This is a genomic window from Rhodoferax sp. P2_H8_2, assembly GCF_056403235.1.
Genome location: NZ_JBFUFW010000008.1, coordinates 57,363 through 115,033, shown reverse-complemented (window position 1 = coordinate 115,033; position 57,671 = coordinate 57,363). Strand labels below are relative to the sequence as shown.

At 60.2% G+C, this 57,671-nt stretch carries 47 protein-coding genes and 1 pseudogene (2 of these 48 cut by a window edge); 20 read left to right on the top strand and 28 right to left on the bottom strand.

The window, feature by feature from the left end:
- From AC1DV6_RS14555 to AC1DV6_RS14535, 5 genes are all read right to left on the bottom strand, one after another.
- Positions 1–1,431, bottom strand: the 5' portion of a protein-coding gene (locus tag AC1DV6_RS14555; protein ID WP_477978580.1) for a methyl-accepting chemotaxis protein. 129 nt of this gene lie to the left of the window's left edge; 1,431 of the gene's 1,560 nt are visible here — the first part of the coding sequence; its start codon is at positions 1,429–1,431; the stop codon falls past the left edge of the window.
- Between the two features lie 153 nt (positions 1,432–1,584).
- Positions 1,585–2,010: a hypothetical protein gene (locus AC1DV6_RS14550; protein WP_477978578.1), complete on the bottom strand. Its 426-nt coding sequence runs from the start codon at positions 2,008–2,010 to the stop codon at positions 1,585–1,587.
- Between the two features lie 14 nt (positions 2,011–2,024).
- Positions 2,025–3,269: a hypothetical protein gene (locus AC1DV6_RS14545; protein WP_477978576.1), complete on the bottom strand. Its 1,245-nt coding sequence runs from the start codon at positions 3,267–3,269 to the stop codon at positions 2,025–2,027.
- A gap of 164 nt (positions 3,270–3,433) precedes the next feature.
- Entirely contained in the window at positions 3,434–4,348 is a 915-nt protein-coding gene (rocF, locus tag AC1DV6_RS14540) for an arginase (RefSeq protein ID WP_477978574.1), read from the bottom strand.
- Positions 4,345–5,352: an asparaginase gene (locus AC1DV6_RS14535; protein WP_477978572.1), complete on the bottom strand. Its 1,008-nt coding sequence runs from the start codon at positions 5,350–5,352 to the stop codon at positions 4,345–4,347. Before AC1DV6_RS14535 ends, rocF begins: the two co-directional genes overlap by 4 nt.
- 105 nt (positions 5,353–5,457) lie before the next feature.
- Here AC1DV6_RS14535 and AC1DV6_RS14530 point away from each other — a divergent pair, with 105 nt between their 5' ends.
- The gene (locus tag AC1DV6_RS14530; protein ID WP_477978570.1) at positions 5,458–6,312 is read left to right on the top strand and encodes a phytanoyl-CoA dioxygenase family protein; all 855 of its coding nucleotides are present in this window, start codon (positions 5,458–5,460) and stop codon (positions 6,310–6,312) included.
- 64 nt (positions 6,313–6,376) lie between these two features.
- A pseudogene (locus AC1DV6_RS14525) lies at positions 6,377–8,188 on the top strand (carboxyl transferase domain-containing protein); the annotation flags it as partial.
- 281 nt (positions 8,189–8,469) lie between these two features.
- Here the strand turns inward: AC1DV6_RS14525 and AC1DV6_RS14520 are convergent.
- Complete coding sequence (locus AC1DV6_RS14520; RefSeq protein WP_477978568.1) at positions 8,470–8,958, bottom strand: YybH family protein; 489 nt, start codon at positions 8,956–8,958, stop codon at positions 8,470–8,472.
- Between the two features lie 93 nt (positions 8,959–9,051).
- Here AC1DV6_RS14520 and AC1DV6_RS14515 point away from each other — a divergent pair, with 93 nt between their 5' ends.
- From AC1DV6_RS14515 to AC1DV6_RS14505, 3 genes are all read left to right on the top strand, one after another.
- Positions 9,052–10,848 carry an aminopeptidase P family protein gene (locus tag AC1DV6_RS14515; protein ID WP_477978566.1) on the top strand — a complete coding sequence of 599 codons (1,797 nt, stop codon included), beginning with the start codon at positions 9,052–9,054 and terminating at the stop codon, positions 10,846–10,848.
- A 13-nt stretch (positions 10,849–10,861) separates the two neighbouring features.
- The gene (locus AC1DV6_RS14510) at positions 10,862–13,459 is read left to right on the top strand and encodes a GGDEF domain-containing protein (RefSeq protein ID WP_477978564.1); all 2,598 of its coding nucleotides are present in this window, start codon (positions 10,862–10,864) and stop codon (positions 13,457–13,459) included.
- A gap of 153 nt (positions 13,460–13,612) precedes the next feature.
- Positions 13,613–13,912 carry a hypothetical protein gene (locus AC1DV6_RS14505; RefSeq protein ID WP_477978562.1) on the top strand — a complete coding sequence of 100 codons (300 nt, stop codon included), beginning with the start codon at positions 13,613–13,615 and terminating at the stop codon, positions 13,910–13,912.
- A 137-nt stretch (positions 13,913–14,049) separates the two neighbouring features.
- On the opposite strand, the gene AC1DV6_RS14500 is transcribed toward AC1DV6_RS14505, so the two are convergent.
- Together AC1DV6_RS14500 and AC1DV6_RS14495 are read right to left on the bottom strand one after the other, a co-directional pair.
- On the bottom strand, positions 14,050–15,552 hold the full coding sequence (locus AC1DV6_RS14500) for an FAD-linked oxidase C-terminal domain-containing protein (RefSeq protein WP_477978560.1): 1,503 nt from the start codon (positions 15,550–15,552) through the stop codon (positions 14,050–14,052).
- A gap of 100 nt (positions 15,553–15,652) precedes the next feature.
- Positions 15,653–16,540 carry a LysR substrate-binding domain-containing protein gene (locus AC1DV6_RS14495; protein WP_477978558.1) on the bottom strand — a complete coding sequence of 296 codons (888 nt, stop codon included), beginning with the start codon at positions 16,538–16,540 and terminating at the stop codon, positions 15,653–15,655.
- A 79-nt stretch (positions 16,541–16,619) separates the two neighbouring features.
- On the opposite strand from AC1DV6_RS14495, the gene AC1DV6_RS14490 reads away from it, so the two are divergent.
- Positions 16,620–17,924 (top strand): MFS transporter, encoded by a 1,305-nt coding sequence (locus AC1DV6_RS14490; protein WP_477978556.1) that lies wholly within the window; start codon positions 16,620–16,622, stop codon positions 17,922–17,924.
- A 10-nt stretch (positions 17,925–17,934) separates the two neighbouring features.
- On the opposite strand, the gene AC1DV6_RS14485 is transcribed toward AC1DV6_RS14490, so the two are convergent.
- Complete coding sequence (locus AC1DV6_RS14485) at positions 17,935–19,434, bottom strand: carboxypeptidase M32 (protein WP_477978554.1); 1,500 nt, start codon at positions 19,432–19,434, stop codon at positions 17,935–17,937.
- 98 nt (positions 19,435–19,532) lie between these two features.
- Between AC1DV6_RS14485 and asd the strand changes: the two genes are divergently transcribed.
- Positions 19,533–20,384: an archaetidylserine decarboxylase gene (asd, locus tag AC1DV6_RS14480; protein WP_477978552.1), complete on the top strand. Its 852-nt coding sequence runs from the start codon at positions 19,533–19,535 to the stop codon at positions 20,382–20,384.
- A 2-nt stretch (positions 20,385–20,386) separates the two neighbouring features.
- Here the strand turns inward: asd and AC1DV6_RS14475 are convergent, their stop codons facing one another.
- On the bottom strand, positions 20,387–20,887 hold the full coding sequence (locus tag AC1DV6_RS14475) for an RDD family protein (protein ID WP_477978550.1): 501 nt from the start codon (positions 20,885–20,887) through the stop codon (positions 20,387–20,389).
- Positions 20,884–21,732 (bottom strand): formyltetrahydrofolate deformylase, encoded by an 849-nt coding sequence (gene purU, locus AC1DV6_RS14470; protein ID WP_477978548.1) that lies wholly within the window; start codon positions 21,730–21,732, stop codon positions 20,884–20,886. Before purU ends, AC1DV6_RS14475 begins: the two co-directional genes overlap by 4 nt.
- Before the next feature lie 56 nt (positions 21,733–21,788).
- On the opposite strand from purU, the gene AC1DV6_RS14465 reads away from it, so the two are divergent.
- A complete protein-coding gene (locus tag AC1DV6_RS14465) occupies positions 21,789–22,916 on the top strand; it encodes an aminotransferase class V-fold PLP-dependent enzyme (protein ID WP_477978546.1) in 1,128 nt (375 codons plus the stop codon).
- Here AC1DV6_RS14465 and AC1DV6_RS14460 read toward each other — a convergent pair.
- Together AC1DV6_RS14460 and AC1DV6_RS14455 are read right to left on the bottom strand one after the other, a co-directional pair.
- Entirely contained in the window at positions 22,913–23,224 is a 312-nt protein-coding gene (locus AC1DV6_RS14460) for a BTH_I0359 family protein (RefSeq protein WP_477978544.1), read from the bottom strand. The two genes, AC1DV6_RS14465 and AC1DV6_RS14460, sit on opposite strands and share 4 nt — an antisense overlap.
- Before the next feature lie 100 nt (positions 23,225–23,324).
- Complete coding sequence (locus AC1DV6_RS14455; RefSeq protein WP_477978542.1) at positions 23,325–24,413, bottom strand: DUF3108 domain-containing protein; 1,089 nt, start codon at positions 24,411–24,413, stop codon at positions 23,325–23,327.
- 60 nt (positions 24,414–24,473) lie between these two features.
- Between AC1DV6_RS14455 and AC1DV6_RS14450 the strand changes: the two genes are divergently transcribed.
- A complete protein-coding gene (locus AC1DV6_RS14450; protein WP_477978540.1) occupies positions 24,474–25,484 on the top strand; it encodes a fumarylacetoacetate hydrolase family protein in 1,011 nt (336 codons plus the stop codon).
- Between the two features lie 31 nt (positions 25,485–25,515).
- Here AC1DV6_RS14450 and AC1DV6_RS14445 read toward each other — a convergent pair whose 3' ends face one another.
- The 4 genes from AC1DV6_RS14445 to AC1DV6_RS14430 are packed head-to-tail and all read right to left on the bottom strand — an operon-like array spanning position 25,516 to position 28,112.
- Positions 25,516–26,613, bottom strand: a complete 1,098-nt coding sequence (locus AC1DV6_RS14445; RefSeq protein ID WP_477978538.1) for an acyltransferase family protein — start codon at positions 26,611–26,613, stop codon at positions 25,516–25,518.
- Between the two features lie 38 nt (positions 26,614–26,651).
- Complete coding sequence (locus AC1DV6_RS14440; protein WP_477978536.1) at positions 26,652–27,056, bottom strand: hypothetical protein; 405 nt, start codon at positions 27,054–27,056, stop codon at positions 26,652–26,654.
- A 22-nt stretch (positions 27,057–27,078) separates the two neighbouring features.
- Positions 27,079–27,690 carry a MarC family protein gene (locus AC1DV6_RS14435; protein ID WP_477978534.1) on the bottom strand — a complete coding sequence of 204 codons (612 nt, stop codon included), beginning with the start codon at positions 27,688–27,690 and terminating at the stop codon, positions 27,079–27,081.
- Positions 27,687–28,112, bottom strand: a complete 426-nt coding sequence (locus AC1DV6_RS14430; RefSeq protein WP_477978532.1) for a VOC family protein — start codon at positions 28,110–28,112, stop codon at positions 27,687–27,689. The genes AC1DV6_RS14435 and AC1DV6_RS14430 overlap by 4 nt, the downstream gene beginning before the upstream one ends.
- Positions 28,113–28,147: 35 nt before the next feature.
- Between AC1DV6_RS14430 and AC1DV6_RS14425 the strand changes: the two genes are divergently transcribed.
- The 7 genes from AC1DV6_RS14425 to AC1DV6_RS14395 all read left to right on the top strand — a co-directional run bounded on the left by AC1DV6_RS14425 (position 28,148) and on the right by AC1DV6_RS14395 (position 36,085).
- Positions 28,148–28,504 (top strand): hypothetical protein, encoded by a 357-nt coding sequence (locus AC1DV6_RS14425; protein ID WP_477978530.1) that lies wholly within the window; start codon positions 28,148–28,150, stop codon positions 28,502–28,504.
- Between the two features lie 76 nt (positions 28,505–28,580).
- The gene (locus tag AC1DV6_RS14420; protein ID WP_477978528.1) at positions 28,581–30,920 is read left to right on the top strand and encodes a TonB-dependent receptor; all 2,340 of its coding nucleotides are present in this window, start codon (positions 28,581–28,583) and stop codon (positions 30,918–30,920) included.
- Between the two features lie 75 nt (positions 30,921–30,995).
- Positions 30,996–31,502, top strand: a complete 507-nt coding sequence (locus tag AC1DV6_RS14415) for a YcnI family copper-binding membrane protein (protein WP_477978526.1) — start codon at positions 30,996–30,998, stop codon at positions 31,500–31,502.
- 28 nt (positions 31,503–31,530) lie between these two features.
- The gene (locus tag AC1DV6_RS14410) at positions 31,531–31,974 is read left to right on the top strand and encodes a copper chaperone PCu(A)C (protein WP_477978524.1); all 444 of its coding nucleotides are present in this window, start codon (positions 31,531–31,533) and stop codon (positions 31,972–31,974) included.
- Positions 31,975–32,031: 57 nt separating this feature from the next.
- Positions 32,032–32,700 (top strand): PhaM family polyhydroxyalkanoate granule multifunctional regulatory protein, encoded by a 669-nt coding sequence (locus AC1DV6_RS14405; RefSeq protein ID WP_477978523.1) that lies wholly within the window; start codon positions 32,032–32,034, stop codon positions 32,698–32,700.
- A 28-nt stretch (positions 32,701–32,728) separates the two neighbouring features.
- On the top strand, positions 32,729–33,985 hold the full coding sequence (locus AC1DV6_RS14400; RefSeq protein ID WP_477978522.1) for an FIST signal transduction protein: 1,257 nt from the start codon (positions 32,729–32,731) through the stop codon (positions 33,983–33,985).
- A gap of 303 nt (positions 33,986–34,288) precedes the next feature.
- Positions 34,289–36,085 (top strand): methyl-accepting chemotaxis protein, encoded by a 1,797-nt coding sequence (locus AC1DV6_RS14395; protein WP_477978521.1) that lies wholly within the window; start codon positions 34,289–34,291, stop codon positions 36,083–36,085.
- 65 nt (positions 36,086–36,150) lie between these two features.
- Here AC1DV6_RS14395 and tgt read toward each other — a convergent pair whose 3' ends face one another.
- The 3 genes from tgt to queA are packed head-to-tail and all read right to left on the bottom strand — an operon-like array spanning position 36,151 to position 39,646.
- Positions 36,151–37,362 carry a tRNA guanosine(34) transglycosylase Tgt gene (gene tgt, locus AC1DV6_RS14390; RefSeq protein ID WP_477978520.1) on the bottom strand — a complete coding sequence of 404 codons (1,212 nt, stop codon included), beginning with the start codon at positions 37,360–37,362 and terminating at the stop codon, positions 36,151–36,153.
- Positions 37,363–37,397: 35 nt separating this feature from the next.
- On the bottom strand, positions 37,398–38,537 hold the full coding sequence (locus AC1DV6_RS14385; protein WP_477978519.1) for a GGDEF domain-containing protein: 1,140 nt from the start codon (positions 38,535–38,537) through the stop codon (positions 37,398–37,400).
- 26 nt (positions 38,538–38,563) lie between these two features.
- Positions 38,564–39,646: a tRNA preQ1(34) S-adenosylmethionine ribosyltransferase-isomerase QueA gene (gene queA / locus AC1DV6_RS14380; protein WP_477978518.1), complete on the bottom strand. Its 1,083-nt coding sequence runs from the start codon at positions 39,644–39,646 to the stop codon at positions 38,564–38,566.
- A gap of 56 nt (positions 39,647–39,702) precedes the next feature.
- On the opposite strand from queA, the gene recG reads away from it, so the two are divergent.
- Positions 39,703–41,928 carry an ATP-dependent DNA helicase RecG gene (gene recG / locus AC1DV6_RS14375; RefSeq protein WP_477978516.1) on the top strand — a complete coding sequence of 742 codons (2,226 nt, stop codon included), beginning with the start codon at positions 39,703–39,705 and terminating at the stop codon, positions 41,926–41,928.
- A 9-nt stretch (positions 41,929–41,937) separates the two neighbouring features.
- Here the strand turns inward: recG and AC1DV6_RS14370 are convergent, their stop codons facing one another.
- Both AC1DV6_RS14370 and glk read right to left on the bottom strand, forming a co-directional pair.
- Positions 41,938–43,854 (bottom strand): glucokinase, encoded by a 1,917-nt coding sequence (locus AC1DV6_RS14370; RefSeq protein WP_477978514.1) that lies wholly within the window; start codon positions 43,852–43,854, stop codon positions 41,938–41,940.
- A 24-nt stretch (positions 43,855–43,878) separates the two neighbouring features.
- On the bottom strand, positions 43,879–44,841 hold the full coding sequence (glk, locus tag AC1DV6_RS14365; RefSeq protein WP_477978512.1) for a glucokinase: 963 nt from the start codon (positions 44,839–44,841) through the stop codon (positions 43,879–43,881).
- Between the two features lie 532 nt (positions 44,842–45,373).
- Between glk and AC1DV6_RS14360 the strand changes: the two genes are divergently transcribed.
- From AC1DV6_RS14360 to AC1DV6_RS14350, 3 genes are all read left to right on the top strand, one after another.
- Positions 45,374–48,187 carry a TonB-dependent receptor gene (locus AC1DV6_RS14360; RefSeq protein WP_477978510.1) on the top strand — a complete coding sequence of 938 codons (2,814 nt, stop codon included), beginning with the start codon at positions 45,374–45,376 and terminating at the stop codon, positions 48,185–48,187.
- Positions 48,188–48,280: 93 nt separating this feature from the next.
- Complete coding sequence (locus tag AC1DV6_RS14355; RefSeq protein WP_477978508.1) at positions 48,281–49,795, top strand: tryptophan halogenase family protein; 1,515 nt, start codon at positions 48,281–48,283, stop codon at positions 49,793–49,795.
- A gap of 33 nt (positions 49,796–49,828) precedes the next feature.
- A complete protein-coding gene (locus tag AC1DV6_RS14350) occupies positions 49,829–50,662 on the top strand; it encodes an SEL1-like repeat protein (protein WP_477978506.1) in 834 nt (277 codons plus the stop codon).
- Positions 50,663–50,672: 10 nt separating this feature from the next.
- Here the strand turns inward: AC1DV6_RS14350 and AC1DV6_RS14345 are convergent, their stop codons facing one another.
- From AC1DV6_RS14345 to AC1DV6_RS14320, 6 genes are all read right to left on the bottom strand, one after another.
- Complete coding sequence (locus AC1DV6_RS14345) at positions 50,673–51,554, bottom strand: aldo/keto reductase (protein WP_477978504.1); 882 nt, start codon at positions 51,552–51,554, stop codon at positions 50,673–50,675.
- Between the two features lie 26 nt (positions 51,555–51,580).
- Positions 51,581–53,815, bottom strand: a complete 2,235-nt coding sequence (locus tag AC1DV6_RS14340; protein ID WP_477978502.1) for a glycoside hydrolase family 13 protein — start codon at positions 53,813–53,815, stop codon at positions 51,581–51,583.
- Positions 53,816–53,991: 176 nt separating this feature from the next.
- Entirely contained in the window at positions 53,992–54,882 is an 891-nt protein-coding gene (gene malG / locus AC1DV6_RS14335; protein WP_477978500.1) for a maltose ABC transporter permease MalG, read from the bottom strand.
- A gap of 5 nt (positions 54,883–54,887) precedes the next feature.
- Positions 54,888–56,414, bottom strand: a complete 1,527-nt coding sequence (gene malF / locus AC1DV6_RS14330) for a maltose ABC transporter permease MalF (protein WP_477978498.1) — start codon at positions 56,412–56,414, stop codon at positions 54,888–54,890.
- Between the two features lie 8 nt (positions 56,415–56,422).
- A complete protein-coding gene (gene malE / locus AC1DV6_RS14325; protein ID WP_477978496.1) occupies positions 56,423–57,586 on the bottom strand; it encodes a maltose/maltodextrin ABC transporter substrate-binding protein MalE in 1,164 nt (387 codons plus the stop codon).
- Between the two features lie 31 nt (positions 57,587–57,617).
- Positions 57,618–57,671: the final stretch of an ABC transporter ATP-binding protein gene (locus tag AC1DV6_RS14320; protein WP_477978494.1), read on the bottom strand. Its footprint extends 1,062 nt past the window's final position; 54 of the gene's 1,116 nt are visible here — the last part of the coding sequence; its start codon lies beyond the right edge, outside the window; the stop codon is at positions 57,618–57,620.

Below are 57,671 nucleotides of genomic sequence, written 5' to 3'. Positions count from 1 at the left end.
TGCAGCCTCTTCAACCAGCGCAGCGTTCTGCTGTGTCGTCTCATCCATTTTGGCAATCGCACTGCCGGCTTCCGCAATGCTGGTGGCCTGTTCTCTGGAGGCCACCGTGATCTCCTCAATGATGGAGCCCACCTTCTGCACCGAGCTCACAATCTCCTGCATCGTCGTTCCGGCGCGTTGCACCAGGCTGGAGCCATGCTCCACCTGATCCACCGAGGTCTTGATCAGCGCGCTGATTTCCTTCGCAGCTTGGGCAGAACGGCCCGCCAGCGACCGCACTTCTGATGCCACCACGGCAAAGCCCCGGCCCTGCTCGCCGGCACGGGCTGCTTCCACTGCAGCATTCAAGGCGAGGATATTTGTCTGGAACGCAATGCCGTCAATCACGCCGATGATCTCGCTGATCTTCTTGGAGGACGTGTCAATGCTGGCCATGGTGTTGATGACTTCTCCCATGACCTCGCCACCGCGCACGGCAACTGCCGAGGCAGATGACGCCAGCTGGCTGGCCTGGCGCGAGCTCTCGGCGTTTTGCTGAATGGTCGACGTGATCTCGGCCATGCCGCTGGAGGTATGGGCCAGAGAGTTGGCCTGCTGTTCGGTACGTACCGATAAATCCTGGTTGCCCGAGGCAATTTCGCGGGCTGCATCAGTGATGGAATGGCTGCTCTGGCGCACCCCCGAGACCATGGAGCGCAGCCCTTGGGTCATCTCCTGTACTGCAGCCAATAGGCTGGTGGTATCTCCCGTGTTGAGTTTGATGTGCTGGGACAAATCGCCCTGGGACATCACCCGCATTGCCGAGCGGGCGTATTCGGGTTCGCCGCCGAGTTGGGACCACACGCTCTGGATCACAAACCAGGAAGCAATCAGCAGGACGGCAATAACCACCAGGCCGCTGATGACGGTGACGTTGCGACTGGAGCGCACGCCTTCTTCGGCGCCTTGTAGCGCCGCAGTGAATTCAGTCTGGGCGCTTTCACGGGCCGCCTTCAGACTGGCTTCCAGTTTCTTCTGTGAGCCCTGCATCTTGGGTATGGAGGCAGGGCCATCGCCTTTGATATCGCCCAGAAAAATACCGGCCGTCTCGAGAGACGCTGCCAGGTAGCCTTCAAAATCTGCACCCAGTGCTTTGACCTGGGCTTCATGGCCATCCAGGGCCTGTGCGCCTTGCAACGTCTTGCGCATCAGCGCGGCAATGTCCTTGGCTTCATCCAGGCGCTTTTTCTCCCCCTCGCTGACGGCGCTGGTGATGGTGGCGCCAAGGGTGTCGAGCTGGCTGGCAAACTTGGTGGTGGCGTCCAGATAGGGGTAGTGGGCTTCACCCACACCGCGGATGGTGGACAGCGTAGAGGTGGAGATAGCCAGCACGGCCATGGTCCCCAACGCAAAGATGATGGTGGCCACGATGGGCAAGGACCAGATTTTCATCTTCACACTCATAAGAATGCTCTCCTAGGAATTCAGTTGCATAGGGGGCTATGCAGGGTCACAACGATTGTTCTTTGATGGAAGCTTAAGCGGGCTTCAAACAGGAGCGGCCCCAAAGGGCCGCTCTCGTCTTTTTATGCTATCGGCACAAACTCAGTCTTCCGATAGTAGTACTTTTACGCTGCCATCGACGGCGCTCTTCTCGATGTAGCCGATCGCGTTGGGATTGGCCGCGACCATTTTCTTGACTTCAGCAGAGCTGCCCAGTTCTTTGGGGGGGGTGGCCTTGCCGGAGAACACCAGGCGAGACCATGCGGCCTTGACTTGGGAGCCGGATTTGCCGGCTACCTTGGTGTAAAACAGTTCGCGCACGGCGCTGCCTTCCGCCTGGTCCAGTAGTAATGCAGTTCCCACGCCAGGGAGCTGGTCGGACTTGCCAAGAAACAGGCCCGCGGCTTGTTCTGCAGTCAGCGCGGCCGCTTGGCTCTTGGCACCAACGACTACGGCTACCTGGGCAAAAGAAGATGCGGCACACAGACCCAACGACGCGGTCAACAGGAGTTTGAGGAGGTTTTTCATAGGTATGTGCTCCTTCAGAATACGAAGTCAAGGGCAAAGCTGATGACGTTCACGCTGGTGTCGGTTTCAAACTTCCCGCCAGGGACGCCACCCAAACCACCGTTGGAGCCTTTGGGGATGTTGATGTTGGCGTATTCCGCTTTGACGGCGTAGCTCTTGCCCGCTTCCCAGCGCACGCCGATGGCTGTTGTGTTGTCGGTGTTGTCGGCAATCAGTTTGGTCACCGTAGTAGAACCAGCGATGCCGTTGATGGCAGCATTAAGCTGTGGAACCGGGGACGCGAAGCTGGTGATGCTGTCAACTCTGCGCCCAGACAAGGACACGTAGGGCGTCAACTTGTTGACCCGATAACCCAGCGTGGTGTACCAGGCGCTGATGTCTGAGACATACAACGAATCGGTCTTGCGCTTGGTGACCTCTGCACTGCCGACCCATTGGCCCAACTCAAACGAGGCGCCAATACCTGTAAACGTGGCCGCCTTGCCATCGATGGCCAGCGCATCTGCGAAGTCCTTGTGCCCGCTCAGGCCAGGGGTCGCACTGACAGCGCGCAAGGTGTTGATCAGGCCGTTGAAGGCGACCAGACCGGAGCCTTCGCCGGAAAGCTTGGTTTGTACATGCCCAGCACGCAAGGTGACTGCACCGATTTCAGCGGACACGCTCAGACCAGCCAAATCATTCAGGACAATGGTGGTGTCTCGTGCGGCGAGCGAAGTAGCCTTGCCGCCAAACAGCTGTGCATTGATGGTGGTGTCACCGAAGGAGCCTTGGTACAGCAAATCTGCCCCATCGAAGGAGCGTACCGGCACTGCTGCATACACGTCAGGAGGGGTTCTGACGGAAAGGTTGGTGTAACCAACGTTGCGGAAATCGCTGGTCATGAAAAAAGGCCCGCCCATGCGCCCGACGCGCACATTGAAGGAGCTGCCCAATTTTGCTTTCAGGAAGGCCCACTCGATGGAGGGACCATATTGCCCGACGGCATCTTGCTTGGCAAAAAGCTGTGTAGTGCCCGAGAACGTATCACTGAACTTTCCATTGATCTGCAGACCCAATTTGGTGTCCGGATCAAAGCTGCCGCGCTTGGTTGCGCCGTTTAGCTGTGTGCCAGTCGTGTAGGTGCCGGTGTCCGAGTCGGTGATTGCATAGCCTATGGTTCCGAACCCGGAGTAAGAGAACACGGGATTGGAATCCTGTGCACTTGCAGCGCCTGCCAGGGCCAACAACCCCAAGCTGATTATTGATGGTTTGAAATGCATAAAGGCTCTCCTAGGCTTGAGGAATATTGAGTGCTCCGCGCATCGCTATTTTTTTGATAGTGCGCGAAATCAGTGTATGACTTGCACACTTACAGCGCAATGACAATTCCTTACAAATGAGTTAAAACACTGCTGACGTCGGCAGTCGCCGTGAGCGCAACGCACTACTTGCGCATCAGCGTGCTTTTGCCGAACATGGATTCGATCAGGTCTACTGCGACCTCGGCCGTGCGGTTGCGCTCGTCCAGGGCCGGGTTAAGTTCCATCACGTCCAGCGAGCCCAGGCGTCCGGTGTCGGCAATCATCTCCATACACAGTTGCGCCTCGCGGTAGCTAGGTCCCCCGCGCACCGTCGTGCCGACGCCAGGCGCGATGGCTGGGTCCAGAAAGTCCACGTCAAAGCTCACATGCAGATTCGTATTGACGTCCATCAAAGCGAGCGCCAACTCCATTGCCGAGCGCATGCCCATCTCGTCGATATAGCGCATGTCAAAAACTTCGAGGTCCTGCTCATGCACAAAGCGCTTCTCGCCTTCGTCTACGCTGCGAATACCAATTTGGCGCACCCATTTGGGGCTAATGGCCGGCACCTGCCCGCCAATCTCAATCAGCTCTTGCGGGCCAAAACCGCACAGGCATGCGACCGGCATTCCATGAATGTTGCCGCTGGGCGTCAATGTGTTGGTGTTGAAGTCTGCGTGTGCATCCAGCCACAGCACGCGCAGCTTTTTGCCAGTCTCCCGGCAATGGCGCGCCACCGCGCTGATAGAGCCAATGCCCAGACAGTGATCGCCACCCAGCACGATGGGCATGCGCCCTCCATGCAACTCGGCATAGACGGCGTCGTGTAGCAATTGATTCCATGCCACGACTTCCGGGAGGTGCCGATAGCCTTGCAGCGGTGGCAGCCAGGGATTGTTGGGGCCGATCAGGTTGCCACGGTCTTCCACATCCAGGCCTTGCCCGGTCAGGATGGGGCCGATATTGGCAACGCGCAGGGCCTCGGGGCCCATGCTGGCGCCGCGGCTGCCCGCGCCTATGTCGGTGGGGGCGCCAATCAGAGTGACTTTTCTGTTCATGGTGTTTGCAATCGAAAAACGGTTTCGCGGCTTCCAACTTCCAGGCCGCGCAGATTCAACAATGTAGCCGCACGCCACGGCGCCAGCGCGTGGCGTTGTGCGTCGTCGAGCCAGCCCAATTGGTCCAGCACTTCAACCGTCGCAGCGAACAGCGCGGGCTTGTCGCCATCGGAAATTTTGATGGCGAACGCTTCGCCACGTTCCCGGCTGGCAACCACCTGCACGCCGTCGGCGCCGACCTTGGTGACCCAGTTGCCGCGACCGGCCTGCATAAAGGCCAAATCGTTACGACCAGTGCCACTGACCATCTCGGGATGGGCCGTCATTGCGTCGGCAAGTAGGGTGTAGCTATCGCCAAAGGGTGTGTCCGTGTTCCGGCTGGCCAATCGGGCATAGCCCAGCGCCAGTTTGGAAAGAGGCATCGCGTAATTGGGTGCGGAGCAACCGTCTATGCCCATATGCATGTCATCGGGCTGCATATCAACCGCCTGCGCCACGGCCTTGCGAACCGCTTGCTGCAGCGGGTGGCTGGGCTTTATATAGCCGTCTAGCGGCAAGCCATGCTGCACGCAATAGGCGATAAAACCCGAGTGTTTGCCGCTGCAGTTGTGGTGGCGCTCGTCGTAGGCCAGACCTGCAGGCACTGGTTGTTGGGTGGCGTCAAAGTGTGAAGGTACGTGGCAGCCGCAGCGCAACACTTTGTAGGTTTGCCCGGCTTTGGCCAGCATGTCCTCTGCAGCCTGAACATGCATGTCTTCGCCGCCGTGGCTTGCGCAGAGCATTGCAATCTGCGGTTGCGTGAATCCGAAATGTGCGGGCCCACCAGCTTGCATAAAGGGCAGGGCCTGCAAGGCCTTCAGTGTGGAGCGGGTGAACGTAACGTAGTCAGCATCCCCCGCTTGGGCGGTAATCTGGCCACGCAGATTGACGACGGCGATGGCGCCAAAGTGAACGCATTCGGGCATGCCACCACGGGTGCGCTGGATCAGGGGGACTAGATTCACGGGCTCAATTCTCCTACGGGCAAGCGTATCCGATTTCACCGGCTTGCCCCTGCTTGTCTATACTGAACTGATACCTTGTTGCCATTGATCAGGCCTGAAGAAACTATGCTCACCGAAGACCAGAAAACCCGTTACCAAGAGGATGGCTTCATCATCCTGCCGAACTTCAAGTCCGCAGCGGAGATTGCCACCGTACGCGCACGCGCCGAGGCGATTGTCGAGGCCTTTGATCCCAGCGAGAGCAAAACGATCTTCACGACGAACGACCAGGTGCGTCAGGTGGACCGCTACTTTCTGGACTCGGCCAACCGCATCAGCTGCTTTTTTGAGGAAGAGGCCTTTGGCGCGGATGGTGCACTGCGCCAGGCCAAGGCCCTGTCGATCAACAAGATCGGCCACGCGTTGCACGACAAAGACCCGGTGTTTGAAGCCTTCAGCCACGGTCCGGCATTGGCAGAGGTCGCAGCCGACGTGGGTCTGACGCGGCCGCAGGTCTGGCAGTCCATGTACATCTTCAAGCAGCCGGGTATTGGCGGCGAAGTGGGCTGGCATCAGGACGCCACTTTTTTTGACACGACACCGCTGAGCGTCACGACCTTCTGGTTTGCATTGGAAGACGCCACGCTGGACAACGGCTGTCTGTGGACCGAGCCGGGCGGCCACCGCGGCCCGCGCGGCGTGTTGCGTGAGCGTTTTGAGCGCCACGGTGATGCGATCACGATGCAGAAGCTCGATGCCACGCCTTGGCCAGCCAGCAACGTGAACGCCATTCCGCTGGAAGTGAAGGCGGGTGCCTTGGTCGTCTTTCATGGACTGTTGCCGCACTACAGCGCGCCCAACCGTTCGGCGGTGTCGCGCCATGCGTATACCTTGCATGCGACGGATACCAGTGCGCAGTACGCGGCGACCAACTGGCTGCAGCGTGGCGCGGACGATCCGGTACGCGGATTCTTGATTTGAATCCGTTCCTTGCCTTGTCCCGCAATTGACGGCGTGCCCGCACCCTGCGGGCCACAATGCCGTCATGCCTGACATTCTTTCCCCCTTGCAAGCCAGTGTTGTTCAATGGCTGGTGCAGCCCGGCCAGACCGTTGCTGCGGGCGACGTCCTAGTCATTCTTGAAGCCATGAAGATGGAGCACGAGGTGCTGGCGCCCAGCGCCGGCCGCATGGGCGAGCTGTTTGCCAACGTGGGGGAGCTGGTGGCGGACGGACAGTTGCTATCAAAAGTAGAGCTGCTTACGCACATTCCACCGGCGTTAGAAGCCAAAAAGGTAGTTAATCCCGAGGTAACTCCCGAACAATCCAATGCGTTGAGGCCCGATCTACAGCGTGTGATTGATCGCCACCAGCGCACGCTGGATGGGGCTCGCCCGCAGGCGGTTGCGAAGCGCCACGCGCTAGGGCAGCGCACCGCCCGCGAAAACATCGCCGACCTGTGCGACCCGGACAGTTTCAGCGAATACGGCGCGCTGGCAGTCGCAGCACAGCGCAGCCGCCGAACCGAAGAAGACCTGATTGCCAACACGCCCGCCGATGGCATGGTGACCGGCATCGGCCGCATCCAAGGACACAGCGCGGTGGTGATGGCTTACGACGCGACGGTACTGGCCGGCACGCAAGGCATGCGCAACCACCAGAAGTCCGACCGCATGCTCGGACTGGCGTTGCAAAACCAGTTACCGGTCGTGCTGTTTGCCGAAGGCGGTGGCGGGCGTCCGGGCGATGTCGATATGCCCATCGTGGCCGGGCTGCATGTGGCCACCTTTGCCAGCTTCGCGCGGCTCAACGGCAAGGTGCCGGTGGTCGGTATCGCCGCGGGCCGCTGCTTTGCTGGTAACGCAGCATTGCTGGGCTGCTGTGACGTGGTGATTGCCACCCAAGGAAGCAATATCGGCATGGGCGGGCCGGCAATGGTGGAGGGCGGCGGTCTTGGCGTATTCCGCCCGGAAGAGATTGGGCCCAGCAGCGTGCAGCACGGCAATGGGGTGATTGACATTCTGGTGGACGACGAAGTGCAAGCGGTCGCTGCAGCGCGCCACTACCTGGGCTTCTTTCAAGGGCAGCAGCAAGAGTGGGCTGCTCCACCTGCGCTGGCACTGCGCGATGTGGTCCCCGAAAACCGTTTGCGCGTGTACGACAGCCGGGCTGCGCTGGTGGGGCTGGCCGATGTCGGCAGCCTGCTGGAACTGCGCACCGGTTTTGGCAAAGGCATTCACACCGCGCTGGCGCGCATCGAGGGCCGCCCGGTCGGGCTGCTGGCCAACAACCCGTTGCACCTGGGTGGCGCCATCGACGCCGATGCTGCGGACAAGGCAGCGCGCTTCATGCAGTTGTGCAACGCGCACGGTCTGCCCATGGTGAGCTTGGTGGACACGCCCGGCTTCATGGTCGGCCCGGACACCGAAGCCACAGCGCAAGTGCGCCACATCAGTCGCATGTTCATAGCGGCAGCCCATCTGCGCGTGCCATTCCTGAGCGTGGTATTGCGCAAGGGCTATGGACTGGGTGCGATGGCAATGACGGCGGGGGGATTCCACGCACCTTTGGCGACAGTGGCGTGGCCGACGGGCGAGTTTGGTGCGATGGGGTTGGAGGGCGCGGTACGACTCGGTTTTCGCAAGGAACTTGAAGCAGTGGCCGAAGGGCCAGAGCGCGAAGCGTTGTATGAGAAGTTGGTGCAACAACAGTATTCCAATGGCAGCGCGATCAATATGGCAGCCACGTTGGAGATTGATGCGGTGATTGATCCGGCTTCTACGCGGTCTTGGATTGTTTCTGGGCTACAGGCGGCAAAAGTGCGCCCCTTCGATGGGTTGGCTGTCGACACTTGGTAATCCGACACTTTTTCTGAATCAGGCGCGTCGGGTACTCCCCTCAGCGGATGTCCCCCGGGCCTTCGGCCTCCTCCTTGATTCCGCCCAGGGAAGCACCCAACCCACCTGATCTTGCGCGGCGCTAGCACGCCAATGATCCGAGTTCATTTTTCGCTGACACTTGCTCAAGCGGATGGTACGGGGTAGGCCTCATTGCGAAATCAAGGAGGAGCCCGAAGGGCGGGGGACATTCGCTTTGAGGCCTACCCCGTACCGTCAGCGGGCGAGCGAAAAGGTAGTCTTCAAGGCTTCTTGCAATCGCAAACATCCTCACCCTTGTCAAACACAATCCGCCAGACACCAGGAGCTTCGAGCCGCCAAATGGAGTTGAAGTTGGCAATGTGCTTGCCCTGCGGGTCATACACAGGGCCAGAACTGTGTGCCAATGTGCCAGACGCCAGTACTTCGACAGTTTTGGGCTCCCACGAAAACGGCGCGGTGGGTTCGACAAAGAAGCCCTTCCAAGCTGCCACCACCGCCTCGCGACCGCGATGCACACGTGCCCTCCCGAAGAAAACGGCCTCCTGCGAAACAAGTTCCGTAAAGCGTTCCAGATTGCGTTCGCGCATCGACCGGGCAAAGGCCAGCTCTGCCTGACGGACTTGCTCGGCAGCGTTGACAGCGCTGACAGTCGCTGTTGTTGCAGGGGGGATGACTTGGGCCATGCTGTGTTGGGCGCCCGCCAAAGTAAGCGACCATGAAAAAGCCATGTAGCGCAGGAAGGGCGTCATACATCCATTCTCTGCCCGTTTTGGGGCGCCCCGCTCTAGAATGAACCCTTAGCCCGCATCCGGGCGCCAGTCTTCCCACAAGGAATCTTGTTCATGAGTCCCACAGTTATTGCCCAACGCATCCACAACGCACAAAGTGCCCTGAAAGAGCTTGATCTGGCGGCCTGCCTGGTCCCGTCCAGTGACCCGCATCTCTCCGAATATTTGCCCGACCGCTGGCAGGGTCGGCAGTGGCTGTCCGGTTTTACCGGATCGATGGGTACGCTGGTCGTGACGCAAGACAAGGCCGCCGTGTTTGCCGACAGCCGCTACTGGACACAAGCCGAAGCTGAACTTGCCGGCACCGGCATTGATCTGGTCAAGATCGACAGTGGCGCTTCCACCCACCATGTGGACTGGATCGCCAAGAACGTCAAGTCCAGCCAGTCGGTGGGCGTAGATGGCGTGGTGCTAAGTCTCGCCGCTGCACAGCAACTGCGCCAGGCGCTGGAAAAGGTGGGCGCCAAGCTGCGCACCGATGTGGACTTGCTGGAGCGCATCTGGCCAGACCGCGCCGGTTTGCCGCAAGACAGTATTTATGAGCACGACGCAGGCTTCGCCGTTACCAGCCGCGCAGACAAGCTGCGCCAGATTCGCGCTGCAATGCAGGCGTTGGGCGCGAGCCACCACTTTGTATCCACCGTGGACGACATCGCGTGGATATTCAATCTGCGCGGTGCCGACGTGGAATACAACCCGGTGTTCCTGGCCCACGCGCTGATTGGGCCTGACTCTGTGCAACTGTTTGTAGCGTCTGGCAAGGTGCCGGCAGAGTTGGCAGTCCGCTTGCAAGCCGATGGCGTGCAGGTGCTGGACTATGCGCAGGCCATGACGCATTTGCAGGCGTTGCCCGCAACCGCCGTTTTGCTGATCGACCCGCGCCGTGTCACGCTGGGTTTGCGCGAAAGCGTGGCCGCCAGTGTGAAAGTCATCGAGGCCATCAACCCCAGCGTGCTATTCAAGAGCCGCAAGAATGCTGCACAAGCCACGCATATCCGTGACGCAATGGCGCAGGATGGTGCAGCGATGTGCGAGTTCTATGCGTGGTTTGAAGCTGCGCTGGGCAAGGAGCGCATTACCGAACTGACGGTCGACGAAAAACTCAGCGCGGCACGCGCCAAACGTGCAGGCTTCGTAGGCTTGAGCTTCAACACCATTGCCGGCTTCAACGCCAACGGCGCCATGCCGCACTACCGCGCCACAACCGAGAGCCATGCGGTCATCGAAGGTGACGGACTTCTGTTGATCGACTCTGGCGGCCAGTATCTGGGCGGCACCACCGACATCACGCGCGTCTGGCCGATTGGCAATGTCAGTGCCGCGCAAAAGCGTGACTACACTCTGGTGCTCAAAGGTACGATAGGCTTGTCCCGCGCACGTTTTCCGCTGGGTACGTTGTCGCCCATGCTGGACGCACTGGCGCGTGCGCCACTGTGGGAGCAAGGCATGGACTACGGCCATGGCACCGGCCACGGCGTGGGCTACTTCCTGAACGTGCATGAAGGCCCGCAAAGCATTTCCAAGGCCATTCCTGATGCCAACATGGCCATGCAACCCGGCATGATCACGTCGATCGAGCCAGGCCTGTACCGCGCCGGGCAGTGGGGCGTACGCATTGAAAACCTGGTGCTCAACGTGCCGGCCACGATGAACGAGCAGTTCGGCGATTTCCTCGAATTCGAAACGCTGACGCTGTGCCCCATCGACACCCGCTGTATCGACCGCAGCCTGTTGCGCGATGACGAAGTGCAGTGGTTGAACCAATACCACGCCACGGTACACCAACGCCTGGCGCCGCTGGTCAGTGGTGAGGCATTGCGCTGGCTGAACGAGCGTACCCAGGCGATCTAGAAGTCGGACATCTGTGCGCAATCTGCAACTCTTTATCCTCAATGCGGAGGTTGCCCGACTGGAAACCCAGTTGGCGGAGTTGGAGGGGGCGCAGCGTTTGCCAAGGCTGGTCGAGTTGGCCTGGCATTTGCGCCAGCGCGATTGCAAGCGGGTGCTGGCTCTGCTCGATGAAGCGCAAATCCTGCTGGCCAGCGTGAATATTCCAGAAGCAGAGCGTCTCCACATCACTGCACGTATCACGCTGACGCGCGCTGAAGAGCGGCTGGTATTTGCCGATCTGGAGCCGGCGCTGCAACTGGCAGAGACGGCCGGCGTGGCATTTGAGCAGGTGAGAGACCTGTTGGGCATGGGCGACGTCATGTGGACCAAGGCCTCCATCCTGGTTGACCAGGTCGGCGGCGAAAAGCCTGATGACGCGCTGGCCAAAGCCAGTGCGCTCTATGGCGAAGCGGGCGACACCCAGCGTCAGGAAATGGCCATGGCGCGCCGCTTGGTGTATTCCTCTTTCCGCGACCCTGTGGCGACTGGCCAGATGCTGGCCCAGCAATTCCCTGGCGATGCGCCGCGCACGCCGTTTGTCGAGTACTGGATTTCGACCGCAAAGGCCAATGTTGCCGGTCTCACCAATGATCCTGGCTCTTCGGTTCGCCATGATCTGGCTGCCTATCAGTTTGCACTGGAGTTTGGCTTCATTCGCCAGGCGCTGGTGTCTGCAAACAATGCGGCAGAAAGCTTCGCCATGTTGGGCGATCTGGATGCCGCACTGGAGTGGAGCGACCAGGCGCTTGCGCTGGCCCGCCCCACCGGTTGGCCGGCCAGTGTCGGGCTGTGCCTGTTGCAAACAGGCGATGTGCTGCGCTTGCTGAGGCGCTATGACGAAGCGCGCGCGCATTTGCAAGAGGCGCTCAGCGAAATGGATGCGCTGGCAGGCTCGCGCAACTACGAGCAGGTGCTGGGCAACCTGGGCCAACTTGAGTTGGATGTGGGTGACTATGCGGCCGGCCTGGAATGGTTTGTCCAATTCGAAAAACGTGTGCATTCACGCCAAGAGCCAGACCTTACCGCCAAGGCTTGGCGTGGTCAGGCCAGCGCGCTCTACCATCTGGGCCGCATGGAAGAGGCCCAGTCCAAGGCCAATGCCGCGCTGGCGTTGGCAACAGAACATGGCAATGCGGATGGACAAATCCAGATCCTGGGCGTGCTGGCGCAAATCCACACCGATGGCAATTTGCCTCCGCCGGCCGGCATGTCCGCACCTTCGGCGGCGTTGCATTATCTGTACCTGGCGCAGGACATCGCATCCCGCATCAGTGGCTACGCGGTCTCTCCCGATTTGCTGAAGCAGGTCGCTGTGGCCTATGCCTCGATCGGGGACTATCGCGCTGCCTTTGAAAACGGCCTCAAGGCTGCCGAGGCCCGCAACCGTGGCCGCAACCAGGAAGCGCAACGGCGCGCGTTGGCGATCCAGATTCGCCAGGAAGTCGAGCGCGCCAAGGCAGAAACCGAGCGCCACCGCGAGATGGCCACGGCACTTCGCGAAACCGCAGCCACGCTGGAAACACTGGGTACGATTGGCCGTGAGATTACGGCCAGCCTGAATTCCCAGGCCGTCTTTGAAGCCTTGCACCGCCACGTCAATGACTTGCTGGACGCCACGGTGTTTTCGATCTACCTGATCGATGAAGAGCACAAATTCCTGTTGCCTGCGTTTGCGATGGAGCAGGGCGCACCCATGCCCGCGCGCCCGGTCGCGCTGGCCAACCCTACTTCCAGGTCAGCGCGCTCAGCGCGCCGACGTGAAGAGGTCATCCAGAATCTGAACGCCGGCCAGGTCAGCCCCAACCTGATTCCCGGAACATTGCCGACCTTCAGCATGTTGTACTTTCCCTTGGTCGTGGGAGAGCGCCTGTTGGGCGTGATGTCTATCCAATCGCCACGGATCAGGGCCTACGGCGAGCGTGAGCAATCCATTTTTCGTGCGCTGTGTGCCTATGGCGCGATCGCACTGGACAACGCGGCCGCCTACAGCGCCGCAGAAAACGCGCAGCGGCGCGCTGACCAGGCGCTGGCAGAACTGCGCGAAACGCAGGCGCGGCTGGTGGAGCAAAACCTGCAGTTGGAGCGTCTCGCTGTCACGGACCAGTTGACGGGTTTGTTCAACCGCCTGCGCCTGGACCACACACTGGAAGAAGAGCATTCACGCAACATGCGCTACGGCACAAGCTTCTGTGTGCTGCTGCTGGACATTGACCAGTTCAAAGCCGTCAATGACACCTATGGACACCAGACCGGGGATGAGGTGCTGGTCGGCATTGCCCGCACGCTGCAGGACGTGATCCGCGAGGTGGACGTTGCGGGGCGCTGGGGCGGTGAGGAGTTCCTGATCATTTGCCGTGAAACCGCACTCGATGGTGCACTGGTGCTGGCCGAGAAACTGCGCACGGCCATCCACGCGCGCGTCTACGACAAGGTCGGAAAAATGTCGGCCAGTTTTGGCGTGGCCATGTTCCGCCCTGGTGAGGTACTCACAGAGACCATTGCCCGTGCCGACGCGGCGCTGTACCGCGCCAAACAGGCGGGGCGCAATCGGGTGGAAAACGGCGAGCTCTGACGCTGCAAAGCGACGGAAGCGGACATCTCAAAAGTATCCCCCTATGGGGACTTCCAGGCTTCAACCTCGAACAGAAGATTGGTAAATCTGCGGCATGGTCCATTCTTGCAACTGGCCGGGACTGCCTTTATTTTTATACCGGTATAGACAGACATGAAACTTGCTGAAAAAGAGGCGCTGCTAGTGGCGGTCACCGCCATTGTGCTTGGGGCATTTACGGTATTTGTGTCACTCGGCTTTATAGAATTGCCCGGAAGGCTACCTGGCCGGGGCGTTACAAAATTCCCCGCGCCGCCATGGGTTGGTGCGTGTGCAGGATCGGCCTTTCTTTTTTCAGGAATCTCACTCCTGCTCAAACGATTCCAGCTTAAATTTGCAGCAGGTATTGCGGGTGTGCTGGGATGTCTTGCGCTGGTTACCGCGTTGATGTGGTCAGCGATAACATGGAGCTAAGTCCTTCCAACTTGGCAATCGACACCGACGCTTTGTGCCGATCATCTTGACGCTATGCGCTGAAGTCGTGTCTGCTTTAGCGCGACAAAAAAGTCTGCTCTCAGCCGGAGGCCGACCTGCCCCTCCCCACCTGTCACTTAGAACCGTGGCAGATCCGGGTGCTTGATCTGCCCGCCGCGCACCAGCATCTTTCCGTATTCCGCACAGCGTTGCAGCGTTGGAATCACCTTGCCGGGGTTGAGCAGTCCCTTGGGATCGAAGGCGGCTTTCAGCGCAAACATCTGCGCGTTTTCTTCTGCAGAAAACTGCACGCACATGCTGTTGAGTTTTTCCACGCCCACGCCGTGCTCGCCGGTCACCGTGCCGCCCATCGCGACACTGGTTTCCAGGATGTCGGCGCCAAACAGTTCGCAACGGTGCAACTGATCCGGGTCGTTCGCATCAAACAGGATCAGAGGATGCAGGTTGCCGTCACCTGCGTGGAACACGTTGGCGCAGCGCAGCTGGTATTTCTTTTCCATCTCGGCAATCGCCAGCAGGATGTCGGCCAGGCGCTTGCGCGGGATGGTGGAGTCCATACACATGTAATCCGGGCTGATGCGGCCGGATGCGGGGAAGGCATTCTTGCGGCCGCTCCAGAAACGCAGGCGCTCCGCTTCGCTGTTGCTCACCGCAATTTGTGTCGCACCGTGGGCAGACAGCACGGCGCTCATGCGGCCGATCTCTTCTTCCACTTCTTCCGGCGTGCCATCGCTCTCGCACAGCAAAATCGCTGCGGCATTCAAGTCATAGCCCGCATGCACGAAATCTTCAACCGCTGCCGTCATGGGCTTGTCCATCATCTCCAGCCCGGCGGGGATGATGCCTGCGGCGATCACTGCGGCCACCGCGTCGCCGGCTTTGCGCAGGTCGTCAAAGCTGGCCATGATGCAGCGCGCGAGTATCGGTTTGGGCAACAGCTTGACGGTGACTTCAGTCACCACGGCCAGCATGCCTTCGCTACCGATCAGTACGCTGAGCAAATCGTAGCCCGGCGTGTCCAGTGCGTCCGAACCAAACTCAACGGGTTCACCCTCTACCGTGTAGCCCCGCACCTTTTGTACGTTGTGCAGCGTCATGCCGTATTTGAGGCAGTGCACACCGCCAGAGTTCTCGGCCACATTGCCACCAATCGTGCATGCGATCTGGCTGCTGGGGTCGGGCGCGTAGTAGAGGCCCAGTGGCGCAGCGGCTTCGCTGATCGCCAGGTTGCGCACCCCGCATTGCACAACAGCCGTGCGGCTGCGCTTGTCCAGGGACACGATCTTGTTGAACTTGGCCAGCGACAGCGTGACACCCATGGCGTGCGGCATCGCGCCACCAGACAGGCCAGTACCCGCGCCGCGCGCCACCACCGGCACGTTCAGCACATGGCAGGCCTTCAGCACCGCGGCGACCTGCGCTTCTGTCTCCGGCAACGCCACCAGCAACGGGCGTTCACGGTAGGCGGTCAGTCCGTCGCATTCGTACGGTGTCGTGTCTTCATGCCGGTATAGCAGTGCATGTTGAGGCAAATAGGCCTGCAACGCCCGTACTACGTGCGTAAGCAGCTCTTTTTTTTGTAGCAAATCAGTGTTGGGCAGCGAAGCAGGGGCGTTCATGAAGAGGCTCGGAGATGTTCCAGCACTCTAGTCCAGAAGTTGTCCAGCCGGCATGAAAAATCTTGCACCGCCCCGTGAAACGACCGCCCCACCGTGGGGGTCATGCCAGCGTCCGCTTCAACCACTCCGCAAACGCGCTGACCTCCCAGCGGTCCATCGCGCCGGTGCGCCAGCACAGGTAGTGCGCGTGCGGGCTGGGGATGTTGCGCAGGAACACGTCATGGGTGCCCAGTCGCACCAGCGATCCGTTTTCCAGCCATGGTGCGCCCAGCTTCAGGCGTACCAGCGCCACGCCCATACCGGCGGCGGCCGCGTCGCACATCAAGCCAATATCATTGAACTGCGAGCCTTCGACCGGCTCGGGCCAGTCCAGGCCGACCGCCGCGAACCAGGTCCGCCAGGGTTCCAGCGGGCTGCGCAGCAGCGAAACATTCTGCAAGTCCTGTGCCGCTTCAAACGGTCCGTGCTCGCGTACAAAGGTGGGCGAAGCCAGTGGCGTCACTTCGTCTTTGGTCAGGCACACGTACTCCAGATCGGCATAGCGGCCGGGGCCAAAGCGCACGGTCAGGTCGGCGTCTTCGGCCACCACGTCCAGCAAGGGGATGGAGACGCCCAGCGTCAAATCAATCTCGGGATAGGCCTCAGTGAACTGGCGCAGGCGCGGGATCAGGAGCGAGCGTGCAAACGTGGGCGTCACCGCAACGCGCAGTTTGCGTTTGCCAGGTGCGGCCGAAGACGATGGAAATTTTTGCAGCGTCGCCAATCCTTCGCGCACATGGGCCAAGTATTCGCTGCCTTCGGTCGTCAGTGAAAAATCGGCGCGGCCAAACAGTTTGGTGCCAATGATCTGCTCGAGCTGGCGCACGCGGTGGCTGACGGCACTGGGGGTGACGAACAACTCTTCCGCCGCCAGCGTGACCGAGCGCAAGCGGGCCAGTGCTTCAAACGTCAATAGACACTGGATAGGTGGAATGCGTGCGGTGCTCATTCCACCATTGTCACACTTGGCTAGAATGAACCATCAGGGTTTTGTCACTGCAAGACCCCTGCTACCCCCAATCCAATCCATGACGCCCAAAGCCACAAGCGCAGGGCGCCAGCTATTGCTCCGTTTGCGGGCAATGTGGCCTGCGCTCCCTGCCCATGACCTGTTACGTGACGCCACGTACCGGCGCTTGTGGCTGTCCATTCTGATTAGCTCGTTTGGTGGCCAGATCACGATGCTGGCCTTGCCGCTCACTGCTGCGGTGTTGTTGAAAGCCACTCCGTCGCAGATGGGTGTGCTGACCGCGATGGAGCTGCTGCCCTTTGTGTTGCTGTCGCTGCCTGCCGGTGTCTGGCTTGATCGCGTGCGCAAGCTGCCTGTCTATGTGATCGGCGAAGGCGTAATCGCAATCGTGCTGGCCAGCGTGCCAGTCGCCTGGTACTTCGATCTGCTAAACATGCCCTTCATGTACATCGTGGCTTTCTCCATCGGCTGCGTGTTCGTCACGGCGGGTACCGCCTCGCAGATCGTGTTGACCCAGGTGGTGCCGCGCGAGCGGCTGGTGGAGGCCCATGCAAAGAACGCGCTGGCCTCTTCGGGGGCAGAAGTCGCCGGCCCTGGTGTCGCAGGTGCGCTGATCAAGATGCTTGGAGCGCCGTTCGCGTTGTTGGCGGATGCGCTGTTGCTGATCTTCAGCGTGTTAATTCTGCGTGGCCTGAAGGTTACTGAGAATCTGGTTAGCAAGGAGCAAACGCATTTCTGGCGCGATCTGAAGGAAGGTCTGCAGTTTGTGGTCGGTCAGCCATTGCTGGTGTCCCTGTCGGTCTCGGTAGGTGCCTGGCAGCTGTTTCACCAGTGCGCGATGGTGGTGCAGATTCTGTTTGCGACCCGGGAGTTGGGCTTGAACGAAAACCAGGTGGGCCTGTGCTACGTCGGCTTGGGTGCAGGCACCGTGCTGGCCAGCATTTTTGGCAACCGCATCTCCCGCCGCATTGGCCCAGGCCCCTGTCTGGTCCTGGGTATTGCCGTCACCAGTCTGGGCTGGCTACAACTCGCGTTGATGCCGGTAGGCCCTTGGGGTATTGCGTCTTTTGTGCTGATGCTGATTTGCTTTGGACTGGGCGCGGTGCTGCTGTTCATCAACTTCCTGGCGCTGCGCCAAGCCGTGACGCCCGAGCCCTTGCTGGGGCGCATGACCAGCACCATGCGCTGGTTGATTCTGATTCCCGCAGGCCCTGGTGCGCTATTGGGCGGCTACTTGGGCGAACACCTGGGACTGCGTTATGCGATGGGCCTGGGCGGCGTTGGCACGCTGCTGCTGGCACTGTGGGCATGGCACCACCCGGGCATTCGCAATGTGCGCAGCCTGCCCGAGGCCACGCACTGAGGTCTGCAACTTAACCCAGGTAACGCCGCTCCAGATGGGCGCGGAAATGGCTGGGGTTTAGCGTTTCGCCGGTGGCGCGGCGCACCAGTTCATTGGTATCCCACAGGCTGGCTTGGCTCCAGATGTTGGCTTTGAGCCAGTCGAAGATGGCTGCAAGTTCGCCGCGTGCGATCAGCGCATCCAGATCGGGGTGCAGCTTGCGGATGGTTGCGAAATACTGCGCCGCATACATCGCGCCCAATGTGTAGCTGGGGAAGTAGCCAAAGCTGCCACCGGTCCAGTGGATGTCCTGCAGGCAGCCGTCGCGGTAATTGCCGCGGGTATCGACACCCAGGTACTGCATCATCTTTTCGTCCCAGATCGCAGGGATGTCTTCGGGTTGGATCTCGCCATCCACCAAGGCGCGCTCAATTTCAAAGCGCAGGATGACGTGGGCGGGGTACGTCAACTCGTCGGCATCGACGCGGATGAAATCCGGCTTCACGCGGGTGTAGAGCTTTGCGAGGTTGTCTGCATCAAAGGCCTTCTGATCACCCAGATGCTTCTTCACCAGAGGGGAGATCAATTGCAGGAAGGCCGGGTTGCGCCCGAGTTGCATTTCAAACGACAGCGACTGGCTTTCGTGGATGCCCATGGAGCGGGCACGGCCCACCGGCAGGTGCACTGTGTCGCGCGGCAGGTTTTGCTCGTAGCGCGCATGGCCGGTTTCGTGCACGATGCCCATCATGCTGCGCTTGAAGTCGTCTTCGTTGTAGCGCGTGGTGATGCGCACGTCTTCGGCAACGCCGCCGCAAAACGGGTGCGTGGAAATATCGAGCCGGCCACCGTCGAAATCAAAGCCGAGGATGGCCATGACTTCCACACCCAGCGCGCGTTGGCTCTCGATGGAGAAGGGGCCGTTGGCTTCCAGCGTGGTTTCGTTGGCCTGCTTGTCGCGCACCTTGGTGATCAGGTTGGGAAGCCAGGTTTTGACATCGCCAAAAATTGTTTCAATGTCTGCAGATCGCGTGCCTGGTTCGTACTTGGACATCAATGCGTCGTAGGGGCTCACGCCCTGCGCGTCGGAGAGGATTTGCGCCTCTTGGCGCGACAGTGCAACCACTTCGCGCAGGTTCACCAGGAAGCCCGCCCAGTCGTTTTCCTTGCGCTGTGTGCGCCATGCGTGTTCGCAGCGGGTGCCCGCCAGGCTTTGCGCTTCCACTAACTTTTCCGGCAGCAGATTGGTCAGGCTCCAGTCGCGTTGCATCTCACGCAGATTGGCGCGCTGTGTGCTGTCCAGACTTTCCTGCTCTGCTGTTTTCATCAAATCAGGCATGGCCGGATCGGTCAGGGTCTGGTGCATCAACACCTGCAGCTCAGCCATCGCTGCGCCGCGCGCTGAGTTGCCTTTGGACGGCATCATCGCGGCCTGGTCCCAACCGGCCAGGGAGCCCAAGTGGCTATAGCGGTACAGGCGGGTGAATCGGGTGGTGAGTGCGCTATAGGCGGCTGTAGTTGCAGTTGCTTGCATGGGTATCCTGAAATGGCTGTCTCTGTGCGCGCATTGTCCCATTGGGCGCATGGGCCTGCTGGGTACAATGAAATTCCTGATTTCCTGCTTGATATTCCATGTCCGATCGCCTCGCCGTTTTGCCCCAATACCTCTTTCCCAAACGGGCACTCACTGTGTTTGGGGGCTGGGTGGCTGGTGATAAAGGCGGTGCGCGCACCGCGGCGCTGATTCGCTGGTTTGTTCGCAAGTACGGCGTCAATATGGCCGAGGCTGCGAATTCCGACATCGCCAGCTACGCCAGCTTCAATGAATTCTTTACCCGCGCGTTGAAAGAAGGCGCGCGTCCATTGGCTGCTGCTGATTTCATCTGCCCGGTAGACGGCGCGATCAGCCAGTTCGGCGCGATTGACAAAGACCAGCTGTTCCAGGCCAAGGGCCACACTTACAGCTCGACCGCGCTGGTCGGTGGCGATGCAACACTGGCCGCGCAGTTTGATAACGGTAGCTTCGCCACGATCTACCTGAGCCCGCGTGACTACCATCGCATCCACATGCCATGCGACGGCCAGCTGCGCCGCATGATTTACGTTCCCGGCGACCTGTTCTCCGTCAATCCGACTACCGCACGCGGCGTACCGGGCCTTTTTGCCCGCAACGAGCGCGTGGTCTGTGTGTTTGATACGGCGCACGGCCCCATGGTGTTGACACTGGTGGGCGCCACGGTGGTGGGCAGCATGGCCACGGTCTGGCATGGACTGGTAAACCCGCCGCGCAGCCCGCAGATCTGCGAGTGGCACTACGACGCAGGCGCGGTATCTCTGCGCAAAGGCGAAGAAATGGGGCGCTTCCTGTTAGGCTCCACCGTGGTGATGCTGTTTCCCAAAGATGCGATGCAGTTCAATGCGCAGTGGCAGCCCGCCGGGCCGGTGCGCTTGGGTGAGGCGATGGGCGATCGCCCGGCCAGCTAGGTTTACAAGGTTCTAGGTGCGCGCGTATCGAGCACTACGGTGTGCGCAATCTTGTCCTGAATCGCTTGGCGGTTCGGATCCCACAGTATTTGGATAAAGCCAAAGGTTCCGGTCGCCAGTCCTGCAGCGTATCCACCGTAACGGCTGAAGCACAACAGCAGTGTCAGCGGCCGCCCCGTCAGCTCCACGACCTGCAAGCCGAACAGCTTCTTGCCCAGCGTCTGTCCATGTAGCCAGTAGGGCACCAGTGTGAAATACGCCATGGCCCAGCCGATGCTTAGCCCCAAGTTTTCCGACCAGTGCGGTGGTTCGCCCAGCAATGAGGCTTGTATATGGGACAGGATGGTCACAGCCAGTCCATCCACCGCCAGTGCCCACAGGCGCTGCGAGGGGCGGGCCAGCGGAGCCCCCACCAGATGCGATGCAACATTCAAAGTGTCGGGCGTCACCCGCGCTTGGCGCATCCAGCCAATCTTGGTGGAGGCTAAGCGCAACAGGCTCACTTGAAGATCACGGTCTTGTGGCCGTTGAGCAGTACGCGGTGTTCGCTGTGCCATTTGACGGCGCGGGCCAGCACCTGGCTCTCGGTGTCGCGGCCCATCGCGGTGAGGTCTTCCACGGTTTTGCTGTGGTCTGCGCGGGCGACGTCCTGCTCGATGATCGGGCCTTCGTCCAGATCGGCGGTCACATAGTGCGCAGTCGCGCCAATCAGTTTCACGCCGCGGTCGTGCGCCTGGTAGTAGGGCTTCGCACCCTTGAAGCTGGGCAGGAAGGAATGGTGGATATTGATGGCTTTGCCCGCGAGCGCGCGGCACATGTCGTCACTCAGGATTTGCATGTAGCGCGCCAGCACGACCAGTTCGGCTTCTTCGGCCGCAATGATTTCCAGCTGTTTGGCTTCTGCAAGTGCCTTGGTGTTGGCCGTCATCGGAATGTGATGGAACGGTACGTTGTAGCTGGCGGCCAGCTGATAGAACTCGCGGTGGTTGGAGATGATCGCGCGGATGTCTATGGGCAGCAGACCGCTCTTCCAGCGGAACAGCAAATCGTTCAGGCAATGGCCTTCCTTGCTGACCAATAGCACGGTGCGCATGGGCTGGGCCGTGGCGTGCAGGCTCCATTGCATCTCATACGGCTTGGCGAACAGGCCCAGCGCGATGCGCAGGTCTGCGTGGGTGCGCTGAACACAACGGAACTGCACGCGCTGAAAAAACAGGCCGGTATCCGGGTCGTTGTACTGGGCAGCTTCTTCGATGTTGCCACCTTGCTCCAGCAGGAAGCCGGATACGGCGTGCACTAGCCCCATGCGGTCAGGGCAGGACAGGGTCAGAATGTAGGTCGGGCTCATAATGTTTGAATTGTCGCAGCATCGCCCTGTCGACCATTACAAAAGAGGAACAACATATGCCAGGCTTGTTACCCCAGGTCGACCCTGATGGTCTGCTTGAGTTTTCGGTGGTCTACACCGACCGCGCGCTCAACCACATGTCACAGCGCTTTCAGGGCGTGATGCGCGATCTCTCCCGCAGCTTGAAAGAGGTCTACCACGCCAAATCAGTGGCCATTGTTCCGGGCAGCGGAACCTTTGGTATGGAAGCTGTCGCGCGCCAGTTCGCAACCGGCAAGAAAACGCTGGTTGTGCGCAATGGCTGGTTCAGCTACCGCTGGACGCAGATTTTTGAGATGGGCAATATTCCTGCCTCGTCCACCGTGTTGAAAGCTCGACGTATTGCCGAGGGCTCGCAAGCGCCCTGGGCGCCGTGCCCCATCGCTGAGGTCGTGGAGACGATTGCCCGCGACAAGCCCGACGTCGTCTTCGCGCCGCATGTCGAGACAGCCGCTGGCATGTTGTTGCCCGATGACTATTTGCGCCAGATGGCCGAGGCCGTGCATGCGCACGGCGGGTTGCTGGTGCTTGATTGCATTGCGTCCGGCACGCTGTGGGTGGATATGCAAGCCACTGGTGTGGATGTGCTGATCACTGCGCCGCAAAAAGGCTGGAGCAGTTCACCGGGCTGTGCGATGGTGATGCTCAGCGAGCGTGCCCGCACGGCCATCGATGGAACTGTCAGTACCAGTTTTGCAGCAGACCTGAAGAAATGGCTGCAGATCATGGAGAGCTATGAGGCTGGCGGACACGCCTACCATGCGACCATGCCGACCGACACGCTGGTGCGCTTGCGTGACACGATGGATGAAACCTCGCGCTATGGCCTGGAGAAGGTGCGCCAAGAGCAACTGGAATTAGGTTTGAAAGTACGTACGCTGCTGGAGGGAAATGGTTTTGCCAGTGTCGCCGCGCCGGGCTTCAAGGCGCCGGGCGTGGTGGTGAGTTACACCACCGACGCAGGCATTCACAACAGCAAGAAGTTTTTGGCCTTGGGTTTGCAGACGGCAGCGGGTGTGCCGTTGCAATGCGATGAGCCAGCCGATTTCATGACGTTCCGGATCGGCCTGTTTGGCCTGGACAAGCTCCACCACGTGGAGCGCACCGTCGCGCAGGTAGCGACGGCGCTGAAAAGCTTGACCTAGTGAACCATCACCGGGTTTTGCGCTAGCCCGGCGTATTGCTCCAGCGTGTCTTCCACTTCTTCCTGGGTGGGCGTATTCACCTGCCAGGCCATGATGTGCTGCTGGAAGAGTTCGGCCCAGGAGCCATCCAGATACACCTCTTTGCCGCTGCGCTTGTCCACGATCTCGAACCCGTGACGGGCCAGCACCGGCACAGAGTGGATCTGCATGTCGGAGTCGGAGATTTCGGGGAGTTCGATCCCTTCGAGTTCTGCGTTGGCCAACATGTGGGTTACGGAGAAGGTCTCTGAATCGTAGAGTGTGTGCATCGCAACTAATTTCCTGTAGATAAGAGGCCAGTTGGTAGCGTTTCTGCTGATTTCAAGGTTAACAGCATTTATGCGCTTTCACGCATACGCGCCGTGAATCTCAGGGAATTTGTGTAGAACGCCACATTTGATCCACAAAATCGCTACTGCCTTGCGTCAGGCGGATGCGAACGGGCAAGTAGCCCAGCGATGGTGCAATCCATATTTCCGCTTTGGCATCGTTTTCGCCCAGCGAGTCGCGTACCAGTTTGATGGTGGGAACTTCACCGCCAGGGAGTTTCAGCGTCTCGGCCGCACCGACCTTGAAAACCCAGTTCTCCGCGCTGCGGGGGCCTATCGCCTGGAAAGACAACACAACACCCTGGATCAGGCGGTTGGGGTTGCCGCCAAATAGCGCCGCCAGTTGCATGAAGACGCTGAGTTGGTCTTGCGCGCCGGCCGTCAATTGCACGTCTGGCGTGTTGGCGCTGAAGCTGACCTTGTTCTTCTCACGCTCAAAATGGGCGGCTACTTCGCTGCGCACCTTGTCCCCGAAACGCAGAGGCTCCAGGCCCTGTGCGGTGAGCGCGCCCTTGCTGGTCTGTGTCCGAGACGCGATCCAGTGGGTGATCTGCAGGCGGGCGTCGTAATTCTTGCCGTCGTGCTTCCACACCAGCTCTGCATTCGCAGAGTACGGAATGCCCGAGATCTCGCCTTTGACGTCATACAGCAAGCGTGTTGGGTTGGGGATGACGAGGGCCAGCGGAGTGCCGTCATCGACCAGCCCTGCCACGCCATAGGCGGAGTCGCCATCGTCCCCAAATGGCGTTAGCGGGGCCAATGGCGCCAGTGGTACCGCCGATACCGCGGGCGCGGGCGGTAGGGGAGATACAGGTGCAATGTCCTGAAAGCTGGGAGCTGGTGTGGCAATGGGTGCAGGCATCTGCATCACGGACTCTGCGGGCGCAGGGGGCGCTGGTGGAGGCTCCGAGGCGGGCAGCGGGATCGTGCGGGTCACAAAGGCTTCTGTGCTGCGGCTGCTGCCAGCCAAACCGCCGTCAGAATCCCAATTGGGCAAGAGGGAAGGCAGTCCGCCCAATAGCCCCCAATGGGCCAGCATTACCAACAGGGTTAGCCCAACCAGCATCTGCCGTTGCGCGCGCGTGCCGATGGAACCAATCGCCGGGTTCGGCAGGGAAGGGGATGGCATGGAGAAGGTGGACATAACCGGTATAACGTTTTCAGTGTAATTCAGAGCGACAATTCCCTTATGAAACTCGCAACTTATAAAGACGGATCCCGCGATGGCCAGTTGGTCGTCGTCTCCCGTGACCTCAGCCAGGCGGCTTACCCCTCGCAAATTGTCAACCGCATGCAGCAAGTGCTGGACGACTGGAATTACCTCAGCCCGCAACTGCAGGACGTCTACGACGCGCTTAATAGTAGCCGCGCCCGCAATGCTTTTCCGTTCGACAGCACACAGTGCATGGCGCCGCTACCGCGTGCCTACCAGTGGGCGGATGGCTCGGCTTATATCAACCATGTGGAACTGGTGCGCAAGGCGCGTAACGCGGAAGTGCCGGAAAGCTTTTACACCGATCCGCTGATGTACCAGGGCGGCAGCGACGATTTTCTCGGGCCCTGTGATCCGATCGTGTCGACCGATGTGGGGCACGGTATTGATTTTGAATCCGAAGTGGCTGTGATCACCGGCGACTTGCCCATGGGCTGCACGCCAGAGCGCGCGCTGGACGGCATCCGCCTGGTGATGCTGGCCAACGACGTAAGTCTGCGCAATCTGATCCCGAACGAACTGGGCAAGGGCTTTGGCTTTGTGCAAAGCAAGCCGGCCACAGCCTTCAGCCCGGTGGCGGTGACGCCGGATGAGCTGGGCGACGCCTGGATTAAAGGCCGTGTGCACCTCACGTTGCAAAGCACCTGGAACGGCCGCAAGGTCGGCATGTGCGAGGCCGGGCCTGACATGACATTCCATTTTGGGCAGCTGATTGCTCACCTGTGCAAGACGCGCAACGTGCGCGCTGGTTCCATCATTGGTTCAGGCACGGTCAGCAATAAGGGTGTGGAGAAAAAGGGCCGTACGGAATGGCCCAACGGCTACAGCTGCATCGCCGAGAAGCGCTGCATCGAAACCATTCTGGACGGCAAGCCCAGCACCGAGTTCATGCAGGACGGCGACACGATTCGTATCGAAATGAAGGGCCGTGATGGCGCGAATATCTTCGGGGCGATTGAGCAGACGGTGAAGGTTTCGGCTAAATAGCGCGACCTGGAGTGGACGGGCCCCGCTATCCTCAGGCCGCCTTTGAGTCCACCGGATTCGCAATGGTTCGCCGCGAAAGCAGTTTTTGCCCCAATGCAATCCCACGCTTCTCTATCAGATGCCATGACGCAAGCCCCAAAAGAGCGGCGATCAGTAGCGATGCCATTTGGTTGAATTGCGTTCCGTGACCTGGCCAAACACATACCAGTATTTGCTGGATCAGGAATCCCCAGAGGTATACGCCGTAGGAGATGTCGACGGGCGGCTTCAGTTTGAGAAAAAATGGCTGCCATGAGATATACAAGATTGCGTAAAACGCGGCCGCGTAGAAGATGTAGATAGACGCGGGGAGATCGCTCAATACCCAGTAAGCCAGGCATAAGAGAAACAACGTTGGCAGATTGACCTCGATGGATTCCTTGAATGCGGCAAGAACTGCTCCAAGTGCAAAACACGGAATCAGCAAGTCGACCATGGGGTTGGGTGTTCGCCAGGGCAGCAGGAATCGCGCTCCGAAGATTGGGTCGGCGGCAAAAAACAGGAGCGCAATACCGCCTATGGCTAGGCATCGGCCTGCGATGCCTGACCCAATCGCCTTGAAAGCACCAATGGAGAACAAAATCAGAAGTGAGATGTACGCCAGGACCTCTATCCTGAGCGACCAGAGTGAGCCATTGACCGCGGCTCTATAGGGGTTGTCCAGAAAAACACCGGGCAACTGGTGGTTTGCGAAGAGCACAGCGTTTTTGAGCAGGTACAAATACGTTTGACCTTGCGTGAAGTATTCGTGCGACGGCAGGCTGGTAACCAGCGGACCCACCACCAAAGCAGTGACAACAAGCAACGCAATGAGGCCGGGCCATATTCTGAACACGCGGGCTATGACGAAGGCCCAAATATCGCGTTTCTTCAACAAGCTGTCGGTGACCACCAGGCCACTGAGAAAGAAGAATATTTTTACAGCTAGCGAGCCGGAATAGTCGTACGGCAGCTTGCTACCGATGAAGTCCGTATAACCTTCTTGAGGGGCCAACGCATAGGCGTGGCCGTAGATCACCATTGCAGCGGCAATGAGCCGAAAGAGGTCGAAATTGTTGTTGTCGCGTTGCAGTAAATTGGCGAGCTTCATGGAATAGTGTGACAGTCAACGCTTGTGCCCTGTGGGCCTTACAGGTCCCGATCCTTGGTGACATGCCACGCAAAGCATTTCGCCAGAGTCGGTGGAATGCCCTTCGCCTTTTGCTTCACCCATTTCGCAATTTCCAGTTCCTCATCGGGGTCCGCTCGACCTCCCCATGCCACCAGATATTGGCTCTTCAAAGGGTCTGATTTGAAGAAGATGAATGCGTTGTCTGTGACATGCGTTTTGACATAAATGATGTGCCAGTTGCCATTGCGATACGACTGCAGCACATCCACCGAGCGGACTTTGATTTGCTTTGCAATCACAGGCGCCAGCTCCAGTTTTCGAGCCTCGGTCAGCGTTCTGTCGATGCCGTCGCAGGAGGCTGCATTGGCCGCGACTGACGCCGCGGTTGCGCTGAGTGCAATCAGTAGAAGTTTCAAACGCATTTCAGATCCCCTCTCTAAAATCTCACAATCCCTGTCCATTCATCAGCCGCAAGATGAACACTTTGGCCCCACCCAGCATCATCTCAATGGCGACCGCCACCAAGACCAGGCCCATCAGCCGTTCCATCGCCAGCACCAACTTGTCGCCGATGATGCGCTGGATGCGTTCGGCGGAGACCAGTACCACGGCGCTGATCAGCATCGTGACGCATAGCGCGGCGATCCATTCCAGTCGCTTTTCGGGTTGGTGGGACACCAGCAGCAATACGGTTGCGAGTGCAGAGGGACCAGCAACAGCGGGTACGGCCAGTGGCACGATCAGCGGCTCGCCTACCAGCTCAGCTTCTGTGCCATGGGTTGGCGGGAACACCATGCGCAGTGCGATCAAAAACAGAATCACGCCGCCGCCGATCTGCAGCGACAGCTCGGAGAGGTTCATCACCTCCAGAAAGCTCTCGCCGACAAACATAAAGGTCAACAACAGCGCAAACGCAATCAGGATTTCGCGCAGGATGACTTTGGCGCGGCGCTCGGGCGCGACGTGTTTGAGCGCATTGGCAAAGATGGGGATGTTGCCGATCGGATCGGTGATCAGGACCAGCAGGATGGTGGCGGACCAGAAGGTGTAGTTCATGTCGAATAGACCTTGTCGAGATTGGCGAAGCCCTTGATCTCTATCGGGTTGCCACTGGGGTCGAGGAAGAACATCGTCCACTGCTCGCCCGGCTCACCGGCAAAGCGCACTTGCGGCTCCATCACAAATTGGAGCTTTGCTGCCTGCAAGCGCGCTGCGAGAGCCTGCCAGTCCGGCAGTGCTAGCACCAGACCAAAGTGCGGCATCGGGACCATGTGGTCGCCGACGCGGCCAGTGTTGGTGGTGGCAAATGGCGTGCCAAGGTGGACGGAAATCTGGTGCCCAAAGAAGTCAAAATCCACCCAGGTGGCGGTGCTGCGGCCTTCCTTGCAACCCATGACACCACCGTAAAACTGGCGGGCCTGGTCCAGGTCGGTCACGTGGAAAGCGAAGTGGAAAGCTGAACGAAACACGTGGGGCATAAAGCAATGCTAACCGCTGCGGTGATAATCAGGCCATGCAAACCCTGCGCCGATTCACCAACCTGACCCGCTTCATGCTGGTGTGGTTTGTGCTGTCGCTCGGGGTGGCGGTGGCCTCGCCGATTGTCAAACCGCAGGACATCCTGCTGGTCTGCTCGGCGTCTGGCGCCACCAAGGTGTTGGTGCAAGCGGATGACGGCAGCACGTCTGAGCTGGGCGCGTCCGCGATGGACTGCCCGCTGTGCGTGACCGGCGGGGCTCCGCCTATGGCCCTGCAGACGCAGGTCGAACCCGCGCAACCGCTGGTCTACGCCCTGCAGAGCATCCCCAGCGCGCACATTGCTGCGCGTACCGCTGCGCCGCTTCCGGCGCGCGGACCTCCTTCCCTCTGAGCTATCAATTTTGTAGCTGCTTACGCACATCCTGTGCGCTTTGCAGCCCGTTTTCTTTGGTATTTCAGAGTATTTCATGCGCAAACATTGCATTGCGTTGGCCAGCTTCATTTCGGTCAGCGCATTCCCTTTCGCTAGCCCCGCATGGGCCAACCACGAAACCCCCGGCAAAGACCTGGGCGTCGTGACCATCACCAACAGCGGTCAACCTACCTCGTTGCCCACGCAAATCCCAACCACGATGGAGGGCATCACCGGCGCGCAGATTGAGCAGGTCATCAACGCCACCGACAGCGAAGACGCGATCCGCTACCTGCCAAGCCTGTTGGTGCGCAAGCGCTATATCGCCGACTACAACCACGCTGTGCTGTCCAGCCGCGCGTCGGGCACCGGCAACAGCGTGCGCTCGGCCGTCTATGCCGACGGCATTTTGTTGAGCAACTATCTGGGCAATGGCGCAACTTACGCGCCCCGCTGGGGACTGGTAACGCCGGAAGAAATTGCGCGCGTCGACGTGATGTACGGCCCATTCTCGGCCGCCTACCCCGGTAACTCGGTGGGAGCGGTGGTCGATTACGTGACGCGCATGCCCAAGCAGCTGGAGGCGCATGTGAAGGCTGGTTACGTGAGTCAGCCTTTCAGCGTGTACAACACCAACGAAACCTACAAGGCCTGGCAAACCAGTGCTTCGCTGGGCAGTCGCGAAGGCGACTGGTCGTGGTTCATCAACCTGAACCGCACCAACAGCCATGGTCAGCCGCTGACTTTTCCTACGCGCCTCAAGAGCGCGGGCGTGGCAGGGTCTGCGGGAGTAGCAGTCACCGGTGCAGTGCTGGACGCCAACAACGCGAACCAGCCCTGGTTCAACCTGGGTACCGGCACCGAATACACCACGGGGCAAGACCACGCCAAGATCAAGCTGGCCTACGACGTGACACCGACCGTGCGCGCGAGCTACACCTACGGCCTGTGGAAAAACACGTCCGAAGGCCGCCCCACCACCTACCTGCGCGATGCCAATGGCAATCCGGTCTACAGCGGCGCCATCAACATCGGCGGCCTCGCGTTTACAGGCGCCAACGCGCTTGGTGGTGGAGACTACCCACTAACCAATGAAGACCTGACACAAAGCATGCACGGCCTGTCGCTCAAGAGCCACGCGATGGGTGCGTTCGATTGGGAAATCGCTGCCAGCCAGTACCGCTATGGCACCGACACCAACCGCCGCAACGCTGCGAATAACCCGCTGCCCACCGCGCAAAGCGGTGGCGCAGGCACGATGGCCGACGCGGGTGGTACGGGCTGGAACGCGCTGGCGCTCAAGGGCATCTGGCGCCCTGACGGCAAGCAGGGCGCGCACATCGTGGACTTTGGCCTGCAGCAAGACCGCTACGTGTTTCGCACGCTGACCTCCAACATCAACGGCAACTGGATCACCGATGCGCCTGGCAGCCTGGTCAACGACGCAGGGGGCACCGCGATCACCCGCGCGCTGTATGTACAAGACAGTTGGGCTTTTGCCCCGCGCTGGAAAACGGTGCTGGGTGTCCGCCTGGAAAACTGGGCCACCGCAGATGGCTTCACAACCTTCGGCGCGGGCAACGCGGCCAATGCAAGCTACGCGGGCCACAGCGAAGACTTTGTCTCGCCCAAGGCCGCACTGTCGTACGCGCTGACGCAGGACACGGTACTCAAAGCCTCGCTGGGCCGTGCGGTGCGCTTCCCCACCGTGACCGAGTTGTATGGCGCGACGTCGACGACCAATTCCCAGTACATCAACGACCCCAACCTGAAGCCCGAGAAGTCTTGGACCACCGAGCTGAGCGTCGAGAGAGACTTGGGCCACGCGAGCTGGCGTGCGACCTGGTTTGCGGAAGACACACGGGACGCGCTGTATTCGCAAACCACGTTGGACGCAGTGGCCAACAGAAACATCAGCCGAGTGCAAAACGTGGGCCGCATCCAGACGCAAGGCCTGGAAGTCGCGGCCAAAGGCGAGAGCGCGTGGCTGCACGGCCTGGATGTATCGGGCAGCATCACCTTCACCGACTCCACGATCAGGGAGAACGCAGGTTTTGTAGCAGTTGCTGGTGACACGATCGGCAAACGCCAGCCGAATATTCCGGCTTGGCGCGCGACAGCGTTGCTGAGCTACCAGTGGGACAGCCAGTGGAGCACCAGCCTGGGCGCACGCTACAGCGGCCCGCAGTTCCGCACGCTGAACAATGCCGACGTCAATGGCTATACCTACCAGGGCGTCAGCGAGTTTTTCACGGCGGATGTGCGCGTGCGCTTCAAGGCCAGCAAGAACTGGAGTGCATCGTTGGGTATCGACAACCTGAACAACTACCAGTACTGGAACTTCCACCCCTACCCCCAGCGCAGCTACAGTGCAGAGCTGAAGTGGGATCTTTGATGCGATTGCCCTTTTGAAAAGAAACTTATGTCACTCCCATTTGCTACTAAATTTATAGCTGCTTGCGCACTTTCCATGGGCGCCACAACCTCTTTTGCCCACATTGTTTTGCAGGATGGCGCAGCTGCGGCCGGTGCCAGCTACCGCGCCGTGCTGCGCTTGGGCCATGGCTGCGACGGCTCCGCCACTACCGGAATCACCGTCACGCTGCCAGCCGGTTTCAACGGCGCGCAGCCCATGCCCAAGGCGGGTTGGACGGTGACCACCAAGGTAGGCAAGCTGGCCCAGCCGTATGCGTCGCACGGCAAGACCTTCAGCGACGGTGTGTTGGAAATCAGCTGGGTCGCCAAGGGGGCCGAGAATGCGTTGCCCGACGCGTTCTACGATGAGTTTGTGTTGCGCGGCACGACGCCTGCCAAGCCCGGACCGCTGTGGTTCAAGGTTGTGCAAACTTGCGAGAAGGGGAGCACGGCCTGGGTCGAAGTGCCAACATCTGGCACCGCGACCAAGGGTTTGAAGAACCCCGCCGCGTTGCTGGAAGTTCTGGATGTACAAGCCGCCCCCGGCGGCCACAACCACTGATCTCCATTTATTTTCAACAGGAGTACTTATGAAATTCACGTCATTTATCGGCGCAGCCATCGTGGCCATTGCCGCGCCTTGTATTGCACAAGCGCAAAGCCTGGACGTCAAAAATGCATGGGCACGTGCCACGGTGCAGGGCCAGAAGGCCACCGGTGCTTTCATGACGATCACCTCCAGGGACGCAGGCAAGCTGGTGAGCGTGTCGTCGCCCGTCGCCGGTGTAGCCGAGGTGCATGAAATGAAGATGGATGGCGACGTGATGAAGATGCGTGCCGTCGAAGGGGGGCTGGATTTGCCGGCAGGCCAGGCCGTTGAGTTGAAACCCGGCGGTTATCACGTGATGCTGATGGACCTGAAGCTTCCTTTGGTGAAAGAAACGACGATTCCGATGACGCTGGTGTTCAAGGACGGCAAGGGCAAGGAGAGCAAGCTGGAGGTGAAGGTTCCGGTTTCGACCGTGAAGCCTTAGGGGGCGGAAATTGGAGTAAGCTGACACAGTCAGTTCCAGCCTTCCCAAGGAGACTCCATGAGCGATTCAGAACAATCAGGCTTTGGCAAATTCGTTCCCGGTTTCGATTTCCTGCAAAACCTGGCCAAAGGCGCGACCAACAATATTCCGCAAATGCCCAACCTGGGTAACTGGGTTGCGCCCACGTTGAACGTGGAGGAGTTGGAAAAACGCATTGAAGAACTCAAGAACGTGCACTTCTGGCTGGAACAAAACTCCCGTGCTTTGGGCGCCACCATCCAGGCGCTGGAAGTGCAGAAGATGACGCTGGCCACGCTCAAGGGCATGAACTTCAACATTGGCGACGTGGCCAACGCGCTCAAGCTCAAGGCGGCGGACTCAGTGGCTTCCAGCGTGCAGCGGGTTACAGAGAAAGCGGCCAGTACCGCCAAGACCATTTCCGATGTGGCAAGTGGCAACAGTAAGTCCGGCAAAGCGAAAGCGGCTGCGGCAGGTGTGCCCGGTATGGTGGACCCACTGCAGTTGTGGGGGTCGCTGACGCAACAGTTCCAGCAAATTGCCAGTAGCGCAATGAAAGAGGCCACGGCCAAAACGGCGGTCGACATGACCAAAAACATGGCAACCGGATTCGCCAAGGAAGCTTTGAAATCGGCCAAGGCCGCCGGTAAAAAAACGGTTGCCAAACGCGCTGCGGCGCGCACAGCGGCAAAACGTACGACCCGTTAGCACAACCTTTTGAAGGAGGGCGCTCGCCATGCTCCTTTTCCCAAACGCCCACGCCACGCATCCGCAGTGGGGTATGGCGGCGGCGCTGGTGTTGGCCCAGTTGCGCGGCCAGATGGCCTTGCCCGGCTATGCCCGCAGCCCTTCGCTTGCGCTGCTCTACATCACCGACCACTACGCGCCTTACGCGCAAGACATTCTGGAGCACCTGGGTGCGGAGCTGCCCTGGGTGACCGACTGGTCCGGCACCGTGGGCATAGGCATCGCGGCCAACGGCGTGGAATATTTTGACGAGCCCGCGATGGCGGTCATGCTGCTGGATGTTCCTGCCGACCAGTACCGCGTGTTCTCCGGCGTGGCGCCACTGGGCATTGGTTTTGAAGCAGCGACTGCGCTGGTGCATGCCGATGCATCGACCGTTGATCTGGCTGAGCTGGTGGGCGAGATGGCGGCGCGCACCGACAGTGGTTATCTGTTTGGCGGCGTTGCCAGCAGCAGATCCACAAGCATGCAGTTTGCGATTGCAGGCGACGGCAATCTGCGCGGCTATGGCGCTGCCAGTGGCGTGTTCAGTGGCGGCTTGAGCGGCGTGGCGTTTGGTTCCGAGGTGAGCATGGTGTCGCGTGTCACCCAAGGCTGCAAGCCCGTCGCGAAGCAGCGCACGGTGACTGAAGCGGACCACAACCTGGTGTTGCAATTGGACGGCAAGCCCGCGCTGGACGTGCTGCTGGAAGACCTGGCCATTTCGCTGGAAGAGCCGCAGCGAGCGCTGGACGTGGTGCGTGCCACGCTGGTGGGTCTTAGTGCCGCACCCGAAAAAGACGCAACTCGCATTGCACCGCCGGCTGGCAACTTTGGCAGCGATACCATGGTGCGCCACATCATCGGGCTGGACCCGGGCCGCCGCGGCGTGGCGATTGCAGACTATGTGCAATCCGGTATGCAGTTCACGTTTTGCCAGCGCAATGTGCACGCCGCGCGCGCCGACCTCATGCGTATCTGCGCCGAGATCCGGGAAGAGCTGGAGCCAGAAGAAATCGCCGTGACGTCAGCGCATTCTGCGGATGCGCCTGAGCCGGAATCTGGTGGGGCCGAGCGTATTCTGGGCGCGGTCTATGTCAGCTGCTCGGGCCGCGGTGGGCCGCATTTCGGTGGCCCTAGCGCGGAGCTGCAGATCGTGCGGCGCGTGCTGGGCGATGTGCCGCTGGTAGGCTTCTTTGCCGGCGGCGAAATCGCCCATGACCACTTGTATGGCTATACCGGTGTATTGACCGTGTTTGTGGCCTAACCACAATATTGAGGCACCAAAAAAAGTCCCCCAAGCCAGCGTTTGGGGGTAATATTTTGCGGCGATCGGTAAATAGCATGTGACGACTCCCCATGGCAACAAAACCCGTGGGATGACAAAGGAGTCCTTGCGGATAACAACAGCAATCACGTCGCTTGGGTGCCAAAACTTTTGGCAGGAATCGTTCATCTTAAAAACCGCAGGGCCGGGGCCAACCTGGAAGCACTGTGGAATCCGTCGTTGGGGCATGTAGCCAAGCCAGTGGGATAGAGAGAACACCATCAACCAAGGGAGACCACCACCATGGATAGCCAAGCCAAACCGGGTTTCAATTTCGGGACCATCAAGGCCCGCCTCATCTTCAGCTACCTGATCCTGGCCTTGGCCGTAGTGATGGTGTCGGTGATGGCACTCAGCAACCTCAGCACTGCGCAGGCCAACTTCGAGCACCAGATCAATGTAGTGGAGAGGGAGGATGGAATGCTAGTCACGCTGTTCGATGCGGTCAACGCCCGCGCTGTGGCGGCCCGAAACATCGTGCTGCTGGACGATGCCGCCCAAGTCGCGATCGAGAAGAAAAGTATCGACGTTTCTTTTGAGCGGATCAATACATCCATGAAAAACCTGAAGGCCGCGCTGACTGAAGACGGTGCGAGCGCGGCAGGTTTGCTGCGCAAGATAGAAGAAATTGAAAAGATCGAGATCAAGTACGCCGCGATCGCCACCGAGATTGTGAAGAAGGCGCTCGCAGGCGACCGCGATGGCGCGTCCAAACAGATCGTGAGTGAATGCCGTCCGCTGCTGATGTCCCTGGTCGCCGCGGTGGAGTCTGCCAAGACGGAGGTTCGCGACACTGGCGAACGCGATGTAGCAGCCTCGCGGGCCCAGAGTCAGAATTTGCGCATGCAGATGTTCCTGGCCATCGCCGTGGCCCTTGTGGTGGCGGGTGTGTTGGCCGCGGTGATGACGAAGAAGATTACGCGCCCCATCTCCCAGGCGGTCACCATTGCCGAAACGGTGGCCTCGGGCGATCTGACCTCGCGCATTGACACCAGCAGCAGCGATGAAACCGGCCAGCTGTTGCGCGCCTTGCGCGCCATGCAGGACGGGCTGGTGAGCGTGGTGTCCAGTGTGCGCAGCGGCTCCGAATCGGTGTCCACAGCTAGCGCCGAAATCGCCCAAGGCAACCACGACCTGAGTGCCCGCACCGAACAACAGGCCAGCGCGCTGCAAGAAACTGCGGCCAGCATGGAGCAACTGAATTCCGCCGTCAAACAGAACGCGGACAACGCGCGCCAGGCCAATCAGCTGGCGCAAAGTGCCAGCACGGTCGCCGTTCAGGGCGGGGAAGTCGTCGGCCAGGTGGTGGAGACCATGAAAGGCATCAACGACGCCAGCCGCAAGATCAGCGACATCATCAGCGTGATCGATGGCATCGCCTTCCAGACCAACATCCTTGCCCTCAACGCCGCGGTGGAGGCCGCACGTGCCGGCGAGCAAGGCCGGGGCTTCGCGGTCGTGGCCAGCGAAGTGCGTTCACTGGCGGGCCGCAGTGCAGAGGCGGCGAAGGAAATCAAGAACCTTATTGGTGCCAGCGTGGAACGCGTGGAGCAGGGCACGGCGCTGGTCGACAAGGCCGGTAGCACCATGACTGAAGTGGTAGCCAGCATTCGCCGCGTGACTGACATCATGGGTGAGATCAGTGCCGCGAGCAATGAGCAAAGCGCCGGTGTGGCGCAGGTGGACCAAGCCATCGCGCAGATGGACCAGAGCACGCAGCAAAACGCGGCGCTGGTGGAGCAAATGGCTGCGGCTGCAACCAGCCTCAAAGGCCAGTCCGGCGATCTGGTGCAGACCGTGGCGGTGTTCAAGCTGTCGTCAGACCATGGTGCCTACTCTGCGGCCTTGCCTGGCCCCCGCCCCGCAAAAGCAACGCTGCCCAAGCCCACTGCTGGTGTTTCCAAAACTGTTGCACGCGCCATCGTTACCAAACCTTTGGCCGCTCCCAGGGCATCCACCCCCGTGGCGCATGCGGCGGCTCCCAAGAGCAGCTCCAAGCCGGTGACTGCTGGTGGCGACGAAGACTGGGAAACTTTTTAAGTCAAATCAAGCGCTGGCGCCCGCGGAATGTGCGTAAGCAGCTACTAAAACAGTAGCGTTTTGCATTACACGCCGCGCGCGCGGTCAGTGTTGAACTGCTGGATGAAGGCGCCAAAACGGCCAGCATCCAGCGCATCACGCACCTCCTGCATCAGGTTCAGGTAGTAGTGCAGGTTGTGCACGCTGGCCAGCATGGGGCCCAGCATCTCGCCGCAACGGTCCAGGTGATGCAGATAGGCGCGGCTGAAACCCTCGCGCCCACCATCGGCCCAGCTCACCGCGCTGGAGCCCGCACAGGCGTAGCAGGTGCAGGTCACATCGAGCGGCTGCTCGTCGCTCTTGTGGCGCGCGTTGCGAATCTTCAAATCGCCATAGCGGCTGAACAAGGTGCCATTGCGCGCATTGCGGGTGGGCATCACGCAGTCAAACATATCGATGCCGTTTTGCACGCCGGCAATCAGGTCTTCCGGTGTGCCCACGCCCATCAGGTAATGCGGCTTGTGTTTGGGCAGCTTGGGGCCGATGTGCTTGAGCACACGCATCATGTCTGCCTTGGGCTCGCCGACAGACAGGCCGCCCACCGCAATACCGGGGAAGTCCAGCGCTTCCAGGCCTGCCAGCGATTCATCGCGCAGGTGCTCAAACATGCCGCCCTGCACGATGCCAAACAATGCGTTGGGATTGTTCAGGCGCGTAAACTCGTCCTGGCAACGCTTGGCCCAGCGCAGCGAGAGCTCCATCGAACTGCGCGCTTCGCGCTCAGTCGTGATCTGGCCCTTGGTCTTGGTTTCGACTGACAAATACGGTGTGCATTCGTCAAACTGCATCACGATGTCGGAGTTCAGCGTGGTCTGGATCTGCATGCTGATCTCGGGCGTCAGGAACAGCTTGTCGCCGTTCACCGGAGAGGCGAATTTCACACCTTCTTCCGTAATCTTGCGCATCTCGCCCAGGCTCCAGACCTGAAAACCGCCAGAGTCGGTGAGGATGGGTTTGTCCCATTTCTCAAACTGGTGCAGGCCGCCGAATTTTTCCACGACATCAAGGCCCGGGCGCATCCACAAGTGGAACGTGTTGCCCAGGATGATCTGGGCATTCATGTCGTGCAGGCTGCGCGGCATCACGCCCTTGACGGTGCCGTAGGTGCCCACGGGCATGAAGATGGGGGTCTCCACAACGCCGTGGTTCAGCGTCATGCGGCCGCGGCGGGCATGTGAGCCCAGGTAAGTGCCATCAGCGGAGGCGGGGTCGTCTTTGAGTAGGTCGAATTTCAACATGGTCGGTATTGTCTTTGAGAGGGGTCAGGCTGCGCTTATGCAGCCATGGCGCGATTGCGCCCTTGGGCCTTGGCGGTGTAGCAGGCGGCGTCGACGCGGCTGAAACTGGCCTGGGGCGAGGTGTCGGAGGCCCACAGCATTTCGCCAGCGCCAATGCTTGCGGTCACGGCAATGCTGCGGCCATCAAATACGCAGGGTGTGCTGGCAAGTTCGGCGCAGACTTCGTGTGCGACCGCCAGCGCGTCGTCCGCACTGGTGTCTGGCAATAGAACGACAAACTCTTCGCCGCCTATGCGCGCGACCAGATCGCTATTTCGGCGAAAGCGCTGCTGCAGCAATTGCGCCACCTGGCGCAGGCAGGCGTCGCCCGCCGCATGGCCATGGCTGTCGTTGATGCGTTTGAAATCGTCCAGGTCCAGCACCAGCAGCGATAGCTTGGCCGAGTGGCGTGCCGCGTGGTGCCAGTGCGCCTGGAACGCGCTCTCGTATTCGCGTCGGTTTGCGACCCCGGTGAGGGCATCCAGACGCGACAGGCGTTCGATCTCGGCGCGGCTGGTGAGCAACGTGTGCTCGATCTCCATCTGCTTGCGGTACTCGCGCGCACGCCGGCGGATGTGCAGCGCCTGGTAGACGCAATACACCGCCAGCACCGTGGCCACACCCTGCAGGCCAGGCGTATAAACCAGAAAGAAAACCGTCGCAGGCACCAGCATCAGAAACACTGTGAGCAGCGCGTGGCGCGGCGCGAACGCATAGGTCTCGCCACTGGCGGCGGTGAAGGTGATGGTGCAGGTGGCTGCAATAATGAACGCGGTGGTGGCCTGGTGTTCGGTGGCGCCCGTGATCCAGAACACAGCGCACCACAGCAGGCACACCAGATGCACCAGCAGCCAGTGTCGATTCCACCAGGTTTGGTTGGCAGCACTGTCCTGCGGATCCTGCGGTGGTTTGTGCAGCCAGCGCAATACTCCGAGCACGCCAAACATCAGCAGGAGCGGCCAGACCAAAAGCGGCTGGCTGGTGAAATAGCCGCCAACCCAGGACACCAGCGCATAGCCAATCGCATAGAACGCCGGGCCCGACAGCGCACGGCGATAGAACTCGCTGATCGCCCGCTGGCGCTGGTATTGCGACAGAGTGGGCGATGCGCCGGGTAGCTCGGAGATTTCAAGCATTGCGGTGTGGCGTAATATTGCGTTGTCTATGGCCTGCGTTCCAACAACATGGCATCACCATAGCTGAAAAACCGGTACTTGCGTGCAATCGCGTCGCGGTACAGCGCCATGATGTGGTCGTAGCTCGCAAAGGCGCTGACCAGCATCATCAGGCTGGACTTGGGCAGGTGGAAGTTGGTGACCAGCACGTCGATCAGCTTGAAGTCAAAGCCCGGCGTGATGAAGATATTGGTGTCGCCCGACGTTTGCCCGGTTTTGGCCCAGCTCTCCAGCGTGCGCACGGTGGTGGTGCCCACGGCCACGATGCGGCCACCGCGCGCCTTGCAGTCGGCAATCGCCTGTTGCGTGGCGGCGGGTACTTCGTACCACTCGCTGTGCATCTGGTGCTCTGCCAAATTCTCGGTCTTCACGGGCTGGAACGTGCCGGCACCCACATGCAGCGTCACATGCGCGCGCTGCACACCCATCGCATCGAACTGCGCAAACAGCGCGTCGTCAAAGTGCAGGGCGGCAGTAGGTGCGGCCACGGCGCCGGGGTTTTTTGCAAACACGGTCTGGTAACGCTGCACGTCCTCGGGTGAATCGCTGTGCGTGATATAGGGCGGTAGCGGCACGTGGCCGTGGCGCTCCATCAGAGTGTAGGGGTCGTCGCCGTGGTCGTTGCTCAGTACAAAGCGGTAGATCGGGCCGTCGGCGTTGGGCCAGCGGCTCAACAACGTAGCGCTGAGGCCGTCTTCCTGGCCCGGCGCGCAAGTCATCTTGATCGTGGCACCCACTTCGGGCTTCTTGCTGACACGCATGTGCGCCGCTACCTGGTTGCCGCCCAGCACGCGTTCGATCAGCAACTCCACCTTGCCGCCGGTAGATTTTTCACCGAACAGGCGGGCGTTGATGACCTTGGTGTCGTTGAAGACCAGCAGGTCGCCAGCTTTCAACAGAGACGGCAGTTCGCGAAAGATGCGGTCTACGGATGCGGGGCCGGTTCCATCCAGCAAGCGGGAGCCGCTGCGCTCGGGGGCGGGGTGCTGGGCGATCAGGTCCTCGGGAAGTTCAAAGTCGAAGTCACTGAGGGTGAAGGTGCGCGGGGCACCGGGGGATGCAATAGACATGGTGCTTGAGGGCCGAACGGACCCGTTCCAAGTTGAAACAAGGGCAGAATTGTCCCATGCCCAGAAAATCCGCCGCCAAACCTGCTGAAGCCGCTCCTGCGGCCGGGGCTGCCAAGGCGACGGAGACCAAGTCTCCTGCACAAAAGGCGCTGGAGAAACTGGGCCTGAAGCGCGACATTGACCTGGCGCTGCATCTGCCATTGCGCTACGAGGACGAAACCCGCATCACGCCCTTGCAGGACGCACGCGACGGCGCGCATGTGCAGATCGAGGCGACGGTGACGCACTGCGAAGTGGCGTACCGCCCGCGCCGCCAACTGGTGGTCACAGTCGATGACGGCACCGACACCTGCGTGCTGCGTTTCTTCAACTTTTATCCATCACAGCAAAAGGCGCTGGCCGTGGGCAGCCGCATCCGCGCGCGCGGCGAGGTGCGTGGCGGCTTCATGGGCCGGACCATGCTGCATCCGGTGTTTCGCGCCGCAGGCGGTGATTTGCCCACCGCGTTGACGCCGGTCTATCCCACGGTGGCCGGTTTGCCTCAGCCGTATTTGCGCAAGGCCGTGCTGTCTGGGTTGGCGCGGGCCGAGCTGTCCGATACCTTTGCTCCCGGAGATTTAAGCCAAAACAGCCCGGGACCCTTGTGGACATTGCGTGACGCGCTATTGTTTTTGCACCACCCCCGGCCCGATGTATCGCTGGACACGTTGCACGACCACAGCCATCCGGCCTGGCAGCGGCTTAAGGCAGAAGAGTTGCTGGCACAGCAATTGAGTCAATTGCAGAGCCGCCGCGCGCGCGCCACGTTGCGCGCACCGCAACTGCAATTGTCCTTTCCGGAACCCAAGGATTCTCTGCACCAGTGCCTGCTGGCGGTATTGCCATTCGCATTGACCGCCGCGCAAAAACGCGTGGGTGCCGAGATCGCCAACGACCTGGCACGCCATGTTCCCATGCACCGACTGCTGCAGGGCGATGTCGGCGCTGGCAAGACGGTGGTTGCCGCGCTGGCCGCGGCGATTTGCATAGACACCGGTTGGCAATGCGCATTGATGGCGCCGACCGAGATATTGGCAGAGCAACACTTTCGCAAATTGCTGGGCTGGCTGGAACCGCTGGGCATCACGACGGCCTGGCTGACCGGCACGCAAAAGGCCAAGGAGCGCCGTGAAATGCTCGCGCTGATAGAAAGCGGCGAAGCGCAACTGGTGGTCGGTACCCACGCGATCATTCAGGACAAGGTGAAATTCAAGAACCTGGCGCTGGCGATCATCGATGAGCAGCATCGGTTTGGTGTGGCACAGCGGTTGGCGCTACGCAACAAACTTCAGCATGGCGTCGCCGACGGGCCGCCCCGAGGCGACGCAGCCCCCTCGGGGGGCAGCGACCCGCGCAGCGGCGGAGCGTGGGGGCTTGTCCCAATGGAGCCGCACATGCTGATGATGACGGCCACGCCGATCCCGCGCACGCTGGCGATGAGCTATTACGCCGACCTCGATGTATCCACACTGGACGAACTGCCACCCGGGCGCACGCCAATCGTGACCAAGGTGGTCAACGATTCACGCCGCGACGAAGTGATTGAACGTATCCGCGCGCAGATTGAACAGGGGCGGCAAGTCTATTGGGTCTGCCCGCTGATCGAAGAAAGCGAAGCGCTGGATTTGACCAATGCCACGCAGACCCATGCCGATCTCGCCGAAGCCCTGCAAGGTGTTAAACGCACCGATGGCCAACCAGTCCTGATTGGCCTGCTGCATTCGCGCATGCACGTGGACGACAAGAAAGCGGTGATGGCAGCATTCACTTCCGGCCTGATGTCGGTGCTGGTCAGCACGACGGTGATTGAAGTCGGTGTGGATGTGCCCAATGCGTCACTGATGGTGATTGAGCATGCAGAGCGTTTTGGTTTGAGCCAGTTGCACCAATTGCGTGGCCGGGTCGGGCGCGGTGCGGCAGCATCGGCTTGTGTGTTGCTGTATTCCACCGGCGACGGTCCGCGCCTGGGAGAGGCCGCGCGCGAGCGCTTGCGTGCGATGGCCGAGACCAATGATGGCTTCGAGATTGCGCGGCGTGATCTTGAGATTCGCGGGCCGGGTGAGTTTTTGGGTGCGCGGCAGAGCGGAGATGCGATGCTGCGCTTCGCCGATTTGGCGGTGGACACCGACCTGCTGGAATGGGCGCGACAGGAGGCGCCCAAGTTGCTGGATCACTATCCGCATCTTGCCGAGCGGCATGTGCAAAGGTGGTTGGGCACCCGCTCCGAGTTCTTGAAGGCCTAGGCCTTTTTGCTACTTGCTGTGCGATGTCAGATGGGCCAGCGCGCCCGCCGCACTCATGCCCAGACCGGTGCGGTTGGCGGCAGGAATATTTGGGCGCGCCTCATCCATTGCGACACTGGCCTCGTTGCCCAGTACCGGCAAGCTGTCGGCGCCGCGGCGCATCGATACGCCGACGACCAGGATGTCGACCATCAGCAGATGCAGGATGCGACCAATCATCGGCACCTGTGTCGCCAGATCTTCGGCGTGGTCCACGATCAATGACAGATCGGCCTTGCGCGCCAGCGGCGACTGGCTGGCGGTGATCGCAATTACAGGGGCGCCGCGCTCGCGGGCTTTTTCCACCACGTCCATCAACTCGGGGATGCGGCCGCTGCTGCTGATCACGACGACCACGGTCTTCGGTGTCAGCAGATTGGAGGCCAGTACCTGCATGCGCGGCACGGTGTAGGCATTGCTGGGTACGCCCATGCGCAAGAACTTGAACTGCGCGTCTTCGGCGACCACGCTGTAGTGGCCCACGGCATAAAACTCGACCCGCTCGGCGCCGCAAATCAGCGCAATCGCCTTGTCGATGGAGTCGCGGTTCAAGTGGTCGCGAACTTGTAGTACCGCTGCGGCCGTATTGCCCAGCACCTTGGCACCCAGCTCCAGCATGCTGTCTTCGCTGGTAACTTGGGTGTGGGTGATTGGTATCGTGCCCGTCAGGCCGGAAGCCAGCCGCAGCTTGAAGTCAGACAGGCCTTCGCAACCCAGCGAGCGGCAAAAACGGATCACGGTGGGCTGGCTGACGTCGGCCGCTTTGGCAATCGATGCAATGGCGTCGTTGACGGTGGTGCGCGGGTGCGCCAACACATGGTCGGCCACGCGCTGCTCGGCTGGCGACAGGCTTGCGCGCACGCGCTGTATCTGGCTCAAGAGCGCCGAGCCCTGCGCGGCGTCCAGGCTGCGCAGCTGTGCAGACAGGATGATGGAAGCGCCGACCAGCGTGGCATCGCCTGAAGTGATCACGAAGGTCGGGATGCGCTTCATGTAATCGTTGAAGCGGCCCTTGTCTTCAAAGCGCTGGCGAAAGCTCGATTGATCGAAATAATCACCCAGTCGCGGGACGATGCCGCCGCCGATGTAGATGCCGCCGAACGCGCCTTGTGTGACCGCCAGGTTGGCAGCAGCCGTACCCAGCATGCCGCAGAACACATCAATGGTTTCCACGCACAAAGGGTCGCTTGCGTCCAGCGCATTTTGTGTGATGTCGGGTGCGTGCAGGGGTTTGGCAACCACACCGGCGCGGTCCGCCAGCGCGCGGTAAATCAGTTCGATACCTGGGCCGGAGACCAGTCGCTCGAACGAGACGTGGGCATGTTCTTTCCACGCAAAGCGCAGGATGGCCATCTCGCGTTCGTCGTGTGGGGCAAAACTGGTGTGACCGCCTTCGGTGCCCAGTGCAATCCAGCCGTCGTTGGCAGGAATCAATCCGGAAACTCCCAGTCCGCTGCCGGCACCTATCAGTCCCACCACACTGCGCGACTCGATGCTGCCGCCACCGACCTGGCGGCGCTGGTGTGGCAACAGGCTGGGCAGTGCCATCGCCAGTGCCGTGAAGTCATTGACGACGACCAGGTTGTCAAACTGCAGCCGCGCACGCATCTGCTCGATGCTGAATTTCCAGTGGTAATTGGTCATGCGCACCTGATCGCCTGCCACGGGGGTGGCGATGGCGACGGCGGCGTTCTTGATGCTCGCGGCGAGGGCCTCCGGAATGCCTGCCAGATACGCTTTCACGGCCGCATAGAAGTCGGCGTGCTCCTGACAGTGCAGCGAAGCGTTGTATTCCAGAACGCCGGGGGCTACTTCCAGCGTGAAGCGGGCATAGGTGCCGCCAATGTCAGCCAGCAGGCGAGGGGCGTCATAGGGCAAATTGGGCATGTGATCTCACCGAGTCAGGACAACTCAGGATTTCAACACATCCAATGCGCGTGATGCGCCTATCAAAGCCGGGGTACTGGCCGTAATCAGCCACGCAGGGATGGGGCGCAGATAGTCGCCAAAGCGCCCCTTTTCTTCAAACTTGGTGCGAAACAGTGTGGCGTCGAACAATTCGCCCAGCCGCGGCACGATGCCGCCGCCCACGTAAACACCGCCGCGCGTACCCAAGGTGAGCGCCAGGTTGCCAGCGACGTTGCCCAGAAAGCTGGCGAACAGCGTCAGCGCAGCTCGGCAGGTCGCGTCTGTGGCAGCGGTCTCCGTGATATCGGAGGGCTTGTAGTTGTGCGCTGTCTCGCCGCGAACCGCGCTGAGCGCGCGGTACAGGTTGACCAGACCCGGCCCGGACAATACGCGTTCGGCGCTGGCGTGGCCAAATTCCTTGCGCAACACTTCTACGACGGCAGCTTCCAATGCATCGGTTGCTGCCAGCGTTGCGTGCCCACCTTCGCCGCTGACGGCGATCAGTCCACCACGGCCATCCGGCAGCAAGCCGGATACGCCCAGGCCGGTGCCAGGGCCAATCAGCGCTAACGGTGCATTGGCGACAGGGGCCGCGCCGCCCAACGCGCGCAAATCGGAGCCGGCCAGGGCTGGCAAACTCATCGCCAGCGCAGTGAAATCGTTGATGACCAGGCAGCGTTCGACAGCCAGCGAGGCCTTCAGATCGGCAATCGAGAATGACCAGTCGTTGTTGGTGAACTGGATACGGTCGCCGGTGATGGCCGTCGCCACGCCAATGCTGGCTGCGTGGGGGGCGCCCAGGTCGTGCTCTTTCAGGTAGCGCACTGCGGAGTCATAGAGCGACGCGCTGGTCTTGCAGGGCGTCACCGAGATATGTTGCAGGGGTTCGCCCGCCTGACGTTGCCAGGCCCAGCGCGCGTTGGTGCCGCCTACATCACCCAGTAGCCTGGGAAAGCCCGGGCTCACGCGTGCACTCCTGCAGTCCAATGTGTGGCTGGCAAAGTTTCCAAAATAGTGACCCTGTTTCTGCAAATGTAGTCAAATAACACATCAGTGTACATGGCTTGTAGTCTGCGTACCCCTGTGAAAACCCCAAGACGCCTATGCAAAGCGGCAATCTCAGTGTGCTTCGGGCATTTGTACTTAGTAAAACGACAGCTGGTTTCAAGAAATTCTGGTGTTACATCGGAATTCCAGAAAAAAATAGAAAATCAGCAGATATAAAATGTAGTTTCAGTACAAATACGTAAAAATACCGGATCTACTATGGGCCCATTTGGCGCCTCTTTTTGGTGAAAGTGTTGCTTAAACCCCGATTAATTCCCGAATCGGGTGCGAATTGACTGTGCTTATGCACATTTCTAGGGTTTACGCCTATGTCGATGAATTTCTTGTTTTGATACAAACTGGGTGTAACCCATTGAATACCCCGGGCGGGGTGATCTTGGGCTCGGCCCAGAGAAATATGTTTGTTCGATAAGTCCCTTAGGAGATAACGATGAAGAACCCGCAAATCCAGCGCACGGCAACCCGTCGCTTTACCTTGGCCCCGGTTGCGCTTGGGTGCGCCGCGATGGTGATCGCCAGCAGCGCTGCTTACGCCCAATCCACTACCGATGCCAATCTCGGTGTGGTGACCGTGACTGGTATCCGCAAGGGTATTGAAGACGCCATCTCGGTAAAGCGCAACAACGACACCATCGTTGAAGCAATTTCTGCCGAAGACATTGGCAAGCTGCCCGACACCACGATTGCCGAATCACTGGCCCGCCTGCCAGGCGTGACCACGCAACGCACCAAGTCCGGCGCGGCGTCCACCATCAGCATCCGCGGCCTGGGCCCTGACTTCAATGGCTATCTTCTGAACGGCCGCGAACAAACCAGCACTGGCGACAGCCGCGCGGTCGACCTGAGCGTTTATCCGGCTGAGCTGATCGGTGGTGCTACTGTCTACAAGACGGGCGACGCTGCGCTGATGAGTGCGGGCCTGGCCGGCACGATCGACAACCTGCTGATTGACCCGCTGGCCTTCCCGGGCCGTGTGCTGGTTGCCAGCGCGCAGAAAGTGCGCAGTGGCATCGGCCTGGAAGGTGTGCCCGAAGGCACCGGCAACCGCGCCAGCCTGACCTATATCGACCAGTTCGCTGACCGCACGCTGGGTATCGCGATGGGCTTTGTACGCGTTGACGGTACCAGCAACGAAACCGGTTCCGGCGGCTGGGGTGGTGGCAGCACCGGCGCAGTCACGCAGACCGATGGCACTACCGTGCAGGCCAAAAATCCCGATACCTGGGGCAACGGCGTGGACTTCAAGAACCGCACAGTGACCGACAAACGCACTGGCGTTGCGGCCATCATTGCTTACAAGCCCAATGCGGCATGGCGCAGCCAGTTGGACCTGTTCTACGCAAAGGCTGACACCACAGCCAAGGAAGCGCGTTTTCAGGCCGGCCTGAACTTCCCGATCACCAATGCGACCGTGGTCAATGGCGTCGCCGTCAAGGGCACGTACCAGTTGCCGGTGGGCAGTTTTGTCAACCGCATCGAAAGCGTGTTTGATGATGACACCGTCAAGTCCATCGGCTGGAAGAACACGCTGAAGATGAGCAATGGCTGGACCGCCATTCTGGATATCAGCAGCAATTCCGCCACCCGTATCGAGCGCGATATCGAGGCGTATGCGGGTATTCCTACTGCGGATACTTTTACTTTCGACAACACCGGTGGCACGCCCAAGTTCACGCTGGGTCGTGCGACCGACTACACCAACCCGGCCATCATCAAGGTGCGTGACCAGTCCGGCTGGTCGGGTGTGACCTGCCCGGACGGTCAGTCCTGCCCACAAGCGGGTTATTCCAAGGGCCCCAACATCAAGGATGAGGTCAACGCCGTCCGTCTGGATTTCAAGTCCGAGCTGGCCTCCGGCGGGATGTTCTCTGAAGTCGCTTTCGGTGGAAACTATTCCGACCGCAGCAAGACCCGCACCACCGACGAAGGCCTGCTGGTCTCGGCGACCAACAATGGCCGCGATGCGTTTGCCTTTCCAAGTGACGCCTATGTGGCAAGCAACATCGCAGGCACCGGCATCAACCTGCTGACTTTCGATCCGACTGCCGGTCTGTGGCCCGGTGCAACGATTCTGCGCAAGTACAACGACGACATCCTGTCGAAGTCCTGGTCGGTCCAGGAAAAGGTCATGACCGGCTACGTGAAGTTCGGTATTGACACCAACTACGCCAATATTCCATGGCGCGGTGGCGTTGGCATGCAAGTGGTGAACACGGATCAGTCCTCTGGCGGCTTCCAGGCTGGTGCAGATTCGAGCCCGACACTGAACAATCCGGCCAAGGGTTTCACCACTGCCGGCCAGAATTACACCGATGTGTTGCCGTCCTTGAACCTGACGGGTGACATGGGCAATGGCAATCTGTTGCGCTTTGCACTGTCTTCGCAGATTGCACGTCCGACACTGACCGACATGCGTAACTCCTTCGCCGCCAGCGAAGACAAGAACGCTGGCAACTCGACGTTCGGTCACTTCGTTGGCTCTGCTGGCAATCCGATGCTCAAGCCTTTCAAGGCCACGGCGGTTGACGTGTCCTATGAAAAGTATTTTGGCAAGAAGGGCTACTTCAGTGCCGCAGCCTTCTACAAGAAGCTGGACACCTACATCACGCCGGCAACCAACACCGCCTACGACTTCACCAACTACAAGAACGCACTGGGTCTGGCAACGCCAGCGTCCGGCTCGAACGTGGGTGTGTTCACGACCACCGTCAACGGCACAGGCGGCAATCTACAAGGCTTTGAACTGGCGGTGTCCGCACCCTTCAACCTGGTGACTACGGCCCTGGACGGTTTCGGCGTAAGCGCCAGTCTGTCAAAGACCGACAGCTCGGTGAATATGCCCAATCTGATTGGCCTGAATCCGACCCAACAGGTGCCGACAGACAGCGTGACCATGCAGTTGCCTGGTTTGTCCAAGGACAACGCCAAGCTGACGCTGTACTTTGAAAAGTGGGGCTTCAGCGCCTTCGTCGCCAGCAACTACCGCTCCACGTATGTGGGCAGCGTAGCCAACGACGCCATCGGCGGCTACCCGACACTGCGCTACATCGAGGGTTCGACCTGGGTCTCTGCGCAAATTGGTTACGAGTTCTACGAAGGACCGATGAAGGGTCTGGGTCTGCGCCTCGAAGGCAACAACCTGAACCGCCCTGTGTATCGCCAGTTGAAGGCCGACGGCAGCGTCGACTCGGAAAACAAGACCGGCAGCACGATGATGTTCAAACTGACTTACAAGCTGCAATAAACTGCGGCTTCAAGAACCCCTTGCCGGAAGTCTTCCGCAAGGGGTTTTTTTCATGGCGCTTCAATAGAATGAACTGATTTGCGGATGGTTGCGATGGAACACAAGAATTTACGCGACGTGGTGATCGTCGGCGGCGGGACCGCGGGCTGGATGACAGCCGCTGCGCTGGCCAAAGTGCTGAAAGGCAAATACAACATTCGCTTGGTAGAGTCGGATGAGATCGCCACGATTGGTGTGGGCGAAGCGACGATCCCGATGATCAATCTGTTCAACCGTCTGCTGGATCTGGACGAGGACGACTTTATCCGCCAGACGCAGGCCTCGTTCAAGCTAGGCATCGAGTTTGTCAACTGGGGCCAGTTGGGTGACCGTTATATCCACGGCTTTGGCGTGATTGGCCAGGACAACTGGACAGTGGACTTTCATCAGTACTGGTTGAAGCAGTTCCTGGCCGGCAAGGCCAAGGATCTGGACCACTACTCGATCAACACTGCAGCGTGCCTGCAAAACAAATTCTTGCGTGCAATGCCTGACCGGCCGAACTCTCCGCTGTCGCAGATTGCCCATGCCTACCACTTTGATGCCGGGCTGTATGCCAAGTTTTTGCGCAAGTATGCCGAGGCGCGCGGTGTGGTGCGTGTCGAAGGAAAGATCACCGATGTCATGGTGCGCGAAGGCGACGGCCACATTACCGGCGTGCAATTGCAGAACGGCCAGAAAGTTGAAGGCGAACTCTTCATCGACTGCTCGGGCTTTCGCGCGCTGTTAATCGAAGGCACGCTGAAAGCAGGCTACGAAGACTGGTCGCATTGGCTGCCCTGCGACCGCGCCATCGCCGTACCGTGTGCTTCAGCCAAAGAGCTGACGCCTTACACCCGTTCTACTGCGCATACGGCGGGGTGGCAGTGGCGCATCCCGCTGCAGCACCGTATCGGCAATGGCCATGTGTTCTGCAGCAAATACCTGAGCGAAGACGAAGCGACGGCGACGTTGATGGGCAACCTGGATGGTGCCCCGCTGGCCGAGCCACGCACTGTGCGCTTTGTGACGGGCAAGCGCAAGAAGGCCTGGAGCAAGAACTGCATTGCCATCGGTCTGTCCAGCGGTTTCGTCGAGCCACTGGAGTCCACCAGCATCCATCTGATCCAGATGGGTATCGCCCATTTGCTGACGTTCTTCCCGTCGGCCGGATTCGACTCCGCCGACGTGGACAAATACAACCAGGTGATGAACCAGGAGTATGACTGGGTGCGCGACTTCATCATCCTGCACTACAAGGCCACCGAACGGACGGATGCGCCGTTCTGGAACTACTGCCGCACGATGGAAATCCCGCAGACCCTGCAAGAACGCATCGACCTGTATGCCGCCAACGGCCGGGTCGTGCGCGAAGGCAACGAGCTGTTCACCAAGGTCAGCTGGCTGCAGGTGATGCATGGTCAGCGCATCCGGCCGCAGTCCTACCACCCGCTGGCCGATCTGCTGGACGAAGGCGAGATCCAGACCTATCTGGCCCAGATCGAAGACGTTATTCAAGCCTGTGTGGATGTCATGCCCACCCATGCAGATTTCATTGCACGCCATTGCGCGGCGCCGAAAATGGGCTAAGGCCTGTGTATCAAACAACCCAAGGAGCGATTCATGCGTAAACCTCTTGCCCTTTTGCTGTTGGCCGCTGCGGCTACTACTTGCTGGGGTGGCGAGACCACCCAGGCCGTGAGCCGGGCCATCGCTGCGCGCGATTGCGTGGGTGCGGTGCGCGAGCTGAACCAGGCGCTGGCCGGCGGCAGTGCGGAAGCCATGTTGCTGGGTGGCGCGATGTTTGAGCAGGGCCTGTGCCTCAAACCCAACGTGGATCGCGCGTCTCGCCTCTATGTGCGCGCGGCCGATGCCGGCGCGCTCGGTGCGCGTTCGCGCCTGGCGGCCTTGTACGCGTCGCCAGCCGGCGGCCCGGACAAGGGCGCGGCTGTGTGGTGGGGCTTGCAAGCAGGCTTGCCCCTGCCTGCCGCTTGCACCGTAGACGCCAGCTTGCGTGGCAATGCAGAGCGCTTCGCGCAGGAGCTGGCGCGCTGGCCCGCGGGCATGCTGGATGCGTGCGTGTACGTCACCGGCGTGCTGGCGGCTCTGGACGCCGAGTTCATCCTGCAACCCGTGGCGGCCAACCCCAGTGGCGTCACCATAGACTTTCGCCCAGTGAGCGGCCGTCTGGATGTCGGTGTGTCGCAGCAGTCCCAGGCCCTGACCGACAGCAGCCCCCGCGTGGTCACCACCAATAACGTGGTGGGTGCCAATGATGTGCAACAAAGCGCGACGCCCGAACAGACCCGTGCCCTGCAATTGCAGGAAGAGCGCAAGTCCCTTGCGAAGAGCGTCGAGACCCTGAGTCGCGATGCGCTGGCGCGGTTCCCCCAGCCGTCACAAGTCGATCCGACCTGGCGTATTCAGCTGTCCATACAAGCTGCGCGCCCGCAATAACCGCCGTGCTTTAGATCAGGCTTGCCCAGCCCTGGTTGTGGCTGGCGAAGGCAGCGGTTATTTTGGCCTGCTGCGATGCAGGCAACGGCCCCTGCGCGACGATGGCCACGTTGCGCAGAAAATTCTCAGGCGTCTTGGTGCCGACAATGGCGCTGGCCACGCCCGGCGCAAATGCCGCATAGCGCAGTGCAAGCTCTGCCCAGTCGAGGCCCGCCGGGGCAATCGCCATGGCCTGGAAGCGATCCCAGTACTGGCCTTCGGCGAAATCGTCCGGTCGCTTGGCGAAACGCCAGACCGCTCCGGCCAGTGGTCGCTTCGCAATCACGCCTACGTTGTGTGCCTGGGCGACGGGCAAGTGCTGGCGCTGGTTCGCCTGGTCGCATACACTGACCGACGTCTGCACGCTGCCAAAGCGTCCGCTGTCGATGGCCCAGCGCAGCTCGGCCTCATCACCGGAATAGGCAACTACGCGCAGCTTGCCGCGCGATTGGCAGTCCTCCAGCGCCCGCACCACATCGCCTTGCTGCAGCACATGCAAAGGGCAGGAATGCAGATGCACAATGTCCAGCACATCGGTATGCATGCGGCCCAAGGCCGCATCAACACCAGCAACAATGCAGTCATAGGTCCAGTCCTGAAAGCCGGGAATGCCGTAGCCCACTTTGGTGGACAAGACATAGTCGCTGCGGCGGTGCGCGATGTGGCGGCCTATGCGTTCTTCGGACAGGCCATAGCCGCGTGCGGTGTCGATCAGGTTGACGCCAGCATCCAGCACCGCATTGAGCAAGCGACCTGCGTCGGCCTCGCTGACACGGTTGTCGTTGAGGTGCATGGCCCCAAAACCCAGTACCGAAACCTGCAATCCGGTATTGCCAAGTGCTCTTGTTTTCATAGCTTCTTACGCACGTTCTATGCGGCTCATGGCCTGTTTTTGCTGATAAATACGGTGCCGTAAAGGGCAGGAATATCCAGCTTCATTTGCCCTTGTGCCACGGTGATGGTGGAACCGGTCAATGCATTGACGAATGTCTGACCATTCAGTTTGGCGGGAACTTGCACCGTCAGTTGTTGGGCTTGGTCTGCATTGTTGGTCGCAGTGATGGCGAACGTGTTGCCCTGTTCGCGCAGCAGCACGATGCTATTGGCATCCAGATGCAGCGGCGCAGAGATCGAGCCGCGACGTAGCACCGCATGGTCTTTGCGCAGCTTGGTCAGGCGTTTGAACTCGGCCAGCATGTCCATGTCCGGCTTCCCGCCCATGTCGGCCCACGGGTAGGTGCCGCGGTTGTAGGGGTCATCACCACCGGTCAGCGACACCTCATCGCCGTAATAAATGGTGGGTGCACCGGGGAACACCATCTGGAAAAACACCGCCAGCTTCTGGCGCTGTTTGGCCAGTGCAATGGTCTTGGCATCCGTCGTGTCTGCATGCCAACCGAACTGGTGCAGTGCGCGGGCCTGGTCGTGCGTGGACAGCAGGTTCATCAGCGCATAAAAGGCTTGCGGCGGATACGCCTCGCGCATCAGCTCGATGTTGCCGTACAACTCCATTGCGTTACCGCCTGCGGCATAGCCCAGCACGGTGTTGCGGAAGATGTAGTTCATCGTCGAGTCGAAGGTATCGCCGAGGAAATACTTCGATGCGTCGAACCATGTCTCTGCCACCGTCAGTGCGTCGGGTTTGTGGGTCTTGACCACTTTGCGCCATTCGCGCCAGAAATCGTCTGACACCCAGGGCGCGACATCCATGCGCCAACCGGCGGCCCCACGGTCCAGCCATAGCTTGGTCACTGAGTTGCGGTCGCCATAGGCAAACGCGCGCCATGCGGGAGAAGCTTTGTCCAATTCGGGCAGGCCTGCGATTCCTACCCAGCCTTTGAACTTCTTGTCCGGCTCGGCCTGTGTATCGTCAAAGCTGTACCAGCTGGCGTAGGGCGATTGCGGGTTGACCTTGCCGTTGGCGAAGGCGCCGTTGCTGTGGTGGTTGCCATAGCGGTCGAAGTAAATCGAGTCGTCGCCGCTGTGGTTCAGGCTGGTGTCCGGGATCACGCGGATGCCACGCTTGGCGGCTTCGCGGGTCAGGCGCACAAAGTCGGCGTTGGTGCCGAAGGCAGGATCAATGTTCTTGTAGTCGGCCGTGTCGTACTTGTGGTTGCTGGCCGCTTTGAAGACTGGCGTCATGTAAATCGTGTTGGCACCCAGGTCGCGGATGTAGTCCAGCTTCTGGATGATGCCTGCGAGGTCGCCGCCAAAGAAGTCGTTGTTGTAGGCCGCGTCCGAGCCATCGCCGGTCTTGGGCACCCAGGGCTTGTCCAGCCAGTTCTTGTGCAACTCCACGCCCTGGTCCTGGTAGCGGTCCCGTCCCGGTTTGGGGTCGTTGGCCTTGTTGCCGTTGCGAAAGCGGTCCGGGAAGATGTAGTAGTACACAACATCTGCCGCCCAATCGGGCACCTTGAAGTCAACGGCATAGGCGGTATGGCGGAAGCGGCGGATGGCATTGTCATTGGCGGGTTTGACTGCAATCAGACCCATCCCGCCGCTTCCCTTCTCGCGGGTCCAGAAAATAGGGTCGCGGTTGTTCTGGTAAACGTAGGCCTTGCCGTTGATCACCGCTTCAAACCAGTAGCCGTAAATGCTGATGTCGGCGAATTGGTATTGGGCGGACCAGCGTTCGGTGGCACCCGCAGCGCTGCGCGTCATCGGGATGCGTGCGACCTCGCTGTATTCCAGTACCTCCTGGTTGCCTTCCATGCGGCGCTTCTCGATGACCAGTAAAAGCTTGTCAACGCCCGGCAATGCGCTCAGACCAAACTGGACCGTGGTGCCTGCGACGGTTGCGCCAAAAGGCGACTTGTGTTGCAGACTGCGCGAATCAAAGCGCAGGCTCAGCGCCACGGGGTCTTCAACGGCTTGTGCGCGCGGATCGACGAACGTCTTGGGCCCCACCGATAGGTCCGCTTTCCCGTCGGTCAGCGCGAGCTTGAGCGTGTGCTCGCCGTTGAACTCCTGCGTGAAGGGGCCGTAGGTCGTGGCGTTGGTCCATGCCGCGTCGGCAATCTTGAATTCCTGGCGCGAGGACAGGCGCACATTCAGGTACCAGGCATCGCAGCGGTAGATGAACGCATCGTCTTCCTGGGCGGTCCAGTTGTTCATGGTGCCGCGCATGTACAGGGAACGCCCGCCCAAAGGGTCGGGCTTGCAGGAGGTACCGCCTGTTCCATCGGAAGCATGCGCGATGGAGAAAGTAAGGGGAGCGGCGAAGGCCAGAAGTCCAAGAAATCGGAAAATTCGCATCACTGCACTCGCTGGTAAGAAGTTTGGAAGTGGCCTTAGCCCTTGACGCCACCGGACGTCAGCCCCGACACAATCCACCGCTGTGCCGCCAGAAACACCAGCGTGATCGGCAGACCCGACAGCACGGCCGCCGCAGCGAAGTCACCCCACAGGTATTTCTGTTCGTACAGGTAGTACTTGGACCCCACCGCCAGCGTCAGGTTCGCTTCTTCGCGCAGCAGGATAGAGGCGACGGGATATTCGATGATCACACCGATAAAGGCCAACACAAACACCACCATCAGGATAGGCACGGCCATCGGCAGCAGCACCATGCGGAAGGCTTGCCAGTGCGTTGCGCCGTCTACCTTGGCGCACTCTTCGATTTCCGCAGGAATGGTTTCAAAGTAACCCTTTATGGTCCAGACATGCATGGCCACGCCGCCGAGGTAAGCGACGATCAGGCTGGCATGGGTCTCAATGCCCAACCACGGCACGGTGGTACCCACGCCTTCGAAGATCGCAAAGATCGCGACCAGCGCCACGGCCACCGGGAACATCTGCAACAGCAGCATGCTGTTGAGAATGAAACCCTTGTACGCAAATTTCATCCGCGCGAACGCGTAGGCGGCAGTGGTCGAGATCGCAACGATCAGCAGCGCCGAGATCGTGGCGATCTCGATCGAGTTCCACAGCCACAGCAGCACTGGGAATGGTGGCTTGACCAGATTGCCATCGGCATCGGTGTAACTGAATCCCAGCGCCAGCTTCCAGTGCTCCAGGCTGATCTCGGTGGGGATCAGCGAGCCGGTGGAAAAGTTGCCAGGCCGCAGCGAGATGGATAACACCGCCAACAGTGGAAACAGCGTAACCGCTATCAAAATCCATAACGCCACATGCGCGCCGATAATGCGCCAGCGTTGACTTTTGCCAGTAACAATCGCCACGGTGCTTATCCTTTCTTCACATCATTGACGCGCATCAGCCGCAGGTTGGCCAGTGACAGCAGCGTCACCACGACAAAGATCAACGTGGAGATCGCAGCCGCCAGACCAAAGTTGGCGCCTGCATCGGTGAACGCAATGCGGTAGGTGTAAGACACCAGAATGTCAGTCTGGCCTGCGGGTAGCTTGGTGTTCAGGTAGTCGGGGCGGCCATCGGTCAGTAGCGAGATCAGCACAAAGTTGTTGAAGTTGAATGCAAAAGCCGAGATCAACAGCGGTGTCAGCGGCTTGGCAATCAGCGGCACTGTGATCTTGAAGAAATTGGTCAGTGGCTTGGCACCGGCAATGGCCGAGGCCTCGTACAGATCGGCGGGAATGGCTTTGATCAGGCCCGTGCACAGAATCATGATGTACGGATAGCCGAGCCAGGTGTTGACGATCAGCAGCATGCTCTTGGCCAAGAGCGGATCGGAGAACCAGTCAGGCCGCACACCAAACACTGCATCCAGAATCGCATTGATCTCGCCGAAGTTCTGGTTGAACAAACCTTTGAACACCAGAATGGAGATGAAGCCCGGCACCGCATACGGCAAGAACAGCAGCGTGCGGTACAGCGTGCGGTACTTCAGTGCTTCCCAGTTCAACACAACGGCCAGCGTCATGCCGACGGCGGTAGAGAAAAGCACGGTCAACGCGGAGAACAGCACGGTCCAGATGAAGATGGAGACGAACGGGCCGCGCATGTCGGCGTCAAACAGCAGTCGCGTGTAGTTGGCCCAACCAATGCCGACCTTGAAGCCGGGCTGGATACGTTCGCCCTGGGCGTTTTCAAAGAAGCCGGTGGTGGTGTTGGGGGTGTAAGTCACGCCCGTTTCTGCGCGGGAGACTGCGCCGTTGGCCACAGCGGTCCACAGTGGTTCTGCAATGCCAAATTCGCGTACGCCCACATAGCGCAGGACTCTCTTGGTCGGCAGTTCCACGCTCAACGTCATTAGTGATTCGCGCAGTGCGATCACCTGGCGCAGCGCTAGCGGCTCACCCAACGTGGCTGCGCCGGGCAGCAATATCTGCATCGGGATGGTTTGATTTGACAAGTCCGCTTGGGTCAGTGGCAACACGGGCGAGACATAGCGCGGGCCGTCGCTGCCGGGTTGCGGCGCAAGAACCAATCGGTAAGCGCTGCCCTCAGGATGCAGGCTGAACGCCAGCGACTGCTCTTCGTCAATCGTGGCCTGGTCCAGCAAATAGCCGCGCGCACGCTCCTGGCTCAGCAGATTGGCCGACGAATAGTTGGTGAAGCCAATTTGCACGGTGTAGAGCAGCGGGAACGCGACAAACACCAGCATGCCCACGACGCCGGGGAACAGGTAGCGCCAGGCCAGTGTCTTGGCAGACGCGTAGATATACAGCGCTGAGGCGCCGAGCATCAGCGCGGCTGCAGCATAGAACGGTTGGCCTGCGGCGTAGAAGCCAAACACCAGCCACAGCAATGCGAAAGTCAGTGCGGCGACGATGGGCCATTTGAGATTGTTCATGGCGATGGTCACTTCACCTGCATCCGTGCCGCCGCACCGTCCAGCGCTTCTTTGGGCGATTGCAAACCGTTGGTGATGGCTTCCAGTGCAGCGTCGACCGCGGGGAAGAAGCGGCCGGTTTCGGGGATATTGGGAATCGGCTCGCCTGCCAGCGCATTGGCCATGGTTGCGCGGATGTTGGGGTCGCTCGACAGTTCTTTGAAATACGCCTTGTTGGCCGGTGTGCCCAATGGCACATCCGCAGAAACCATCTTCAGACTGTCGACGGTGAGCAAGTGGTTCTCAATGAACTCGCGGGCGAGGTCCTTGGATTTGCTTGGCGCTGCAATCATGCAGCCCAGCACGCCGACAAAGGGCTTCGAGGGTTTGCCGCCAATGCTGGGGATGGGCGCCACGCCGAAATCAATATTGCTTTTCTTGACGTTGTCCCAGGCCCAAGGGCCATTGATCATCATGGCCACGTCACCGCGGTTGAATCGGCCTTCCATCTCGGAGTACTTGGTGCCCTTGGCCATATGACCGTCCTTGACCAGCCGGGCGATCATCTCAGCGCCTTGGACCGCGCCGGGTGCATTGACGCCGACTTGCTTGGGATCGAAGTTGCCTTGCGCATCGCGTGCAAATACATAGCCGCCCGGTCCGGCCAATAGCGCCCAACTGAAGAAGGACTGGTTGTAGGCCCACAGCAGTGCGTGTTTGCCCTGTTTGGACAGCTCCTTGTCCAGCGTGATCACCTCTTCGAAACTGGCGGGAGGTGTCTTGACCAGCGCTTTGTTGTAGATCAGGCCGACGGCTTCGATCGCAAGCGGGTAACCCCAGACCTTGTTCTGGTAGGTGAAGGCCTGCCAGGTGGAGGGCTCGATCGCGTCGCGCACGCGCTTGGGCGGTTTGATCGGAACAATTAGGCCGGACTTGGCCCACTCACCGGCACGATCGTGTGCCCAGCAAAAAATGTCGGGGCCTTTGCCCGCGCCTGCGGCGGCCTGGAATTTGTCGGGCGCACCTTCGGGGTGTTGCACTACCACTTCCACGCCAGACACCTGCGTGAACGCATCGCCCACTTTTTGCAAACCGTTGTAGCCCTTGTCGCCATTGATCCAGACCAGCAGGCGCGGTGGTTTGGTTTGTGCGGCGGCATTGAGTGGAGTGATCAGCGCTCCGTTAAATGCCATCAGCGCGCATGCGGCGCACAGTGCTTTCACCTTATGCCGCACGCTGCAGCTCCGGGGAAGCCAGGCGGCGGAAAGCCTGTCCCTT

Coding starts and splice junctions, on each gene's coding strand:
- AC1DV6_RS14550 (WP_477978578.1), bottom strand. CDS start 2,010: ATGAAAAACCTCCTCAAACTCCTGTTGACCGCGTCGTTGGGTCTGTGT.
- AC1DV6_RS14545 (WP_477978576.1), bottom strand. CDS start 3,269: ATGCATTTCAAACCATCAATAATCAGCTTGGGGTTGTTGGCCCTGGCA.
- rocF (WP_477978574.1), bottom strand. CDS start 4,348: ATGAACAGAAAAGTCACTCTGATTGGCGCCCCCACCGACATAGGCGCG.
- AC1DV6_RS14530 (WP_477978570.1), top strand. CDS start 5,458: ATGCTCACCGAAGACCAGAAAACCCGTTACCAAGAGGATGGCTTCATC.
- AC1DV6_RS14520 (WP_477978568.1), bottom strand. CDS start 8,958: ATGACGCCCTTCCTGCGCTACATGGCTTTTTCATGGTCGCTTACTTTG.
- AC1DV6_RS14515 (WP_477978566.1), top strand. CDS start 9,052: ATGAGTCCCACAGTTATTGCCCAACGCATCCACAACGCACAAAGTGCC.
- AC1DV6_RS14505 (WP_477978562.1), top strand. CDS start 13,613: ATGAAACTTGCTGAAAAAGAGGCGCTGCTAGTGGCGGTCACCGCCATT.
- AC1DV6_RS14500 (WP_477978560.1), bottom strand. CDS start 15,552: ATGAACGCCCCTGCTTCGCTGCCCAACACTGATTTGCTACAAAAAAAA.
- AC1DV6_RS14495 (WP_477978558.1), bottom strand. CDS start 16,540: ATGAGCACCGCACGCATTCCACCTATCCAGTGTCTATTGACGTTTGAA.
- AC1DV6_RS14490 (WP_477978556.1), top strand. CDS start 16,620: ATGACGCCCAAAGCCACAAGCGCAGGGCGCCAGCTATTGCTCCGTTTG.
- AC1DV6_RS14485 (WP_477978554.1), bottom strand. CDS start 19,434: ATGCAAGCAACTGCAACTACAGCCGCCTATAGCGCACTCACCACCCGA.
- asd (WP_477978552.1), top strand. CDS start 19,533: ATGTCCGATCGCCTCGCCGTTTTGCCCCAATACCTCTTTCCCAAACGG.
- purU (WP_477978548.1), bottom strand. CDS start 21,732: ATGAGCCCGACCTACATTCTGACCCTGTCCTGCCCTGACCGCATGGGG.
- AC1DV6_RS14465 (WP_477978546.1), top strand. CDS start 21,789: ATGCCAGGCTTGTTACCCCAGGTCGACCCTGATGGTCTGCTTGAGTTT.
- AC1DV6_RS14460 (WP_477978544.1), bottom strand. CDS start 23,224: ATGCACACACTCTACGATTCAGAGACCTTCTCCGTAACCCACATGTTG.
- AC1DV6_RS14455 (WP_477978542.1), bottom strand. CDS start 24,413: ATGCCATCCCCTTCCCTGCCGAACCCGGCGATTGGTTCCATCGGCACG.
- AC1DV6_RS14450 (WP_477978540.1), top strand. CDS start 24,474: ATGAAACTCGCAACTTATAAAGACGGATCCCGCGATGGCCAGTTGGTC.
- AC1DV6_RS14445 (WP_477978538.1), bottom strand. CDS start 26,613: ATGAAGCTCGCCAATTTACTGCAACGCGACAACAACAATTTCGACCTC.
- AC1DV6_RS14440 (WP_477978536.1), bottom strand. CDS start 27,056: ATGCGTTTGAAACTTCTACTGATTGCACTCAGCGCAACCGCGGCGTCA.
- AC1DV6_RS14435 (WP_477978534.1), bottom strand. CDS start 27,690: ATGAACTACACCTTCTGGTCCGCCACCATCCTGCTGGTCCTGATCACC.
- AC1DV6_RS14430 (WP_477978532.1), bottom strand. CDS start 28,112: ATGCCCCACGTGTTTCGTTCAGCTTTCCACTTCGCTTTCCACGTGACC.
- AC1DV6_RS14425 (WP_477978530.1), top strand. CDS start 28,148: ATGCAAACCCTGCGCCGATTCACCAACCTGACCCGCTTCATGCTGGTG.
- AC1DV6_RS14420 (WP_477978528.1), top strand. CDS start 28,581: ATGCGCAAACATTGCATTGCGTTGGCCAGCTTCATTTCGGTCAGCGCA.
- AC1DV6_RS14415 (WP_477978526.1), top strand. CDS start 30,996: ATGGGCGCCACAACCTCTTTTGCCCACATTGTTTTGCAGGATGGCGCA.
- AC1DV6_RS14410 (WP_477978524.1), top strand. CDS start 31,531: ATGAAATTCACGTCATTTATCGGCGCAGCCATCGTGGCCATTGCCGCG.
- AC1DV6_RS14405 (WP_477978523.1), top strand. CDS start 32,032: ATGAGCGATTCAGAACAATCAGGCTTTGGCAAATTCGTTCCCGGTTTC.
- AC1DV6_RS14400 (WP_477978522.1), top strand. CDS start 32,729: ATGCTCCTTTTCCCAAACGCCCACGCCACGCATCCGCAGTGGGGTATG.
- AC1DV6_RS14395 (WP_477978521.1), top strand. CDS start 34,289: ATGGATAGCCAAGCCAAACCGGGTTTCAATTTCGGGACCATCAAGGCC.
- tgt (WP_477978520.1), bottom strand. CDS start 37,362: ATGTTGAAATTCGACCTACTCAAAGACGACCCCGCCTCCGCTGATGGC.
- AC1DV6_RS14385 (WP_477978519.1), bottom strand. CDS start 38,537: ATGCTTGAAATCTCCGAGCTACCCGGCGCATCGCCCACTCTGTCGCAA.
- queA (WP_477978518.1), bottom strand. CDS start 39,646: ATGTCTATTGCATCCCCCGGTGCCCCGCGCACCTTCACCCTCAGTGAC.
- recG (WP_477978516.1), top strand. CDS start 39,703: ATGCCCAGAAAATCCGCCGCCAAACCTGCTGAAGCCGCTCCTGCGGCC.
- AC1DV6_RS14370 (WP_477978514.1), bottom strand. CDS start 43,854: ATGCCCAATTTGCCCTATGACGCCCCTCGCCTGCTGGCTGACATTGGC.
- AC1DV6_RS14360 (WP_477978510.1), top strand. CDS start 45,374: ATGAAGAACCCGCAAATCCAGCGCACGGCAACCCGTCGCTTTACCTTG.
- AC1DV6_RS14355 (WP_477978508.1), top strand. CDS start 48,281: ATGGAACACAAGAATTTACGCGACGTGGTGATCGTCGGCGGCGGGACC.
- AC1DV6_RS14350 (WP_477978506.1), top strand. CDS start 49,829: ATGCGTAAACCTCTTGCCCTTTTGCTGTTGGCCGCTGCGGCTACTACT.
- AC1DV6_RS14345 (WP_477978504.1), bottom strand. CDS start 51,554: ATGAAAACAAGAGCACTTGGCAATACCGGATTGCAGGTTTCGGTACTG.
- AC1DV6_RS14340 (WP_477978502.1), bottom strand. CDS start 53,815: ATGAACAACTGGACCGCCCAGGAAGACGATGCGTTCATCTACCGCTGC.
- malF (WP_477978498.1), bottom strand. CDS start 56,414: ATGAACAATCTCAAATGGCCCATCGTCGCCGCACTGACTTTCGCATTG.
- malE (WP_477978496.1), bottom strand. CDS start 57,586: ATGGCATTTAACGGAGCGCTGATCACTCCACTCAATGCCGCCGCACAA.